Genomic DNA, 57,671 nt, shown 5'->3' with positions numbered 1-57,671 from the left:
CAGCTTTGTCTTGGTAAGAAATAATACCACTTTGTTCATTAGCTGTGTAAGTAATATCAACTGTGACATTCTTTTGACCGTCTTTAACTTCAATTGCAGGAACCACCGCTTCATTTGGAGTGTAGCCATTAATCTTCTTTGGAGTAAATTCACTCCACTTTGCAGTCGACCATTCTCCATAAGTTACTGCACCAGTCACATTATCGTAACTTGCATCACGGTAAAGCTTAGCGGTTTGGACTTCTGTATTCTTAGTTCCATTTGGAGTGGTTACATTGATTGTTCTAGTAATTGTTTGGTTCAAGTCACTTGCATGAGCACCATCAATTACTTCACCTGTTACAGTCTTCTCACCGTCAGGAACCGGATTATTATGATCAACATTGGTTACTCCATGCTTAATCTTAATTACAGTAGTTCCATTTTCAAGCGTAATTTCACTTGGCACACTGCTTGGATCACTTGCTACCCAACCTACTGGAATTTCAGGAGTAAATGAAATCTTAGTTCCTTTAAGCTGCCCCTTAATATCAGTTGAACTAATTACATTATTATCACCATCCACATAATTAATAGTTTGGCTACTATTTTCCAAAGTAAATGTGGCTGTTGAACTGAAGTCAATATTGTAATTTGGATTTTCTTGACGAATCTTATTGATTGCATCCCCACTAAGTTCAACGTCATATGTTCCTGCTTCAGTTAATTGAGCTGGATGACCATCTTTACTGAAGACAAAATCATTCGCTGTTAATCCAGTAATAGTTTGTTGTTGTTGCCCATTTAACGTTACAACAACTGAGTAATTATGAGGATCAAGTTCTAAGTCTTGCGTAGTTTGAGAACCACTTATTGTTGCACTAGCTTTGGCTGGAACAATTACTAGTAATCCCTGACTGCCATCATAACTGTAGTTGTAGTTACTATCAGCTGCTTTGATTGCATCAATTCCAGCTTGACTTAGCTCAACTTGATAAGTATCAACATTTATTGGACTACCAATAACTTGAATATCTTTGTCAGTTAATTGGTAAGTTTGACCATTAGAAAGCTTAACTTCATAGTCACCAGGATTTACGGCTACTATGCTTCCTGTATAAGTAGTTTCTTGACTACCACCAAAACTGATAGTTGCATTTGCCTTAGTAATTATTACGCTAGCTAAGCCCTTGAAATTCCAAGTGTAATTATTGTTAGTGGCAATCTTACTTTGACTAGAATCTTTAAGTTTCAAGTAGTAAGTACCAACATTTACTGGGTTAGCAATTGCTTTTCCATCTTTATCCACCCATTCATAGTCATCAGCAGATAAAGTTGGGGCGGTAAGATTTACACCATTGTTCGTAGAAATAGTGTTAGTAATCTTATCAACATTAATTTCTGGAGTTTGGCCGTTGTAAACCACATCGTAGGAGCCTGAAGTGGTTACATCAGCGTTAGCTTTTTCAATTGTAAAGTCTACCGCATCATTATTGTAAGTATAGTTATAGTGATTACTTTCAAGGTTTCGAATCTGACCTAAGGCTGCCTCGGTTAATCTTACCTTGTAACTACCTGCATCAGTTGGCGCAGGAATTTGATTGCCTTGATCATTCACAAATTCAAGATCTGCAGATTTTAAGACATAAGTTTGGCCATTTGATAACTTCACATTAATGCCGTTAACAACTCCATCAGTAGCTGGAATAACTACTGGATTTCCTGTGTAAATTGTTGAAGCTGAACCATCAAGAGTAATGCTTGCAGTTGCCTTTTCAATATGATAATTACCTTCCCCTTGGCAATTCCAAGTATAGTTGGCATTTCCAGCAATCGCATTTTGAACTTTTTGCCAGCCAGCTCGAGTCAAGCAAACCTGATAAGTGCCAATCTCACTTGGTGCGGAAATCACTCGCCCATTTTGTAAGAATTCATAATCACTGGCAGTTAATTGCAAAGTACTTGGCAAAGCAATGGTCTTTTCATTTAGATTATCAGTAGTGATTTCTGGAATAAAGTTAACTGGATTAATTGTTGCCGGATTACCAGTCCAAGTAACACTTTGATCACTAGTCTTTGGCAAAGTAATCTCAGCCTTAGCTTGACTGATGGCATAAGTATACGCACCGCTAATTGCACCAGTGGCAAAACTGTAGTTAGGGTTAGCAGCCTGAATCCTAGCAATTGAGCTATCCTTAAGCTTCAAGTAGTAAGTGCCAGCATTAGTTGGTAAGCCAGTCATTTCAGTGTAAGTACCGTCTGCATTCTTGGTATACCAAGAATAATCGGCGTCACTTAGCTTAGAAAGATCTAAGCTTTGGCTATCAACTAACCCACTTGGCGTCCAAGTAATTGAATTAAGAACATCACTAACCGTAGTTTCTTGACCATTGTAAACCTTATTGCCATTTCCACCTAAAGTATCAGTAGCTGCTTTTTGATTAATTGTGTACTTAATCGTGCCACTTGCGGTATTAAAGCTGTAGTTAGGATTATCCTTTTGCAATGCTTGCAGAGCAGAAGGTTTCAAACGTGCTTCATACGCGCCAGCATCAGTTGGAACTGCATCTAGCTTCTCACCTTGGGCATCATACCAATCAAAGTCGCTAGCATTAATGCCCTTCATTGATAATGGACTATCAGTAATAAGATCAGTAGCGCTAATCGTTAAGTCATTTACATCTAAACTAGCAGCCTGACCATCGTAAGTCTTTTCTTGATCATTACCAGAAATAGTTACATCAGTAATTGACTTAGGAACGATTTCAAAAGTAGCTGAACCAGTAATAGCGTTCTCAGCAAATGCTACATTTGATTTACCGTCTTGACCTGTACCAGCTAAAGCACGAATATAGTTTTCAATATTTGCAATACCATCCTTGGTTAACGTAATGGTGTACTTACCAGCATCAGTCGGAGCAGAACCATTTTCTGTACTCCAAGTATAGTCACCACCTTTAAGAGTATAAGTCTTATTACTAATAGTAACACCTGGATAGTCGACAGTTACCACAATTTGACCATTACTGTTGACTTGAGCAGTTGTTACTGGCTTCCCAGTGTAAGCTCCAGAGTTAGAACCAGCTAACTTTCCAATTGCATTGGCTTGATTGATTGTATAAGTATAACTGTAGCCATTAATTTCATTAGGAATTGCGAAGTCAGGATTAGCAGAAGCTAAAGCAGCGATTCCCTTTTCATTTATCTTAAATGTATACGTACCAACATTGACTGGGAAACCTGTAACTATCTTGCCATTTGAATCAGTAATAGTGTAATCATCCAAAGTCAAGGTGTCAGTATTAAGCTTCCAAACTTTACCATCACTGTCTGTTGCCTTAAGACTACCAACTATAGTAGACAAGTCAATTTGCACAGCCTGTCCAGTATAAGTTTGACTACCACTAGCAGGATCTGCTTCGAGCTTAGCAATATTGCGTGCCTTAATTTCAAATAAAGCACTACCCCCAATATTGTCAGCTAAAATCTTCATTGCACCCTGATAATCAGAGTTATTAGCCATCCAATTGTTTAAGTACGTTATTACTTTGTCTTTATTCAAAGTAATGGTGTAAGTACCCACTTGGCTTGGTGCCGTCTTCAATAATTGACCATTACTGTTCCAATTATAAGTGCCAGGATCCAAAGGTAAGTTAATAGTATGCCCATTAGCAGATACACCCACATAAATCAATGGTTGATTAGTAGTTGGATCTTTAGAAACTAGTTCATCAAAACTTACTGGTTGATCATCATAAATTTTCCAATTTGCACCATTAAGTTTAATTTCAGGTGTAATTTGGTTGATATTAAGCGTACCGGTACTATTGTCGTATTGATACTTCACGTTATCAGTTGATTGCGTTGCTAGCTTCTTCCAGCCATTTTCAGTTAAACGAACATGGTAAGTTCCAACCTTAAATGGATTAGTTGAAGTAGTGCCATCTTGACGCTTAAATGATGTAATGACATTACCATTATCATCAACAAATTCATAATCACTAGGAACTAACTGAACACCTGCTGGTAGAGTCAAAGGCTGACCATCATCACGAACAGGATTGGTAATTAATTGATCCCCATTTTTACCACCGTAAACCACAAACTTAGGTACAAATTTAGTTGGATCAATTGCTACGCCTTGGTTATCCCAATCAGCATTCTGAGTACCGTCGACTTCAATATGAACTACTTCTGGATAAATCGTGTACTGGAAGTCACCGACTTTAAGTTTGTAGTTAGGGTTGGCATTATCAAGTTCTTTTTGGCCCTTAGCATTTAATCTTAAGTTATAAGTACCGATATCTTTAATTGGGTTAGTTTGATTACCCTGTGTACCGTAATCTACAGTATCATCGAACCACCAGTCGATACCATCGATAGTCAAGCCATCTACACTATAACCAGCATCAGTAATTGCTTTCTTATATTGAGCAAACTGTTCTTCTGTCAAGGCAGCTGATTGTGCATCAAATGTTTTACCAGCTGAGCCTTCAGTAATATTGACATTTTGACGCGCAATAATTAAATCAGCTGATTGTTCCAAACTTTCTGGAACAGTAAAGTTTGTTGACAATTTACCAAGCTTTTCAAGACCCTTGCTATTTAAATAAATCTTGTAAGTTCCGGCATTAGTTGGATCAGTTACCACCTGGCCTTGAGCATTCTTAATAGTAAAGTCATTAGCTGTTAACGCATTGACACCTGTTGCTGGAATAGTTGGTACAGTCAAACCGTCTGCACTTATTGTTACGTTAACGCCGTTAGATCCACCAATGTTGATCTTCTTAGCCTTACCATTGTAATTTTCATTTTGAGTGCCGTTGACAGTAACTGTCATCCGGACTGCATTGATAGTATATGAACCTGCAAAGTTAACAGTCCAATTTATATTTTGCTTCGTGATGTTTCCTTGAGCGTCTATTACGTTACCAAGTTGCTTGATGTGATTTTCACCAACAGTTGTTAAACGAATAGTGTAAGTTCCTGCATCAGTAGGATCAACAACTACAGACCCTGCTTCATTTACATACTCATAGTCACCCTCTTGCAAAGAGTAAGTTTTGCTCTTTGCACCTGGATAATCGACATTAACTGTAATATCTTGTTTGCCAATTGGCTGTGCGTTGTATGTGCTACTGTTAGTAAACGAACCCGTAGCAGTACCCTTAGCAGCGGTAATTACATAAGTGGCATAATTTTGACTCCAATTGTAATTATCACCATTATTACCAGTTGCATCTTCAATCTGCTTAATCATGTATTCATTCAATCCAACATAGTAAGTACCGACATCAGTTGGCTTGTTTGCTAATTCAATGTAGCTTCCATCCACATTCTTAGTATAGAAGACTAGGAATTGCATATCCCCAGCATTCAAGTATGAACTATCACTATAAATATTTGTTGTTACTGTGACAAAGTACTTGTCATGTTTTAAGACTGCTGGTTGTCCAGTATAAGTCTCAGTTTGACCACCAGATAAGGTAATCGTACCAGTACCCTTAGTGATTTCATGTGTAGCACTTGGAGATAACTTATAAGTGTAGTTTTCTGTACCAAATTTTTGTTCCAAATCACTAATAGCTGCGGCAGTCAATTGAACATCATACGTACCAATATTAGATGGTGTACCATTCTTGTAAGCTAAATCAGTATTTTTCAAATTATAAGTTAAAGTTAACGGTTTACCATCTGTACCATAAATAGTTTCAGCAGGTGTGATTGTCAATGTATAACTGCCCGCACTTAAGTCATACTTACCAATAACAGAACTAGGAACCTTACCATCTTTATTAATCAAAGATACTGTCAACTCGTTCTTGTTTACAGTGTAGTTAGCGGTCACTGAACTGGCAGTAAATTGGCCATTATCAACTGTAATATCAGAGCTGAAATCATAGTTGCTACCTGTAGCTCCATTTGCAAACTCTTGAAGTTTCTTAAGTCCTGCAGAACTAAGCCGCACTTGATAAGTACCAGCAGTAGTTGGTGCGCCATTAACGAACTCAAAGTCACTTGCATCCCACTTAATACTATCAAATGCATTTTGATCGTCACTAAGAACACCACTATTTTGGTTACCAGAAACTGGTCCAAAGCTAATTGAATAATTTCCATCTTTGAGCGAAACTGCTTGACCATTGTAAGTAGAACTTGGTGTTCCATTGATAGTAAAGGAAACTTGACGGTGTTTTACAACATACCAAGCGTTAGTGTTTGGATCATTTGATAACTTGTAGTCAGGATGTTGAACATTAAAGTTATCAATTACACTTTGCTTTACCTTAACTACATATTGGCCAGCGTTTAATGGTAATCCGTTCTGATCAGTTGGAATACCATTGGGCACTTCAACAGTCAAATCATCCGCAGTTATCTCAATATTATGTTTATTACCAGCTATATCAGTCCAAGTTAAAGTGTAATTACTTGGATCAAGTGCTGGCATTGGATTTGAGCCATAGTTGGCAAACTGCTTACCAGTAAAGGTAACATTAGATTCCTCAGCATAGATCGTGTAACGAGCATAAGTGTCGCCAATTACAAACTTGTAATTCTTATTTTGATCATTCAATTGATTCAAAATTGAATTCTTTAGTTGAACATAATATGGATTATTTTCTTGATTGGTAGAATTAGCTGCTGTTGGTGTTTGACCATTCTTATCAACTACTTCTAAATCATCAGCTGATAAAGTGAACTTAACATCACCAGGAGCAGTAGTTGTAGTGTGATCACCCCAAGTTAAGGTTAAATTTGAAATATTAGATACTTTGGCTGGTTGACCATTATATATTTGAGATGAATAACCATTCAAAATTAAATTAATTGTCTTTGGAGTAACTATAAAGCTTCCATTAGTAAACGTTAAATTGTAGTTATTGCCATAAATGTCTTGTAATTGCTTCTTATAAGCATCACTTAACGCGATAGAATAAGTTCCCGCATCAGTTGGGGCCCCCGTAACAAAGGCTAAGTTAGCTGCAGTTACATTTGTTGAAGTAGTCTGACCTGGTAATTGAATAGTGTAACTACCTTCACCAGTTGAAGCGGCTTGACCGTCGTAAACATGCGTACCGGTACCATTAAGAACAATTGTTGCATCTGCTTTCTCAATGGTGAAGTTAGCCATATTAGCTGTCTTATCAAGAGTGTATTGGTAATTTTCGCCATCAATCTTATTTATATTACTTAAACCTACTTGTGACAAAGTTACCTTATAATCACCAGCATTTACTGGAGCATCAATGTATTCACCATTGCCATTAACAAAGGCTAAGTCACCTGGCTTAAGAGCGTAAGTTTTACCATTGCTTAATGTAACTGTAATGCCCTTTACTGATCCATCACTATTAACTGGGAAGCTAGCTGCTTGTCCATTGTAAGTCATTGAACTTTCTCCATTTAACTTGATGGAAACTTGAGCCTTAGTAATTTCATAACTACCATTTGCGTTATTGATCCAAGTATAGTTGGCCGTATCTTTTTCAATCTTATCCAAGCCACTTTGCTTTAACTTAATAATGTAATTGCCTACAGCAGTTGGGGTAGAAATTGCTTGACCGCTTTGGTCATAGAATTGGAAGTCACTAGCTTCTAATCCACTAGCAGTCAATGTTCGACCATTGTTAGTTGAAATTGTAACAGCAAAGTTATCTGGATTAAGAACAGTTGGCTGACCAGTCCATGGCGTATTTTGATTACCAGTAGTAAAGGTAATTGTTGCCGTCGCCTTATCAATAATCCATTGCCAACCGTTGATATCGTTACCAGCACTATCTTTAGCAAAGACAAAATTATAGTTTGAGTTAAGTTTATCCATGTCACTAGTGGTCTTAAGGCGCAATGTGTAAGTGCCCACATTAACTGGAACAGTAGTCATTACATTACCAGCTGAATCTACCCATTCAAATTGATCACTGGATAAAGATGGATATATAAGCTTATCGCCATTAACAAGACCAGTCATGTTAAAGTAGCCCTTCATAGCGTCACTACCATAATCAACCGAAACACCTTGTCCATTGTAAATAACATGCTTGGGCTCACCAGTAAACGATACCTGAACTTGAGTTGGATTAATAACATATTCCTGAGCGTTATTTGTTACATTATCACTTGTCCATGAGAAGTTAGTGTAAGAACGCTCCAATTCGGTGAGTGCACTATCACTTAAACGAACTTGGTAAGTGCCGGCATTCTTTGGAACACTAGTTGTCCATTGACCATCAACATAATATTCAAGATCACCGTCTTTAAGTGTTACGGTCTGACCACTAGGCAAACCAACACCACTGATTGTCAATGTGTAACCTGTAATGTTGTGAGCTTGACCATTATAAGTATCAGTTTGTCCACCGCCAAGAGTAATTGTTCCTTTAGCCGGCGTAATATCAAATTGATAGTACTTACTATAGTCAATAGTTACATCATAGTTGGTATTATCACGCTGCAAAGTATCAATACCACTATTGGTTGATGTTTCTGGCAAGATACCAATGTAGTAAGTACCAACATTGATTGGCGTTTGAACTGGATTGCCTTGTGCATCCTTACCAGTGAAGACAGAATAAGTTCCATCAGCATTCTTGACGTACCATTGGAAGTCAGCCTTATCAAAGGTATTAGTGTTTAAAGTTTCACCATTTACAAGGCCATTAGCTTCTAAATGTTTAATTAAGTCTTGCAAAGGCATTTCAGCACCGCCGCCTGTATAAACAGATGATGATTGACCGTCTAGATAAACAGTGAGTGGCTTTTTGTTAATCGTGTAGGATGCTTGTCCAGTAACTTGTGCATTATTAAAATCCAAGTTACCTTTCAAGTAGCTATAGGTAGGATCTTGGTTTACCAAGTCCTCAAGAATAGTCCTTACTTGATTAGCTTTAAGTTGGATAACATAAGTACCGGCATTCTTTGGCGCGTTAATTTTAATGCCATTGCTGTACCAGTCATAATCACCTGTGTAATCCATATTAGGATTGAAAGCATAGGTGACCTTAGTGATTCCACCACCTTGCTCTGGCACAGTTAATTTAATTGTAATTGTATTATCTCTATCTTGCTTAATTAATTCAGCCGAAGTTACTATCTGACCATCATATATATTAGAGCCATTTCCACTCAAATTAAGATTTGGAGCATATTGACTAATTGTCAAAGTACCACTGCCAGTATCAGCTAGCTTAACATTAGCAAAGTTAATATTAGGGTTAGCTTGTTCAATTCGATCAAGACCAGCTTGGGTTAATCGAATAGTATAAGTACCAGCATTAATTGGGCCAGAGATTTGACCATTATTATTGATTGTTGCCAAAACAGTTTTACCTGTTGAGTCGATAAATTCAAAGTCGCCAGATTGAAAAGTGTAATTGTTTAATCCTGCAAGCGGCTTGCCATCTGTACCTTTAATTACAATTGATGGTGCGTTATTAAAATTAGCGTCGTTTAAAACAGCTGAACCATTGTATGTTTTTTGAACACTAGCACTAAAGGAAACCGAACCTACTTGAGCTTGATTGATTGTGTAAACAAATGCTCCTTCAACTTTTGAAATATCATAGTTAGGATTTTCTTTATCAAGTGTTGTGATATAGTCATTGTTCAAGATCAAATAGTAAACCCCTGCATTCACTGGTTGACCTTGAAATTTGATGTATTGGTCGCCACTCTTGGTGTACCAAGCATAGTCATTGGCAGTAATACTATGATTTAAATTAAAGTCTTTGTTATTACTTGTATCTCTTCCTGCCCAAGTAATTTTGTTATAAATACTTGTACCATCAATTGGTTGACCATTGTAATCTCGTTCATAACTACCGCCAATAGTTGCAATAGCTTTTGCCTTATCGATAGTGTACTTGATCGTGCCACTTGCAGCATTAAAGCTGTAGTTAGGATTGTCTGCTTGTAATGTTTGCAAAGCAAAAGGTTTCAAACGTAGCCCATAAGTGCCAGCATTAATTGGAGCAGATTCAAGTTTAGTACCATTTGCATCATACCAGTCAAAATCACTAGCAGTAATGCCTGTCATGGATAACGGCGTATTTGCAATAGTCCCATCAGCACTAATTGTTAAACCAGCACCATCTACACTAGCTTGCTGACCGTCGTAAGTCTTGCTTTGATCTCCTGAAACAGTAACATTAGTAATTTGCTTAGGATTAATAATATAAGTGGCAGTACCAGTAATAGTTGACTGACCATCCTCTTCCCACTTAATACTGTTATTACCATATGCTTTTATAATATTTTGTTTACCTTGAGCTGTCCAACGTAACTCATAAGTACCAGCATTAGTTGGCAAAGCAATCGACCAAGTTTGACCATTATCAGATGAGAATTCAACATCTCCAGCTTGTAAGCTATAGAGATTAGCTGTAGGTCCTGTAACTGTAACATAGATTGGGTCATCACCAGGACCATTATTAAGGTCCTTAAGAGTAATTGGGCTGCCAGTATAGGTTGATTCAGTAGTGCCCGACAAAGTTGCTGTTGCAACTGCGGTATAAGTTATATTGATCACCGTATCAGGCGTATCACCATTAACAGTCTGAGCTGGAATAGGTCTAGGAAATGGAAGATTTAGCGTTGTTTCAGTAGTTGTCCCATCAGGATTAGTAACAATTTGTTTGATAACTCTCGTGTAATTGTTAGGAGATGTGATATTACCAAACCGTCCCCACTGACCTGTCGTCCAGCCACTTCCAGTAAAGCCATCAAATACTACACCACTATCATCAGCATTTACACGTACAGGTCTAGTAAGCGTAGCTGATTGTGTTGTGGTTTGGGTAACTGACGGTTGGCCCGGCTGATTTGGTGGTGTGACGTTAATTACGCGATTAACTGTTTTTTCGGTTAACGATTTAGGTACATAGTAAGTTGTTAATTTACTGCTGATATTAGCTGCCGTTCCAAAGTTAGTAGTTGATTGACCATTAACTTGAGAATCCACTTTCACATAGCCGTCAGGAGCTTCTGGTGCATTTACTGTAATATTGCTACTACTATTTGTTGGCAAATTCCAAGATCCACTAGCTACTTGGAGCCCATTGGTACCCTTACTGGTGTTTAATTGCCAATCGCCATAAGTAACTTTCCCAGTTACTAAATCTTTAGTAGCTTGACGAATATAGTAAACATCTAAAGTTGCTGAATCAAAAGGTGTCTCTTCAGATGTGCCGTTTTCATTAATCTTAACGAAATCAGCTGTCACCGTACGTGTTTCTTGTGCGCCTGGGTCCGTATTGGTTACGTCTTGTGTTTTATGAACTAAGTGAACTGTCATATTTGCGCCATATAAAGCTTCAGCAATCTCGTCAGCTTCTTCGCTTGTAACAGCAGCGTGTGCTGGTTGGTCTAAATCATTAAGATGCGCATTAAAAGAACTAAGATTGTCCGTAGTAAGCCAAATAGCATTAGGGATCGTCCAAGTACAGTTAGGATTAGAAAATGGTACCCAGCGATCACCAGCTAGAATTACACTGTTAGGAACGCCACTTACCCCGACAGATTGATAATTTCCAGTATTTATATCTGGAAATGCGATGCTATTCCAACCTCCATTAGGCACATTATTCCAAGTATAGGCAGCAAGTTCTTTATTTTCCGTATCATCCCAATAAGTAATTGTAAACTGCATTTGTTGAGTAACGGTAACCTTAGCAGTAGCTGGAGCAGTTACGGCAGTGTATTGCTGACCATTTACAGAAACTGGATAAGTTGCAATAACTTTAACATTATAGGTTCCTACTTGATTCCAGTTTGGTTCACTATTATCAGCAAATTCAAAAGTAGTACCTGCTGGGAAATCTGCACTATTAGCAACTAAATCTTTAGCAGTTAAGCTATTTCCTTTATAGACAGTCTTGTCTCGAATCTGAATTTCTTTCTTTTGATCTGCCGGAATAGTAACAACTTGATATGTAGCATCTGCATAGTTAACCAAATGATTATTGTGACCAGTTACATCATCAACAGGGGCAGTTGAAACTCTCTTTAATACATAGTTATGTTCAGTAACATAATCCTCAAGCTTTTGATCAACCATCTCTTTGTAACTATTAATGGCATCGGTCATGTTACTTGCACCAGCTGCATCATAAACAACAGGGAACGAAATAGTAGTAAGTTGGCTACCACTGGCATTATTAATTGTAATAGTGTGCGTATTACTATTCTTGCCAGATAAAAGGGTGTAAAGAGCCCCACTAGTCAAAATAATTGGTTGATTGAAAGTACCAAAGTTACCAAGACCCAAACTGTTTAACTTATCAGCAGTAAGTGTAGCGTTATCGCCAAGGTAAACCACAGACTTGTTATTATTAATGACACTTGAAGCACTAGTTACCTTGCTAAAGTCCCACTTAGAAAGGTCAAGGTACTCGGTTTTTGAGCCTTGAAATATAGCAGACATGTTCGTGACATTGCTCGTGTTCCAGTTAGCAATCGCACTTGCATCAACCAATGATCCTTCATTAGCAAAAGTTGCATTAAGATTAGTGACCTTGCTGGTATTCCAGTTTTCCAAACCATGCAGGCTAGTTAGAGCCTGGTTAACATTAAATGCCCGATTCAGATCAGTCACATTGCTAGTATCCCAATTAGCTAAGGCACTAATGTCAGTCAAATTAGCATCACTCATAAAAATGACACCCATGTCTGTTACATGACTTACATTCCAATTTTCTAGACCTTGTAAGTTCGTAAAACTATTATTAGCAAATGCAGTGTTGAGTTTTTGTAAACTGTCAGTCTTCCAATTGCTCAAAGGAGAAAGATCTGTAACTTTGTTAACATTGTTGAAAATCCGAGTCATATTCGTAACTTTTTGAACATCCCAGTTTTCCAAGCCAGTTAAGCTAGTCACGCCCGTCGCATTTTGGAATAAAAGGGACATATTAGTTACATTGGAAACATCCCAATCACTGATTCCAGTCAAAGCTGATAGGTTAGAAGCACCTTCAAAAGTACTTTGCATCGAAGTAACACTACTGGTATCTAAACTATTGGCATCTAAATTAGTCAAATTCGTGTCATTTTTGAATGTATTATCTAAATTAGTGCTTACAAGCTTAATCTTCTTATCATCAGTCTTACTAAAAGCAATAGTAGCAGCATTTTGCCAGCTTTTAATTAAATCATTCGAGATCGACACTTGAAGATTATTAGTTGATTTTCCTGCTTGCTCAAAGTCAGCCTCATTAGGCACAATAATGTGAGTTTGATCACCAGTATAGCCCGTTAATTGGTAATAATTGTTTCCATCAAAAGTGGCCGTCTGCCCTGTCCACTTAGAGGTATCTAATGTCCCCCAAGTAGCAGAATCATATCCGCCATTAGTAGTAGGTAACGTGGCTGTTGTTGCTTCTTGAAGTGCTTCATTAGCAGGGGTGTCAGCATTATTTACATTGAGAGCAAGAAAAGCATTTTTATTTTCTTCACTATTAATTTTGTTTGCAACAGAAGCGGCACTTAAAGTTTCAGTATCTTGAGCAGTTGTAGCTTTTTGTTCACTGGTTTTAGAAGTATCAGTAGTATCATCTACAACATTTTTCTTCGTTTCACCAGATTGCTGAGTACTCTCAGTCACTGAACTTTGCGGTTGCGTCGATTCAGCTGCAGTTACAGTGCTGCCACTTGCTTGCGTTGTTGCTGGGGTAGTCGTATTTGCTTGGACACTAGCATTTACTACCGCAGTTGCTCCAAAAGCCAGCATAAAAGTAGCACAGGCAGTAATCCACTGTTTTTTTGCTTTGTATAATTTATAATTCTTATTTTTGGGAGTCATGCTCCGTAAAGGATTATTTTTACTCATAAGATATCCCCCGTCTCTTAGTCATTTATCCGTCTATAATTATAATCCAATACAAATTCTTTTAAATTATTTTTTTATCATCCTACTAATTTAAAGGCCAACAGAATTTATACTTGGCATTGTTAAGAGCAAAATTAATAAAAAAACGAATGGTCGCTTTACGCTTAATCCCATCCGCTACCACAATACATCAGTCATTGCTTTTCGTTGTTTCTTTCGGTTGCTTCTTTGCAAATAAGTGATACACAAGCCGTGCAACCAGTGCTTGTAAAACAATCGTGACTATGCTTTGTGCAAGTTTTCTTTCCCATTTCATAATTTTAGCTCCCTTACTCAAACGATGCCTCGTGTTTAAATCTAAAACTTTTATTACTTTAATTATACGCGCTTCTTATTAATTTGTTTAATAGAACTATTTATTCAAATGTTGGATAAAATTATTAATTTTCATAATAATCTTTAATTCACCAATATAAGTGCACAATAAAGCCCCTTTCATTCGAGTGTTACGAATAAAAGGGGCTTAAAATTACCACAATATCATCTTTTAGCTAATTATAATTTTATTATTAATTTTCAAGATAATTTAAGGGCTTATCAACATTAACCTTTGTTCCTTGATATTTTTTAGCAATCCATTGTTGAATTTGCTTATTATGGTAAAGCTTAACTAACTTCTTATATTCCTTGTTATCACGATTTTTCTTAGCAGTTGCTAAAACATTAATGTTGTTCTTCGTGCTTTGATCAACTTGTTCATGATAAATAGAATCTTTCAACACATTTAAATGACCAGTTAACGCAATCGTATTACCGATTAATACTAAGTCAGTTGACTTTAATACTCGTGGTCCGGTGGTATCGTCAATTTCTTTAAATTGAAGGTTCTTTGGATTAGCCGCAATCTCATTGGTTCCACTGGTTGCCCCAAAGCCCGGCTTCAATTTTATCAAACCTGCACTTTGTAAGAGCAAGAGGCCACGCGCCGTGTTTGCTGGATTATTAGCGATTGCAACGGTGGCACCATCTGGAATGTCTTTAACACTCTTATACTTATCTGAATATAAGCCCATTGGTTCTAAGTAGGTAGTTCCAATCGCCGCTAACTGTTCCTTCTTATTTTCCTTATTATAAGCTTGCAGATATGACCATGACTGGAAAGCATTAACGTCAATTTCACCACTAGCAGTCGCCCGGTTTAAGGCTACGGGATCAGTAAAGCTCTTGACCTTAATCTTCAAACCTTCATCTTTAGCCTGCTTACTGTTTGCAATGTGTTGCCAAACTTGGACATCTGGGCCAATCGTTCCAACAGTAATCTCATCGTTGCGAGTAAAACCACCATTAGCGCCCACACTAAGTCCAGCCGCAACTAAAATCACTACTACAATACCAACAATCCACCAACCGGTATGCTTTTTCTTTCTCATCATAACTACCCCTTTACTTTTGTTTTCGCTATTCGTCATAACTAATCGCAATAGCCAACGGGATCCGACATGTCGTTATTCTCGAGAAATCCTTAGTCAGCGTTTACCAAAATTATTATTAGTCAACCACGTGGCGTTCAAATGGCTTATCTGAAATACCTTCATCAAGAATCTTCTTTGACCATTCCTTCGCAGAGAATAATGAATGATCACGGTAGTTACCGCAAGATTCAATAGTTGTTCCTTGAACATCTTCCCACTTAGTCTTGTAAGCAATTTCTTCAAGCGAGGACTTCAAAGCCTTGGCAACTTCAGTAGTTGAGTGTTCACCCCATGTAATTAAGTGGAAACCAGTCCGGCAACCAAATGGAGAGCAATCAATTACGCCATCTAAACGGTCACGAAGCAAGCCAGCAAGCAAGTGTTCAATCGTATGCAAACCAGCAGTTGGAATTGCATTTTCATTTGGTTGAACTAACCGTAAATCATAGTTACTAATCTTGTCTCCCTTTGCCCCTTCTTCAACGGTAATTAAACGAACGTAAGGTGCCTTAACCTTTGTGTGATCTAATGTAAAACTTTCAACTTTAGCCATAATAGAACTCTCCTTTTCTGCCTGATGAGGATGAATCTTGGAACTAAAAAATCCCTAGGAACGGCAATCTAACCAATTCCTAGGGACGTTTAATATTCATTAACGTGATACCACCCTAATTTAGCCTTATCTCACAATAAGACCCGCAAGAAGTACATAAAAATACTCCAGCACGGTAACGGGTGCTAATCGCTTACTGCTAACACGTATGCTCACAGCATCAGTCTGCTCCAAGACCATCTTCATTATTCGTCACCATACTAGTTCTCATCTTTCCTAGCTCTCTGTAATGGCATTAAATAATTACTCATCTTTTCTAAGCAATCTCTAATTTAATTGTAATTATAATATCCTTATCCTTACTAATTGTCAACACCTATTTCAAAATTATTCATGATATAACATTCTTAACGTTTTAGCATCATTTTTAGTTATTCCGTTTTTGATATTTCTTGGGATCATCACACTATGCTCATATTCTGGAGCGTGAGCCAATCCAAGTGCATGTCCCAGTTCATGTTGAGCAACCTCACTTCGAAATTCTTTATTAGTATAATCTAACTGATTAGGGTCCAAAGTTGAGGTTGCCTTATGCAAGGTATTCGTAGTCGGGTCATATTCAGTCCGAGTTGAGCCGAGTTCAGATGTTGTATAGCCAACACCAGTGTTTCCCGTATTATTTCGTGCTAGATCACCATCGGCCGCAATAATATTGGCCTTATCTTCGTTCTTAGTCCAGCGGATATGAACTGCTTTCGTCTTATTCCACTTTTTGACCGCATCACGAAAAGCCCATTTTAACTTTGGATCAGCAGTTTCCATATAAATAGTAATATTCTTTTTCTTCCACTTAAAACCTTCAAGCGGTGTCGGTGTGTTTTCCGGGATTCTTAGCCGGTCTGCATTTGGTCGTTGGCCGCCATTAGAAAACTGAAAATCATTACTATCAGAAGAATCCTGGCTAAAAAATGATGACTGGAAGGGTTGGGAAGGCGCATCTGCATCAGCTAGGACATGATAATCGCCAATTCCGATCATGCCAGCGACTAAGAGTGCTACTAAAAATCGGCGCATTTAATCATCCCCATTCCATAAAGTTAGAAATGACAACACGGTTCGAGGCGTTCCTGCCAGAAACTGACAATCCAGTTCTGAGAGAAAAAGCCGATCACCGTTCCAATATTAAAAGCAAAGATTGCATGATTTTTAAGAGAACATAACAAGATAATGATAACGGGCAAGACGATATTAAAGTATTTCGTAAATTTAAGACTGGCGCGGCGTTTTAGGTAGACCGTTAACTTATCGTGTGGATGAAAACAACAATCACACTGCTGGTAAAGGGCATACCCGGCAAAGGCAATCACTAAGCCGAGCAGGTCAAAACCGAAACGCAGGAAAATGTTCATTGTATCAATTCCCCAAAAACGCCATAAGTTCGCAAAGAGTTGCATTAAAATACTGTACGGAACTAAAAACGTTAATTCCCAGCCAAATTCTTTAGGAACAAATTCGCCAACTAAAAGAATATTCAGGCCAATGACAAATAGTCCTTCTGTAAAAATCGTCTCTGTCATGTTCCAGCCCATCATATGCATAATATTGACGATTGAGGCTGGCCAGGGCATACTCCCTAAATTTGTTACAATCGTCATTGAATGACCAATTGAGTTTAAGACAATCGCCAGTGCCAGAAATACATACCGACGCATTTTTATCATCCCGTTTACGCTTATTCTCTATCACAGTATTTTAGCACGCTTATTGATTTTATGCGTTTATCTTGCCCTGAATTTTTGTAAGTACGCAAAGAGGCTGAGAAAAAACTTTTGTTTTTTCAACAGCCTCGTTTTATAGGAATATTGTTACGATATCGTATTGTTTCAATCAGTTTTAAACATTAATCGCGTTCAAAGCCATCCATAATAATGTAAGACTTGATTGCTTCACGCTTATCCATTGCTTCATAAGCTTCTTGAATTTGGTCAAGGTCGAAACTCTTAGTAAAGACCTTACCAGGGTTAATGTCACCATCAAGAACAGCCTTCAACAATACGTCCTTGTCGTAAGTAGTTACTGATGCTGGACCACCGCCGACAATAGTGTTGTTGTAGAATGGCAACGTCATGTCCATCTTTGGCGTATGAGGTAATCCAACTCGACCAACAATGGCACCTGGACGGCCAACCTTCATGGCAGTATCAGTAGATTGTTCAGTACCTACACATTCAAGAACGGCATCAGCACCGGCACCGTTAGTGAGTTCCATGATCTTTTGAACCGCTTCGTCACCACGTTCAGCAACATTATCAGTAGCACCAAATTCCTTGGCAAGAGCTTGACGATCAGCATGACGACTAGTAGAAATGATCTTCTTAGCGCCCCGCATCTTAGCAGCAATGATCGCGCAAAGACCAACAGCACCATCCCCCATTACAACAACCGTATCGCCATCGCTAACATTGGCAACTCGTGCAGCGTGGTAACCAGTAGCCATAACGTCGGCAAGGGTTAAGAGAGACTTAAGCATTCCTTCGCTGTAGTCACTTGGCTTGCCTGGAACTTTAACAAGCGCCCATTGACCATGTTGGAACCGAACGTATTGAGCTTGAACACCAGAGCTAAAGTTATCACTGTGACTTTGGCAAGAGCCATCAAAGCCCGCACGACAAGCAGCACAGTGCCCACATCCATGAGTAAATGGAGCAATCACAAAGTCACCAGGTTTGACAGTAGTGATATCTTCACCAACTTCTTCAACAATTCCAATTGCTTCATGACCAGAGTTTTCAGAATCTTTTTCAACTGAATTAATTCCCCGGAAGTTCCATAAATCAGAACCACAAACACAGGTCCGCACTACCTTAATAATCACGTCATCAGGTTTTTCAATTGTTGGCCGATCGACATCAACAATCTTCATTTGACCTGCTTTTTCAAAAATTGCTTTTTTCATTGAAATTGCCTCCTTTATTCTAAAAATAGTTTAAAACTATCTAATTTCAAAATCCAATATTTAAATTTTATTCTTTTCCATTCATTTTTTGAATATCTATCTCTATCCAATTTTATCATTTTATACTATAAAAAATTTTATAACGTGTTAATATAGAAGTGATAAATAAAGTTATTAGTATGGTCTTAGCTTTACTTATCACTTTCTTTTTTTAGGGAGTGGGGTCACTAGCTGGCGATTTAGATGCATCGTTGAGCGCACAGTAATAATCTTTGCGTTGCTTGATGACGCCATTCTTTTCAAAAAGGATTCGTTGTTTTCTAGATAGAATATTCATTAATACACAGTTACAAAACAATCTCTATTTAGAGACAGCTTTTCCAATAACAATCCCACCATGACGTCAGATGGTGGGATTGTTTCTTTTATTATTATTGATTTGCAATTCGTTCAAAATTACTTTCTAGATCCGTATTAGTTGTTGGATGGCAATCTGGATCACCATTATTCGATTGGTCAACTAACACAACCGGCTTGCCATTATGGAAGGCAAAAAAGTACGTAATTCGGTTCGGTAGTGGCGGTTCCGTCCCATCATGATTATAAATAGCAACAACATTATATTCATAATCACCCTTGCCTGATGGTGCCCAGCCAATCAAACCAGACTGTCCTTCCACTAATTCTTTACTCAAGCCGTCTGGATAGGTTATTCCTGTTGAAACCTTCAATTCATTTTGACCATCATATTGTTCATAGGATTGATGCATTGTTGGGCCCCATTTTTGCATAAATGATGCCAACTGCTCATTCTTTTGATTATTCCATAATGAACTATCGTGATGCGACTCACTACTGCTTGTATTATTAGTAGTGGTAGTACTTTGATTGCTGCTAGCTTCTGAATTAGTCTTTGCGGTATTGCTACTGCTTTGCGTGTTTTGGTTGCCACAACCAGCCAAGGCAACGCTTAAGCCAGCGATCGCAAGAACTCCTATTAATTTTTTCAATTTTATCCTCCCGAAACGTAAATAAAGACCAGAAAGAATGCTTCCCTATCCTTTCCAGTCTAGCTATTAATCCTCAACTTTTTTAGCGTCGTTCATTGCCTTCATGATAGAAGGATTCTTTGAATGACAATCTTTGATCATTTGGATATCTTCTTCGCTTAATTCAACAGTGTATTTAGCCATGATCTTCCCTCGCTTTACTTAAAAAATTACACCCTTACTATATCACATCACAGGAGACGTGTCTGGCTTAATCAGTAAATTAAGATCATTAATTGACATTCAACGGAGATTTGCTAAGATTGAATTAAATTGCATAAACGGGGAGCTTGCAGACAGGCTGAGAGGGGACTATGCGTCTCGACCCAATGAACCTGATTTGGATAATGCCAACGTAGGAAGGATTAATAAAGAACGACCAGGATCAAAGTGATTACTGGTCGCTTTTTACTTTGCACTATCTTAATCAAATTAAATATAAGGATGGTGGAATTATGCAACGACAGACAACAATTACCGAAAACAGCATGATTTGGTGTGGCGCTGGAATTTCAATTGCTGAAATCCTAACCGGTACTTACTTGGCTCCTCTTGGTTTTACAAAAGGGATTGCCGTAATTATCATCGGTCACATTATCGGCTGTTTTTTGCTCTTTTTAGTTGGAATTATCGGCGGTCAGCAACGTCTTAGTTCAATGAATGCTGCGAAAATTAGCTTTGGACAAAATGGTAGTAAATTTTTTGCCTTATTGAACGTTCTCCAACTGATCGGCTGGACTGGAATCATGATTTATGACGGTGCATTAGCAGCCAATGGGGTCTGGCACCTTAATCAGGCATTATGGGTCATTTTAATCGGCGCCCTGATCATTTGCTGGCTGCTCGTTGGGGTTCGGCACCTTTATTATCTTAATCTTGTAACCATCTCGACGTTAGTAATTTTAAGCGGCCTCCTATGCGCAGCAATTTTTACCCACCATTCTGCTAGTTCGCCAACTGGTACATTGTCATGGGCTCAGGGGATGGAGTTAGTTATCGCCATGCCATTATCGTGGTTGCCACTTATTAGCGATTACACCAGCGTTGCTCAACGACCCGTGCCAACCAGCGGGGTTAGTGCAATTGTCTATGGCCTGACTAGTTGTTGGATGGCTTTCATCGGTTTAGGAGCCGCCCTCCTTACTCATGACATCAATATTGCCACTATTATTTTGCGGGCCGGATTGGGAATTGCCGGTTTATTTATCATTATTTTTTCCACAATCACAACAACATTCATGGACGCTTATTCTGCCGGTGTTTCTTCAAAAACGATTTTCAGTAAATGGTCAGGAACAATGGCCGCAATTGGTGCAACAATTCTAGGAACAATTAGTGCATTGATTTTCCCCATGGATAACTTCAGTAATTTTCTTTACCTTATTGGTTCTGTCTTTGCCCCAATGATTGCAATTCAAATTACAGATTACTTCATTTTGAAAGTAGATTATCGTAAACAAAATTGTCAATGGACTAACCTAATTCTCTGGTTGATTGGTTTTATCATCTATCGAATTCTGCTAAATTATTCATTTCCGCTCGGCAGTACCGTTACCACAATCATTATCATCATCGCAATGACCTGGGGCACACAGCAAGTTCGCAATTTGGTCAAAGTGAAATAATTATAGTTTTCCTGCTAAGTAATGGTATTATTAATGCAATTACAAGGAAGGAATTACTTTTATGAAAAAAATAGTTGCTAAACAAGTATCAATGCTTGAACTCTTCTATGATTTAATTTTTGTTTATGCGATCTCTCGAATAACAATGATGATTCATCATCCAATCGATGGTCGCTTGCCGCCAAGAATATATGTTGAATTTATCATTGTCGTTATCTTCGTTTTACAAATTTGGCTTTATCAGACAGTCTATATTAATCGCTTTGGAACAAGTCGGGCCGTCGATACGGTTGGCTTATTGATCAGTATGTTTGCCGCCATTTATTTAGCTAATAATATTAATACTGAATGGCGGTTAACATTTCATGCATTCAATCTTTCGGCAGCACTAACAACTATTAACTTAATCTTTCAATATTTATTTGGCTCTAGCACTCATTTTAAACGAGATCATGATCTCCAAGGATTTATTATTGCGCTTGGTTTGGAATTTATTCTTCTTGTAACCGGGCTGATTATTGGTTATCAGTATGGTATCTATCTCTGCGTTGCCGGTGGTTTAATCGGCTTTTTAATGCCCTTAGTGATGTACCGCATGTTTAGGCCGGAACAAGTCAACTTTCCCCACCTCGTAGAACGCCTAAGTTTAATAATTATCATTACGTTCGGAGAAACACTTGTTAACATTACCCATTACTTTAAGGGCGCTATCTATTCACCATTAGCAATCGCAATCTTTCTAGGAGTAGCTGCCCTATTTGGCGTCTATACATTGCTAGTAGAACGCTTCTTAAATCATCATCAGCATACACGAGGCTTTATTGCGATGTACACTCATGTAGTAATGATTATTAGCCTACTCTCGATTACGGCTGGAATTATCTATATGGCTGATGAAGAAGTATCACGTTTGTTTCTTAGTTGCTTCGTCGCATCTAACCTCATCGTCTTCTACCTTTGTCTCTGGCTTTATAGTTTTTATAATCGCCGCCATTTACGCTTTAATGGTCGAGATCTCACGGTAATGGCGCTTGTCCTTCTACTAGGATCGCTTGGCATTATTTTATGTTGCGAAAATAACTTAAGTTTGATGAGCGCATTTTCATTAACCAATGTGATCGAATTCGGCTTGCTGGAATGGAAGGTGCAAAGAAAAAAGCCCTCTAAGGAGCCTCACAACAACTATTCATCACATAATTAGTTTTCATCCATATTTATATTCCATTTATCCTAATAACCATTTAGGACAGATGGAATTTTTATTTTAAATTCAGTTCAAATCCCATATGTTTATTGTCAATTTTGTCATCAATATAAATCGTGCCGCGTTTTATAAAACCAATATCTTGACCTATTTTTTGAACAGGAATATTTTTGTAATGAGTATCATAACGGAAATTCCTTACTCCCTGCAAATACCCAACCGTAAGTAGATTGGAGAAGATATATTTCCCAAAACCTTGACCATTGTGGGAAGGAAGAACTGCTAATCGATGAATGATCGCATATGGCTCATTTGGTTTTAACCACGATCCATCTTTAATCTCTTCATACGTTTGTTCCGGGGTTAGTTGTAAGGTAGCCGTCCCAACAATTTTTTGATTATCAATTAACACCCAGTTATAGCCAGCTTTAATATCATTTTCCATCGTTTTCTGGAAAGGATGACCGTCTTGCCATTGTGGATTACCCTTTTCTTTTAATTGTGCTCGTGCCTGTTCAATAATTGTCATTACACTTTGAAGATCATCCAAAGTTGCTCGTCGTAAGTAAATTGCCATTATCTTTTCTCCTTAATCATCTCTCATTCCTAACAACAAAATTCTAATATATTAATGTATGGTCATTTTATCACGATTAATTATTAAACCGATGGGGCTTTAGATAAGTTTAAGTGTTTTGTCACAGCGCTTTCATTTCAAGGAGGGAATTTCATATTTATCCATAACAAAAAGGCCTCCCTTAGAATTGGGAGACCCTTTTATTTAACTTTATATCATCGAATTTGTTCAAACTTAGTCGCTTTATGATCAATTCCTTGACCGGCATTGGCAATCTGATAAGTAAAGTTACCAGACCGCATCTTTTTGCCTAATGCTAGCATATGATTATATTGCCACATTGAGACTTTCCCATCTTGCAGTTTTGAAAGTGTCAACCGATTTCCTTGCGCCTTATAATTCCACTTACCATCTTTGGCATTGTCTTGGTAGGCTTGTTGAAAATCACTAGCACTATTACTTGCTTTGATTGCTGTATCCTTGTCGGGAGTAACAACAACCTGATCCCCACTTGTGGCAAAGGTCATATAAGCATTTTGATTGCCTGACACTGATGTATATTCGTAAACGTGACCAGGAAGTCGTTTAGCCAATGTCCGACTAGCATAGAGATAAAAGCCGCCAATAACAACCATTACTGCTACTAAAACAGAAATAATAACTTTTGTCTTTTTTTGCATTTTTATCCCCTATTACTCATCGTCAGAAGTGTCGGTGTCGTGGTCACTTGTAGTAGCTTGACTGTTGCTATCTTCATCATCACTGCTGCTTTGACTGCTGTCATCGCTGCTTTCGCTTTCGCTACTACTGCTGCTATCGCTATCTTCATTATCCTTAGTGCTGCTACTATTGCTGCTATCAGCATCATCATTAACACTAGCATAGACATGGATCTCGTTGCCATCTTTTTCAATGTAAACTGTCGTATCCTTCTTGGCTTTTGAACCTAGGGCACTTTCGATTTCACTAAGGATCGAATCATAGTCATTCTTCTTAGCATCCTTTAAGATAGCTGCTGAATCAACATTAAGTTCATCAGCGTCACTACCACCATCCCCTTCGTCAAAGGACAGTTTGTCATTATTATTGGCATCATTCAAGCCACTCACAATGTCAGAAGCACTGATTGATGAAGTATGCTTCTGATGCTTAGCAGACTTAGTTGAGCTGGATTGACTAGCACTTTGTTCATTATCATTGTCGTTGTTGTTAAATGAATTTACCGCGCCTGCCTTGTAAATTGTTGTCGAATGATCAGAATTGTCGGAATTATCGTAGTTCTTAACAACTGATTGTGGTTGAACGGCAATATTCACTGTCGTCGGGCCATTATTGATTGTAATTTTTGTCTGGGCAACAACATTCGGATTTACGTTGGGATCATAACCAGCAGGAACGCTTCCTTCACGGTTTAAGATAAGAACATCCCCAGCGAAAATTAAATTAGCATTTTGAATATTGTTATCGTAGCAAAGTTTAGCCACAGAAATTCCAGTTGCGGCTGAGATCCCCGATAAAGTATCTCCCCACTGAATAATATAACGCGTGCCATTAAGGTTATTGGTATTAATGTGTTGCATCGCCATATTATTAGAAATTTGTTCGGGGGTATTGGCAATCCAATTAGTAATATCCGCTTGCTCTTCTGGTGATCCACTGGCATTATCAGCCTCAGCAATCGCCACAGAGCCAATCATTACTGACCCTGCTAAAATAGCAGTCATAAAAGTAGCTGCTAGTTGCTTCTTACTTAACTTCATAAAATTATCCTCCCTAATAGTATCAAACCTATTAATCCAAAAATAATTTTACTGCTATTGGAATAATTCTTCAAATGCATATAATCATTTCTAGTTGGCGCTTGTTTTAATCAGATAAAGCGAACCAAAAACTGCAATCAAGGCATAGATTGCCCCAACGTATCCAATCTGGTTAATTTGAACAAAATTGATACTGATCGATGCCGTCAAAGAACCAATCGATACCCCCACGTTAGTACAAATTGGGTTTAATGAAGAAGCCAAATTCATTGCTTCTGGATATTCCCGATCAGCAATATTCAGAAACATTACTTGTAGAATTGAACCGGGCATTCCTAGAACAAAGCAAATAACACACAATAACAGAATCCCTAACCATGCAACATGGAACATTGCATTCATCAACAATAAACAAATAAGGACAGTGCTACTAATAACAGTAAGTTTAGTGATTCCAAAACGATTTGCGATTACGCCGGCACATATATTACCAAGAATAAACGTGATCCCAATAAGTCCTAAAAGCCATGTTAAGTTAGTCGTACTAAAACCAAGAACAGTAGTAATAATTGGGCGAACATAAGTATAGAAGGTATATTCGGCGGACATTAAAGTTACCATTACGATAACCCCAAGAATTATTCGCCGATCCTTAAAAAGTTGAACTTGGTTACTTAACGAAGCATTTTCTTGACGACTGTCCCGTGGTACCAGCCAATATAAAAAGCCACAAATAATTACGGTTAAAACCGAAATTAGAGCAAAACTATCCCGCCAAGAAAAAGCATTACTAATTGCCGTTCCAACGGGGACCCCTACAATCGTAGCAATACTAAAACCAGCGAAAGTTGAAGCGACCAGCATTGCCCGTTTTTCAATTGGTGCAATCATACTTACAAATACAAGAATCAATGAAATAATTGTCCCCGCGACCGCAGCTGTTACAATCCGCGAAACAAATAGCCAAAATAGGTTAGGCGCAACTGCAGTTAAAGTGTTACCGATTAAAAAGATTAACATTAGCACCATCAAAACCTTAAAACGATCAAACTTACCTGTCAAAGTGGTAATTAAAGGCGTGCAGATAGCATAAATAATTGCAAAACTAGTAACTAAAAAGCCAACCGTTGATAATGAAGCATGGTAACTTTTGGCAATATCAGAAATAACCCCCACAACCATAAATTCATTACATCCTAATAAAAATGCGGTTAAGACAAAGACAACGGACTGCAAGCGAAATTTAGACATATCCTTAGCTCCTTTCGTATAAATAAAAAAATGCTGGAAAAATACCGATAAAATCAGTATTTTTCCAGCAACCTACCTTCGAACGTACCTTTTGAAATATAAAAGGCATATCTACAAATTGTAGTATAGCAAAGGATTATTTTAGTTTCAATTCTTCTTGAAAGATAGTATCTGTCAAATTTTCCTAAATCGCCTAAAATATACATCTTTCTAGGATAAAGATGTCAATAAAAATTGAACTAACTGGTAATAATCGTCAAGAGATTGGGCATTAATCTCTTTTAGGCGCATAAATAGAGCAGGCAACTATTAGCTACACAAAGGTTTTTCCTAGTATAATGTGGATAATTAGGTATATTATTCATAATAAAGGAATGATAATTAATGACAGTAGATGGAATTAATCTTGATAAAATTAAAGAACAAACAGCAACAGGTTTAACCGAATTATTGGATCAAGCTCAGTTAGAAAAAGATGACCTCGTAGTGTTAGGTCTTTCAACTAGTGAAGTCCATGGCGGAATAATCGGAAAGGACTCTAACATTGAGATTGCCCGGGCGATTGTTTCGACAGTTGTTAATATCTTACGAAAACACCAACTCCATTTAGCAGTCCAAGGTTGCGAACACCTTAACCGGGCACTTGTTGTCGAACGAAGTGTAGCTAAGGAGCGCGGCTTTGAACAAGTTACTGTCTTCCCTTCGCTCCATGCAGGTGGTGCAGGACAAATTGCTGCTTTTGAGAACTTTAATGATCCGGTTGAAGTTGAACACATTACTGCTGAAGCTGGCATGGACATCGGCGATACCTCGATTGGCATGCATGTTAAGTTTGTTCAAGTTCCAGTTCGTACTTCGATAAAACAAATTGGACTGGCTCATACGACTTATCTCCGCAATCGACCAAAATTGATTGGTGGTGCGCGCGCAAAATACGAATGGGATCCGTTTGACAATAAATAATTTTAATTATGAGGCTGCGAGAAAACGGCACTGTGTCCCGTCAAGTATACAGATCAAATAGATAAAATTTTTAGGCGGCTTGATTGCGGAATTGTTCCGCGGTCAAGCCGTTTCTGCTTGTGTAAGCGCGTTTGGTATTAAAGTATTCAATGGCCTCTTTGACGAGTTGTTCTAGCTCTGCTAATGTCTTAGGACGAGGGTGTTTGTTAATCCAGATTAACTTAAAGTCATTCCACCAACGCTCTATTGGTGAGTTTTCCCAAGGATGTCCGGGGTGTGACATGCTATGAATACAATTTTTAGAAGCTAAGTAGTCGTTAAACATACTTGAGCAGTAAGCTGCCCCACGGTCAGTATGGATCATTGGTTGCACATCAGGTTCAACCGCAAAGGCACGAGTAAAGGTTTCGATTACTGCTGATGAAGTTTCGGTGTCTGAAATATTGTAGCTTAAAGCGTAACGGCCATATAAATCTAAAATAACGTGTACTCGTGCTTTATGAAGGGTGTGTTCGCCGTAGGCAACTTCCGTTGTGTCAGTAACCCACACTTCATTTTTAGTTTCACGATCGAATTGTTCCTGCAATAAGTTATCATTGATGTATTCCTCATGGCGTTGAATTCGAGTATGCTTTTTCTTCCTAATATTTGCCCTAATTCCATGCTTGCGCATGCAGTTAGTTATTCGTTTTAATCCAGCGGTAAAGCCTAAACGGTTCTCAAAGTTTAACTGAGTAGCCATCGCTAAATATCCAAGCGTCCAATTATGCTCTTCTTCTAACTTTACGATTGCTTCAAGCAGTTCTGTCTGCTCATTCTGATAACGACTTGGTTTTCGATTACGCCATTTGTAATAGCCATCTCGCGAAGAATTAGCTATTCTACATAACTGGCTAATTGACCAACCATTTTCCTGATTTAGTTCTTTGATGGCTTGGTACCGAAACCCTTGTCCACCTCCCGATTGCGTATTTCTGTTAATTTTTTTGCGAAGGCAATCTCCATCTCTTGATTTTTTAGCTGAGCCCTTAATAAGCGATTCTCCGCTTTAAGTCGATCAACTTCTGTCCATTTCTCTTCTGGCTTAGCTTTACCCCGGCGATCACGAAGTGATTCTGGGTTATTACCACTTTTGCGATACTTCTGATACCAACCGTAAACTTGTTGATAACTAATATGATACTTTTCAACTGCCCAATTATAGTTCACATCATGTTTAATCAAGTCTTCAATAATAGTAAGTCGTTCTTCAAAGTCAGTCTTTCGTCCACTCATTTTTGAATCTCGCTTTCTTGGCGTATAAGCCTTTAAGTTAAATTCATTATACTGGATAATCCAATAATATAACTGTGATACTGAACGTAAACCGTGTTTGATAGCAAATATTTCCATTGATTCGTTAGATTGATGATACTGTTTAACTAACGAACGTTTAAATTCTTTAGAATAACTTTGATGACTATGAAGGGGCTTTAATCCCCATGGTCCCTGATATTTATAAAGATATCTCCATCGTCTTATAGCTTTTCTGTCAATGTTATACTTGGCCATCACTTTAGGTACTCCAAGCCGTGAAGCTTCCTTGAGGATGGAAAGTTTTTCCTCTGCTGAATATTTCGATTTTTTCCCCATAGAAAATGCCCTCCGAGTATTTGATGAATTTTCTATTTCATCTGTATACTCAGAGGGCATTATAGCCAACTTTTGTTCTCTCGCAGCCTCAACTACTTTTATGAACAATTTATTTATACCAACTGCTCCAAGAAACTAGTTCCATACTCACCGCGAGCCAAATTAAAATTATCCAGCACAGTTGCACCAAAGTCAGCAAATGTCGGACGAGTACCCAATGGCCCGCTTTTTTGCATTGATGGTGAATAAACCAGTAATGGAACGTTTTCACGAGTATGGTCTGTACCATGAAAACCAGGATCATTTCCATGGTCAGCAGTAACAATTAATAAATCATTATTTTTAAGGTTGTGCAAGACTTTGCCCAGCCGCCGATCAAAATCCATTAACGCCTGTCCAAAACCTTGCGGATCACGACGATGACCATACATCATATCAAAGTCAACTAGATTAGTAAAACAAAAACCGGTGAAATTTTGTTTCATCACCTCATCAACGTGATCCATTCCATCCATATTGCTTTCATTATGATAAGTTTGGATAAATCCATGTCCTGAAAAAATGTCATTAGTTTTACCAATCGCAATCGTCGTATAACCGGCTTGATGAAGCTGGTCGATGACTGTTGGGGATGGTGGTTCTAACGTGAAATCACGGCGGTTAGCAGTTCGAATAAAATGATCTTTATCTGGGCCAATATAAGGACGTGCAATCACCCGACCAACCTGATAATCCGGACCATTTAACAGTGTTCGAGCAAAGCGACAAATCTTATAAAGTTCTTCGACAGGAATTACATCTTCATGAGCCGCAATTTGCATTACTGAATCGCCAGAAGTATAGACAATCAGTTCCCCAGTGTCCATTTGTTGTTCACCATAGTCATGAATTACGTTGGTACCGGAATATGGTTGATTGACAATCACTTTCCGTCCAGAAAATTCTGCAATCTGATCGATAATTGCTTGAGGAAAGCCTTGCGGGAATGTCGACAACGGTTTAAAAACAGGCAATCCCATCATCTCCCAGTGACCATCCATACTATCTTTACCAGCTGAAATTTCGATCATTTTGCCATAATAAGCTAAAGGATGAGGAGCGTTAGGGATTCCAGGAATTGCTTTTTTACGTAAATTGCTAAGCCCGAGCCGCCCAAGATTAGGTAATGACAAAGTACCATTATAAGCCGCGCCAACGTGACCTAATGTATCTGCTCCCATGTCATTAAATTTATCCGCATCAATTGCTGCCCCAGTACCGACTGAATCTAAAACAATCCCAAAGATACGTTGATATTTTTTGTAATTCCGCATTAATCTGTTGTACCTCCTTCATTATCAGCTTCACCACTAGCCCATACTTTGGTTGCATAAATCGAATTAAATAATAAGGCCGCTTGCAAAGCAATTTGCGATAAGTCACCACCGAAAGTTCCAATGTGAACACCCATTTGGAAACGAATTGCCAAAATAATCCAATAAATAATGTTTGCTGTATTAACCCAAATCCATAGTGACCAGTTTTCTTGGTATTTAAGAATATAAAGCAATTGAGCAATAAAGCTAACCACTAAATTAAATGAGTCAAAATATGGAAGTTGCCCGTGGAAGAGGCCAATCACATACCAGCCGATGAAATAAGCAACTACTACCCCCGCAAAAACCCAACGCCGTGCTTGCGGGCTAAAACGTTTAGTTGCATCATCATGCCCCCACATAAACCAGCCAATTGGTTGAGAAATCACGTAGAAAATGTCCATGACAAAAGTTCCCCAAGTGTGACTTTGCCAAGCAATATAAGTCATCGCAACACACTGAATGAAACCAAAAATAAAAGTTACTTTCCGTCCCTTCATTCCATAAACAAGGGCAATTGTGCCAAAAACTCCAGAAAGCATGCCGATCCAACTATCCGGCGCAATTAAATAAACCCCTACTTGGAGCAAGAGCAAAATTGTCACGTAAATTATCTCAAACTTTTTCCAATTACTAAAAAGCTGCGTAAAAAGCCAGCTATGATCATTAGTTGTATTTGTCATATTAATTTTCCTCCAGACTTTGATCACTTAAGATATCGAATGCAAGTTTAAGCGAAGCCATTTCCCCCTCTGTCATGAGATCATCCCCATTAACCAGATCATTAACCCCCGTCGCAAGGTCTCCTTCGTATAGGACGACATTATTAAGGATCGATAAAGTTTCCATTCCGCGTTGACGACCAACAGTTAACAAGGTGCTTGATTCCATATCGGCGCCAACAATCCCCTTCTCAGACCAGAAAGCTTCTTGTTCTGCATTGTCATCCATGTAAAAGCCATCATGTGAACGAATGATCCCATAAACTGCTTTCGGAGCATATTTATGTGCTAAGGCCATTAATTTAAATGAAGGGACAGCAGGATAATTTCCCGGGACATACTTCTTAGTTAATCCATCATCGCGGACTGCTCCTTCGCCAATGATTAATTCACCTAAGCCAATTTCTTTTTGCATTGCACCAGCAGACCCCACACGGATCACGTTTTTAACATTAACGTTATGAAGTTCTTCAACCCCAATTCCCGCAGACGGGGCCCCAATTCCGGTTGACATTACTAAAATTCGTTTATTTTTATAAGTACCAATTATCGACTTATATTCTCGGTTAAATGCCCATCCTTGAACATTTTCCAAAAATTCAGTTGCTTTATCTACTCGTGCAGGGTCTCCAACAATTACTGCGCTATCGATATTAATTTCTGTTGTCAATTGTGTATGTGGTTGTTGTTCTTCCATCATAATTAATCCTCCGTTTCCACAATCTGTTGCAAGGTTTGAAAGTCGGTGATTTTAATAATTGAGCGATTGATTTGAATCACATTAATATCAGCTAACTTCTTCAGGACACGATTTATATTCCGATATGAGGTATCAACTTCATAAGTGATCCTTTCCCGGGTAATTGGAATATGTTCATGGGCACAATAAAGCAGAAATAATCCGATTTGCTGTAGTGCAGAGTGCATACTGTAACGCTCCATCCGTTTTGTGAGATGGTAAATCTGTTCGGAAAGATTATGAATCAACCTATCAGCAAAACGATGATCTCTGTGTGACCACTCAACGAAATCGCTATTCCGAATACTTAGAACCGTAATTGGTGAAATATTGATAATTGATGCACTGTAAGGACGATTGATAATTGCTTCTTGTTCGCCGAGAAACATCCCAGAATCATAAACGTCCAAAACTACCTGTTTCCCACTAGGCGAATTTAAAAAAACTTTCACCCGCCCATTAACAAGCAAATAGGTGTTTTGATAACTCTCTCCTTGATGCAGAACAAACTGTTTTGTATCAAATTTTTTCACTTCCATTTGTTCAATAATGTTTAGTGGTGCTGTTTTTACTAGCTGGCGAACCCGCTCGTTTGAATTAATTGCTTTGTATACTTCATTAATATTCAAGAGTATCACCCTCACTCTTTATCACTATTATATTGGTTAGCGCTTACAATTTTCTATGTCACTTGTCTCTTAATATACATGAAAATTGGGATTTTGCTATCTCAAAGTGAGATTTTGAGGACATTTGTCTTGGAAACAAAAAACAAACCATTCTTTAAAAGGGCACTATCTGTCCATTTAAAGAATGGTTTGTGAGTTAAGCGATTTTATTCAGTTAATGTTCTAATTACCTTGGCTGACACACCTGCAAGTAAGCTAATAAAACTAATTGCTCATTAAAGCAACTTCATTTTATATAACCTTTACTCAAGACCATAAAAGTAAATTGAGTCGGGATCTTGCGTTGCCCGAATAAATTCGTTAAAAAATGGCAAAATATACTGAACATGCCCATATGATCCTGGTCGTACAAGATGCCGTGCAATTGCTCTCCTACGATATTGGGATGCATATGAAGGAGTAACGTCCAGTTGTTGAGCCACTTCTTTTAATCTTTTATTCCCCAGAACTGCTATCAAATATTTTTGATCCATTTCAGATAAATCAGAAAAAATCTTATTATACGCATTATCGAACAATCGCATTTTGTATATATCCGTAACGCTTGATAGCTTTTCTAATGAAAATTGGCCATTTTCTTTTTCCATTTCTCCAAATGCTAAATATCCTAAAAGTTGAAAACCATATGAATATCCCTTTACCATTTGAGTCATTTTTTGTGCTAACGCCATATTACAATGGAATACTCTCTCATACGCTAAGGCCATATTACTATTTTGCAGAGGGGTCATAACCTCCTTTTCTGATCGAAGGAGAAAAGTAAGCTTATTTTCATTTTGAACATCCATAATTAGGTCCGGAAGTCCTGTCATAAGAACAAAAATAGGAAAACCATGCCGTTTTAATTCATTAAATATTTGCGCAAAACTACGAATAGGTTGACTATTATCTACTTCATCAATTACTACCAATACATAATGGTTATTTTTTTGAACATTCTCCATCATTTTTTTGGCGACTTCAGCGGTTTTATTCCCATCTTGCACTTTATTGAAATTAAAACTTAAATCTTTGAAATTAATAGATTTTAGTCCTAATTCCTCTACTAGCTGTTGTAATTTTGTTTTACTGATCTTTCCTAACTGATCAATAAAACTGTTTAATAAACTCTCATCATTAACTAAATCGATACAAAAGCAATTTTTGTCCTTATTTAATTCATGCTCTACTTGAGTCATAAATGATGTTTTTCCTGATCCACGAACGCCAGTTATGAAAAAAGATCGTGCAAAATCACTCTCCTTAATTGTGGTAACTAATTTAGCAGCACGTTCATCAGTGTCTAAATAAATCTTAGGAACATCTCCAAAGGTTGGATTAAACGGATTTTTGGCCATATTTAATCTCCTCCTTTTTATTTTAGAACTTTTTAGAACTTTATTTTTATTTTAGAACTTTTTAGAACTTTTTGCCAATGCTAGTGTCCAAAATAAAACGTCCCTCAATGATTAATCTCATTAAAGGACGAAATAATTTATTATTTTTGCAAGCAGAAATATCCTGAGGCTGGGAAAAAACTTCGTTTTTTCAACAGCCTCTTTATTTATACGAACATTGTTTAAGATATCGTGGAAATTAACCACAAGGCTCGAGGCTAAGTCCGAACGATAATCAGCCCGTGCCGTGCTAATCACCGTTCTATCCTTAGCCCACCGCCTTGTCGAGAAGGTTAATTCCCACTCACTTCAATCCGCAACAATTTTAGCAAATATTTCTGATAAAGGAGAAAAGATTGATGTTCGTAAAACATTATTAGTTAAAATTACAATTATAGTTATCTAGATTGGAGAATATTGATTAGTTGCGAACTCACTTGGCATTCTCTCCGTTAAATTACTCCATGCTCCAGAAGCTACTTTGTTCTTGTACTTTTCCCTTACCCTACACTTCACTTCGACACTAAATTGCTACTCAAGTTGGGGCAATTATTTAACTTTTCGATTACCCAATTCCCAAAAAGCGAGGGCCGAGGCAGCCGCCACATTTAAGGAATCAACACCCGTAGCCATCGGGATCTTAATTGTAAAATCACTCTGTGTAATTGTATTTTCTCTTAATCCCGGCCCCTCTGACCCAAGGATAATTGCTAGTCTATCTACCTCAGCTAATTGAGGATCATCAATATCAACCGTGTTATGACGGAGAGCCATCGCTGCTGTTTTGTAGCCAGCTCGATGAAGAAGATCAATTCCTTCCGACCGCCAAACTTTAGCATCAACATAGGTCCATGGTACTTGGAAAACGGTTCCCATAGCTACTCGTGATGCTCGGCGATAAAGGGGATCAGCTGAGTCACTCGTTACAATTACCCCATCAATTCCAAGAGCCGCGGCCGAGCGAAAAATAGCCCCAATGTTGGTGGGGTTAACAACGCTTTCCAGGATTGCGATACGCGGATGGTCACTGGGCATAGTAGCCAAAAAGTTATCTAAACTTGGCCGTTCGACTCGGTGCATAGCCGCTAATGCTCCGCGTAAAAGATTATAACCACCACCAGCCAACTGCCGAAGTAATTTACTATTAACTACATAAATTGGCGTTTGTTCTAATCCCCTAGTTTGGTTAATCGCCATCTCATGATCCAAATCAGCCAAATCGCGCTCTAGTTCCCTTTCTTCCATTAAAAGAGACGCTGGCCGATAACCTGCTCGTAAAGCTCGTTCAATTACTTTGGGACTTTCCGCAATAAATAAACCCGGATTAGGTTCGAGGGCATGAAAGAGTTGTGCTTCATTTAGTCGCATGTATGGATCTAAATCTGATCCTGCGAGGTCTGTAAGAAAAATTAAATTATGCATGTTGAATTTACCTTATCTTTAAAACTGAATTAGTTTAGTATACTCTTATTTTCGATCTTTTTTCATGCCAGCTATTTCTAATAAATCTAGCCAGCTCAATTTTATCTTTCGCTGTTAGTTTTCCTACATAATTTGTAGTTACAGCATCATTTAGTAAGTTAAGTAAGTTATCCGTATCAATATATGATTGCTTCTTTAATCCCTCTTCTTGCCAATCCTGTAAGGGATAGTACCGTTGCTTTATATGTTCAGGAGCTTATAAACTAAGCAAATTTAATTCGTTGACCCGAAACCAATAGCGACATTATTGATGGGAGGTAGAGACACCAAAAAGAGCAACGCAGAAATCACTCATGACTTCGTGTTTCGACGCGAAACTAGCCTCCGAGCCCCACACTAGACCGCCAACGGCCGATTTACTGAGCGTTAAAGGTCATTGTTGTACTGCGAATATTTGTCTTTTATGAAAGGAGTCTGGCTTATATGTCACAACCCCTTCCCTTAGCAATCATCGAGACAGGTGATAGATATATTTATATCTATGATAAGTACTCAAAATAAGTTTGATCCCTCTTTAATTAAACAAGCTTCGTTTACCGATGAGTAATGAAATCACGTTGAATCAAAAGAGAGACAATCATTGCTAAGGCACCAATAATAAAGATAAATGGTGCCTAAAACTGTTAAAGTACCGTCATACCATTACGTAACATTGTTATTTTACTCATATTCAAGTATTAAGGAGCTTGATACTCTAATCATACAGGAATATATTTAATTACGCCATGACATCTCATAAGCAAACCAGCGATTATTAACTAACTGTTTTTCTATTTTTAAGAGAATAAGTTAGTCCTTTTTGATTTTCTCTCGCTTTTTCCAGATGTATGTCATGTCTGTTCATTAGTAATTGGGCATAATCGCCATCCCAGTTCACACCTAGCGAATTTAAGCGTAGAGGCAACTAGCTTTACTTTTGCCTGGATTTATTTTGAATTTTAATTGTCTCAGAATATTTTAAATTACTCTTCCACTGTTCGTTTCTAACAAAAATTACACTCAATACAAAGAAGCGAAGAACAAGCGAAGGCCTCTACGACTGTTATTTTTTCTAACAGTCGTAGAGGCCTTCATTTTTATTTTATTGATAACCGCTTAATTAATTCTTTTTGTTTTGGAAAAAGCTTGGTTAATTGATCAATTCGTGGAACAAGTAATTCACCACTACCATTGGCAGAAATCCCTGCACTAATTTGTGAGAAGCCAGCACCACTATCATTGGCGTCTTCAATGGCAATAAATGTTCCTGCATTAACGTAGAAGCCATGGATTTCCTTCTTCGTTTTATCTAGCCCTAACCGGACTGAATAATATTGACCATCCTGGGTAAAGCAATGAACGATTGAAGCATCACCAATTACATACATTAGGGACTGCCCATCCTGGATCATGTGCAGGTGGGAAGGGTGATCCTTGTCAACTGTCATGTACATCATTAACTCTCCTGGGTGAATTCCCCGGTCAACCATGTAGGAAGGGTAGAACTGTTTTAACATTTTCTCCTGCTCTGCTTGTTGGGCTGGGGTCAACTTTGGGGCGGCCTTTGCTGGTCCTTGAGCTTCCAGTTCGCCCTTTCCGGTTAAAAGAGCCTCGAAAGCTTCAATAATCGTTGATGAGAAACCGATTGAGCGCTCACCGATAACGTCAGGAATTAATAATTCGCCCTTATTAATAGTAATATAGTGGGCGTGAGAATTACCAGCAACCAGTTGCATACTTGGTGCCTTAATTAGCTGGTTTCGTGGACCAATTCCTAATTCAAGGACCACAATATTCTTATCCTGGTATTGTTCAATAAACCGTTCAAAACCCTGAACTTGTTCCTGGTCCATTCGGAAAGTTGGTCCTGGAACATTCATCGCGATTGGGGCACCGCATTCTTCACAGGTTGGTAGGTCATCTTCAGTAAGGGTTCCCGCCTGATCCTTTTCGTAAATTTGATGGAGAGTTTCTGTTAATGACACAACAGGATGTTCTTGGGGATGAGCAGAGCAAACACCGCTTGTCCAACTTCCCTCGATTTCGAGTAAGTTATCAAATCCGGCAATTTTAAAGTGGTGATCAACGTTGGAAGTCCACACAAATGATGGCTTATTGCCGAGGATTTTCTTTAAATCGGCCATCAACTCACCAGGATGGTAATTATAAACGTAGTATTCGTTTACTCGCGCGTAAGCCCGCCACTGGTCTAATTTATCCGGATAGTGGTAACCCATTGCGCTCAAGAGGTTAGGAAAATGGTACTTATCAACCAGGTCTCCAAGAACCGTCTTGAGCTTTTCATTATTCTCAAATAAGTTTAACCCTTCCGAAATGGAAAAACCATTACTGGCAGTTACTAAAATTGCATCCGCATCTTTTAACCATTTTTGTGCGGTTTTAATTCCTGAATTAGTCATTTTGTCCTCCTTCAATCAATGCAGCAGCATCCTTTAAAACTTCATTAATGTCTTCATCAACCAGTAGTGAGCGGTCCTTAATTACTGGGCTGGTCAAAGCATCTTTAGGATTAATATTGATATAGAAAGACTTTGGCATGTAATTCGTCATTTCCCAGAACGGTTCCTGAATGAACATTGGCGTCATCCGACCAACCCCCATTTCAAGGAATAGGATCTTTTCTCCCCGATGTTGACCCAAGAAGTGGTTAAACTTTTGGTGTTCATCGTTATACCGTTTGTCTTCCAAGAATTTAGGTCCTCGTACCCAGAGCTCAAGCGGTGCACCATCGACCTTACTCTTCGGAATAAGATCGGCCGATAGCCGATGATCTTTAATCTTTGGCAATAATTCATCTACAATCTTCTTTGAATCATAAAGATGTTTATCAGTATCCGGATTACTGCTTTGAAAATACGCCATTGCTCCCTGAATTTCACTAACTTGCTCTGCCGAGAAAAACTTCTTGAATAACCCATCCTGATTAGTGGTAATAATGTGCATTGGTTTTTGGCCAAGAATCGTTTTTAAATATTCATAGGTTGGCTTTTGTGGCGGAATCGTATAAACCATTTTCAAATCCTTTAACAAAAATGCCCAGTGCTCTTCTTCAGAGTCAAAATGGTTATAAAAACCGTTAAATAGGCCTTGAAAGTGATACTTATCATAGAAGTATTTCATATGCTTCATAAAGAGCGGACTAGCCTCGTACCAAAAATCCATCCCGGCAGCATTGGACATCCCTGATCCAGCACCAACAACAATCGCATCCGTATCTTTAACGTGCTGAACTAATTCTTCAACTTTTGTCATCTTTTTTACCTCATTTCGTTCCAGTTTAGTTAATTCATTACACTGTGTAGTCAAATTATGGGAATAGCATAAATAAAAAGTATAAATTTGGAATACAACTTTGGAAATATGTCCATAATTAGCCAGAATTCATGATCTGTCATTTGAATTAACTACTAATTTTAGTTTTTGCTGTTATTTATATTTTAACAACCATTGAATTCATTATAGTTAGTTACTTTTTTGAAGTAAAACAATTTGCTTTGAAGTAAAATAATCTGCTGTTAAAGAAAAAAGGAGGACAGTGGGAAGCAAAATCGTAAATGACTCTACTTTTACACTCTTCTCCTAAAATGTAAATAATTTGAAAAGTTCGATCTCGTAACTTAAAATATAGCTGTTATTTTGTTTGATACAGCCATCCTAATCCTTTTGTGACCATTGGTTCAACCGTTGATGATAACGAGCTAAAATATCCGCTAACTTGATTATACGCATCTCTTGCTCAACATCTCTTTGAATTTGGTCATAGTAGTCCGCGATCGCTAACTGGATATTCTGTCCTAAGCCACACTCTGGATTAGTTTCAGTATCAACATTTAATAACTTTCGATTGTCAACAGCCTTGTAAATATCATAAAGGCTGATTTCTTCTGGTTTTCTTGTTAATCGCGGTTCCGCGTGTCCGGTAACACTACTTAATAACCCTGCTTTACGTAGCTGACTCATGATCTGGCGAATAAACGACGGGTTAGTATTGATACTCTCGGCTAGCCGCTTACTCGATAAATCAGCAGTGGGGTTAAGGGCAATTAGCACCATCATGTGGACCGCATTACTTAAACGAATTGATTTTCTCATGCTCTTCCTCCAACTTTCTTAATTATACCAAGAAACCTATTTACCGAAAGGACGTGGATCACAATGAAGTACAATTACCCCGATGATAACTTGGCCCTTCATACCGATGCGTATGAATTAAGCATGATGCAAACTTATTGGAAACAAGGGATTGGCAAGAAACGTGCAATCTTTGAGGCCTTTTTCCGGAAAATGCCCTTTAACAATGGGTATGCTATCTATGCTGGTCTCGATCACATTATTCATTACTTAAATAACTTACACTTTTCTACGAGTGATATTGATTACCTTAAAACTACTGGACAGTTCGCTGATGATTTTTTAGAATACCTGCGTAATTTCAAATTTACAGGAACGATGCGGAGCTTTGAAGAGGGAGAACTCGTCTTTAATAATGAACCCCTCCTCCAAATTGATGCCCCATTAATTGAGGGGCAATTAATCGAAACTGCTATCCTTAACATTCTGAACTACCAAATCACTGTTGCTACTAAAGCATCACGAATTAAAACCGTTGTTGGCAACCAACCTGTAATGGAATTTGGTTCTCGTCGTGCCCAAGAATTTGATGCCGCACTTTGGGGAACCCGAGCGGCTTATATTGGAGGTTTTGATTCAACCAGTAACGTCCGTGCCGGAAAGCTCTTTGGAATCCCAATTTCTGGTACCCACGCTCACGCTCTGGTACAAGCCTACCGGAGTGATTATAAAGCCTTCAAGGCCTATGCCCAAACCCATCGTGATTGCACCTTTCTCGTTGATACGTTTGATACTCTTAAAAGCGGAGTGCCGAATGCTATTAAGGTCGCCAAGGAAATGGGTGATCAGATTAACTTCCAAGCTGTCCGGATCGATAGTGGTGACATGGCCTACCTTTCTAAAAAGGTCCGGAAAATGTTGGATGATGCTGGCTTTACCAAAACGAAAATCATTGCATCTAACGGTCTTGATGAACAAACAATCCAGAACCTTAAGATGCAAGGTGCCCAGATTGATGTTTGGGGAGTTGGTACTAAGTTAATTACCGCCTACGACCAACCAACACTCGGGGCAGTCTACAAGTTAGTCGCCTTCGCGGATGAACAAGGAAAGCTCGTCAATACGATTAAGGTTTCTAACAATATCGGGAAAATTTCAACACCCGGCAAGAAGCAGGTCTGGCGGATCAATGACCGGATCGACTGCAAGAATGAGGGTGATTACGTTGCCCTTGATCACGAAGAACCACAAAAGGAACCGGTTCTGAAGATGTTTAATCCTAACTACCCGCTCCAACGGAAAAACGTCTGGGACTTTATTGCTCGCCCAATGCTTAAGACAATTTGGCAAGACGGAAAATTCGTATATGATGAACCTAGTCTGGAGGAAATTCGACAACGACGCCAAAAATCACTGGATGACTTCTGGAACGAATACACACGAAACCTCAATCCTGAAATCTACCCAGTTGATCTTTCGCCACAATGCTATGATAACAAGCAAAAGATTTTAACTGAAGTTCACCATTACGTGGACTCATTTAATAATAAAAATTTAACAAGAGATAATTAATTCAATCATTAGCTTTTCACACTACTGTACGTGTAGTTCCATATACGGTAACAATTTAATCACTTTTGAATTTACTGAAACATCTTCGATATATTCATAAGTTCAAGTTGTTTCAGTTTTCTGTTTTTAAGAAAAGCAGTTAGTCCTTTTTGACTTTCTTTCACTGTTTCCAGATATATTGTTGAGTGCGCCCACTAATAATTGGGCATAGAGATCTCGCCTGAACCCCGCTAGTCAACCATTCATTGCGAGTCTGAACAGTTCCGGTTATATGAACTAATTCTGCTTTGGGAAGAATAATTTGTCGTAATCCTTTAATATCACCATCGATCATCTCCGAAACTTGCTTTCTCACAACTTTTGCCACTGCTTGTTCATTACTTGTTTGTACCACGTTTCTTCCTCCTCAATTAAATTCATTAACCATATTATGGTAGCTCTGAAGAGATAAAAAATGGTCGCTTTTTTGCTAGTAGTGTTTTATGCCACAGTTTGTTGCAAAGTGTGGTTTAAAATTCAAAAGCAGCCCGAAGATGAAGTTTCCATTTCGAACTGCTTTTTTTCAAACTGCAGCAATAAGCTTATTTACTAAGGTATTTATCGACTCCACCACGCATTTAGGCTTGAGCTTCACTAATTAAATTATCTAAATTTAGATTTGGGGTATTATAAAAAATTCTACACTGCGGGTAATACGATAGACTGCCGATATAATTACTTATAGCATGGAAAAAGATTAAAAGAAAAAGGTACTACGTAAAATCAAAATACGTAGTACCTTTTCCATAACACTGAGACAATACCCTTAATAATTTTTGGTAGGGTTTTTGGTAGGGAACAACCCGATTTTTGCTTATTTTTGAATTAGCATAGTTCCGACAAATGCCGTTATATTGGGATTCCTTCTCCTAGCGCAATAGTCGAATTATTCGTATTCGATCGTCGAAGGTGGCTTACTTGTGACATCATAAAGAATGCGGTTAACGTGGTCGACTTCATTTACGATTCGTACTGAGATCTTTTGAAGGACGTCCCATGGAATCTTAGCGAAATCAGCTGTCATCCCATCAATTGAAGTAACGGCCCGGATAGCAACTGCATAGTCATATGTCCGGCCATCACCCATAACACCAACTGAACGAATACCTGGTAGGACAGTAAAGTATTGCCAAATTTCTTCATCAAGACCAGCTTTTTTGATTTCTTCACGAAGGATTGCATCACTTTCACGAACAATCTCAAGCTTTTCAGGAGTAATTTCGCCAATAACACGAATTCCAAGACCTGGACCTGGGAATGGTTGACGCCATACCAATTCATGTGGAATTCCAAGTTTTTCACCGAGTTCACGGGTTTCATCCTTAAAGAGCTTGCGTAATGGTTCAATTAACTTGAAACCGAGCTTCTTTGGCAAACCACCAACATTATGGTGAGACTTAATCGTCTGTGCGGTGTCTGTTCCAGATTCAATTACGTCAGTATAAAGCGTCCCTTGAGCTAAGTAATCAGCGTCTTTAATCTTCTTGGCCTCTTCGTTAAAGACTTCGATAAATTCCTTACCGATAATCTTCCGCTTTTGTTCGGGATCGGTAACACCTTCAAGCTTGCCTAAGAAGCGATCTGCTGCGTCAACTTTAATGATGTTAACACCAAGGTCGCGGCTCAATGCATCCATTACTTGGTCAGCTTCGTTCTTACGTAACAATCCGTGGTCAACAAAGATACAAGTAAGTTGATCACCGATTGCCTTGTGGATCAAAACGGCGGTAACACTGGAATCAACCCCACCAGAAAGACCTAAGATAACTTTCTTGTCACCGACTTCTTTGCGGATTTCATCAATCTGCATATCGATGAAGTCATCCATCGTCCAGTTTGCTTTAGCGCCACAAACATCAAAAGCAAAGCGGCGTAAAATGTCTAATCCATATTCGGAATTACGAACTTCAGGGTGGAATTGAACACCATAGAATTTACGGTCATTATCAGCAATCGATGCGATTGGACAGTTCTTACTAGTAGCAGTAACTTCAAAACCAGCTGGGGCTTGCGTTACTAAATCACCGTGGCTCATCCATACATATTGCTTCTTTGGCAAACCTTTGAATAATACAGCCTCGTCATCAAGTACTTCAATATCTGCTCGTCCATATTCGGAGTTATCAGCTTTTTCAACCTTTCCGCCAAGGTCGTATGACATTAATTGCATTCCATAACAAATACCTAAGATCGGGATCCCAAGCTTAAAGATTTCTGGATCGACCTTGAATGCGTTTGGATCATAAACACTGTTAGGGCCACCAGAGAAGATGATCCCCTTAGGATTAATCTCTTTGATCTCGTCTGCAGTCAACTTGTGAGAAAGCAATTCGGAATAAATACCGAAATCACGAAGCCGACGAGTAATCAATTGATTGTATTGGCTACCAAAATCCAAGACAATGATCTTATCAAACGCATCTAAATTGATGTTTGCCACAATGACACTTCCTTTGTTCAAATTTTTATTCTTAAAGGCTAGTTTACAGGCTGAACATGGCATGGTCAATAATTATTTAATATTCCATAACAAAAAAGACGGGAGCCAAATTTTCTCACGCCTTTTCGTTAGATGGAATTTTATTGAGGATATTTAATTAGTGTTCTAAATCAATATTTAATAGACGTAATTCTTCATCAACCGCTTGTGCCTCAAGTGTTGTAGTATCTTTATCAGTTTTTATCATTTCGACAGCCTCCTCATCTCATTTAATCTGTATCTTTCTTAAGTGGTCTAGCAGTAATTGTCAATAAAAATGAGCCATAAATATCACGTGCAACCGTTTCAAACATTGATACATTAGGATTAAAAAGATTTATTTTTTTACTTTTACTAAGAGATTTAACTAATTTTTCTAGTGCAGGATTTGTAATCCATTCCAAATTCGGTTGATTTGAATGCGCTTTCTGCATTTGATAAAATTTAGTTAGTTATTTTTTACTTGAGGTGTAATATGTTTATTCGGACAAAATATCTTAACCAACTAATAAACAACATGGACCAACCAACAATTAAGATTCTCGTTGGCGTTCGTCGGTGTGGTAAAACGACCATTCTTGATCAGTTCCGGGCAACTCTCCGGCGTCAAGAAATTTCCTCAAGTCAAATCCAAGTGATCAACTTTGAATATCTCCTAGAAAATGAATTATGCAATCCAGAATATCTCTTACAATTTATCCTTGATCGGCTTAGTAAACATCAGATGAATTATATCTTTCTTGATGAAGTCGAAGTGGTTCCCCAGTTTGCCCGCGTTGTCAATGCCCTAAATTCACTCTCCAATACTGATATCTATATTACAAGTTCCAACAAAACTATTCTGGAAAAAGAAAATCTTCAACAAATGGTTCCTTATACTATCATCCCCGTTTTTCCTTGCAGCTTCCGTGAATACATAAAAAGGAACCAACAAGAAGCTGATTCCCAAACGTTGTATCAATATTTAAACGAGGGCGGTTTTCCCTATACTCACGAAATTCACGGTCCGATTAACCTCCGCAATTATGTGAATGGGATCATCAATACGATTATCATTACCGATTTCGCCCAACAAGCGACCCTTTGTAACCCAGGCTTGACTAAGCAACTCGCCCATCACTTAGCTCATCATGCTGGAACCACGCAAAACATCTCTCAGATTGTTGATAGTCTTAAACGTCACCACATCACTACTTCTAATAAGACGGTCGATTTCTATTTACAGTTCTTACAGACGTCCTTTATTTTTTACCCGTGCAAAGAATATGATTTTTCTCGTCACCACGTTAAAAGTACCAACATTCGTTATTATCCAGTCGATCCCAGTATTCGTCAGGCGCTCACACTGAAAAAGAATGTTCTTTCTCAACGGATTCTTGAAAATATCGTCTTTATTGACTTATTGAGCCAAGGCTACCAAGTATATAGCGGCCGCATCAAAGATAATGAAATTACCTTTGTCGCAATTAAAAATAATATCTTTACCTGTATTCAAATTGCTTATTCGCTTGCTGATGATGGCGCCTATCGTCGGGCAATCAGCGGACTACGCCAACTTTCCGCAAAATATAAAAAACTCTTAATTACAGTAAAACCAGCGCTCAATTACGCTGGTTTAGATCCTGATATTGAAATTATTGACTTATATAGTTGGCTAACCGATTAACCGCGTCGCAAGTAAAGTTTATCCACAACATGCCCCGCAGTTTTATGTAAAATTACGTCAGCACGACTCTTAGTTGGCAGGATAAACTCCCGTAAATTAGGAAGGTCGACACGTTGCCAAACATCTTTTGCCATTTTAAATGCTTCTTGGCGGTCACCCTTTGAATAAGGATAGTAATAGTTTGACGGGTCAGTAAAGGCTGTATCCAACAACATCCCAAATCGTTGAAGATACCAATGCTCAATCAAGTCCGGATCTGCGTCAACGTACAATGACCAATCGAAGTAATCACTGACATAGAGCTGCTGGTTACTTGGCAATTGCAACGTGTTAATTCCTTCTACAATTAATATATCCGGACGATCAATTACCAAGGGTTTATCCAGCTGAACATCATAAACTTGATGCGAGTATGTAGGTGCTTTAACAACCGGTTCCCCTGCTTTGACATCATTGAGAAACTTTAGAAGTCTTTCCATATCATATGATTCGGGAAAACCTTTCCGATCCATGATCCCCCGCCGTTTTAATTCTGCATTAGGATATAAGAACCCATCCGTTGTCATTAGTTCTACCCGCTTATCCGGCAACATCTTATTTAGTAAAATACTAATCAACCGAGCAATGGTGCTCTTCCCAACTGCAACCGAACCCGCAATCCCAATAATATATGGAATGCGCATCGTGGAACGCTGTAAAAAGTTTGCCTTTTGCATCTGCCATTCCAAAAATTTCTGGTAGCGCAGTTGAATTAATTTTATTAGCGGCAAATATACATCCTGCACATCCTCAATTGAAATTCGGTCATTCAACGATTTAATTTCATCCAAGTTTCCTTGGGTTAACCGCACTGAATCAGTTGGGAAAAAGCCGTGCCATGTTTGCCGATCAAATTGTTCATAGTTCATCCATTCATCCATTATGCAAAATCCTTTATTTCACCCGTTAATGAAAACGGTTACTCACGTTTAATAGTAACATATTATAAACATAATTAAAGCTCAATCTAGCTTGTGAACACCTAAACATTTTACCAGATAATTAGCGCAACGCAACTATTTGAAATAAAAATGGAGACTAGTACTATTACTGGCCTCCATTTTTATTTTATTATGGTTTAGGGAAGTTTAATTTCGGATAATCCTTTAACTCAGGTGCATCGGTTGTGTAATCATCGAAAGTACTCTGGTTATTATTTTCCGACTTCAAACTTGTCTTCTGTTTCTTTTGCTGCTTCTGTAAATTCTTCAAACTCTTCTTAAGGTTATAAGTATATTGTTTTTTATCAACTTTCTTAAATCCTGGAAGTTTGTAGAACCGAAGCAAGTCACCATTCACGACTTTATCTGATAATCCAAGATCAGTTGTAACGTATTTTTGAATCTTGCCAATCTCTTTACGTTGTGCCGCGGTTTGGTGAGTAATTTGCTTACCATTCTTAGTGTAATAGTAGTCGCCATTATACTTAGTGTATTTTGGCGTTACCCAATCACCATTTCTAAACGGTACAATCTGCTTATTTTCTGGTGAAAGCAAGTCTTGACCGAATTGAATATAATTCTTAGAGCTAATTCCTAACAAATCCTCAAGAGTAGGTAAAACATCAATTTCACCACCATACGTATGGTTAATGCCACCTTTTAGGCCAGGCATATTAATCATAAATGGTACTTTTTGGAACATTGCTAGATCATAATTAGTTACTTTCTTCTTACCTAAGATTTGCGCAATGGCTGGTTGGTGGTTGTTAGAGATTCCATAGTGGTCACCATAAAGGACTAACACACTATTTTGCCGTAACCCGCTCTTATCAAGGTAATCAAGAAATTCGCCAAGTGATTCATCTAAGTATCGTGCAGTTTGAATATAAGGGTCGACCGTGTCATCACCAGTCTTCCACGCTTCGATATCCTTATTCTTCTTATCAAGAATATATGGATAGTGGTTAGTAACTGTGATGAGCTTTGCATAGAATGGTTGTGGAAGCTGCTCGATATAGTGGGCTGATTCTTTCATGAAGATCTTATCCTTCATCCCATATCCAGCATCATAATCCTTGGTCTTTGGGTAATACTCTTTACTAAAGAAGTATTGGTAACCAAAAGACTTATAAGCATTATCACGGTTCCAGAAACTAGGAACATCCCCGTGGAATGAGGCCGTCGTATAACCTAGCTTTTGATGAAGAAGCGCAGGTGCAGATTGGAAGGTGTTAGTCGTCCCATCAGTAACCATTGCTGATCCTTCTGGAAGACCAAATAGCGAGTTTTCGAGCATTGTTTCAGCATCCGCCGTCTTTCCTTGACCAACTTGGTGGAAGAAGTTATCAAATGCCAAAGTATCATTAGCATGGTACAACTTATTTAGGTTTGGCATAACTTCTTGACCATCTTGCTTATAGTCGATCATGAATTGCTGGAGACTTTCAAGGTGAATAATAAAAATATTCTTTCCTTTAGCCTTACCGTAATATTCAACGTTTGGCGCAGCATAATTACTATGAATGAAATGCAAAACTGGCTTTAATTCGTCGCGATTAGCACGCGCTTTTACTACACTGTTATTAGTTGTCTTAACCCCATCATAAACTGTATATGCTTCGAGCCCTAGATACTTAACAATATAGTTATTATCAAAAGTTCGCGTAAGTAATTGTGAACGATCACTTTCCGCCATTCCTAAGTTAACTCCAAATAGCACAAAGCCAAGGGCAGTAATCGTCATCGCATATCTAACCTTAAAGCGCCGCATATCAACACGGACAAAGTGGAAAAGTAAGATGAGTGCTAAAATTACAACATCCAGGTAAACCAAAAAGTCTTCGGGACGTAATATCCCCATTAAACTTTTACCAAGATTATTTGAAGCCGCTCCAGATCCCTTTATTACGTTAAAGGTAATGAAATCTGAAAATTCTCGATAGTACAAAATATTTGCAAAAAGCCATGTCGACAATGCCGCATTAATTATCAACATCATCCAATAGGACAAGCGTCCACGGAAATATAATGCAATTCCCAAAAATACAAGGGCACTTGGAATCGTATTAAATGCTAAAAGGAATTGTTGCATGCTTCCTTTTACACCTAAATTAAATTCATTTTGATAAGCCCAATAGCTCTTTAAACAAAATAAAAGTACAACAAGCAGAAAAAAACCGAGCTTGGTATTCAAGACACGGCGGAGCTTCTGCAACGCTGTTTTCATAGTCGTTCCTCCATAAAAAAATATCATTATTAACAATAATACACTAACTAGCTAACCGCAACCGTACAATTTTATTTTTCCAAAAAGTTAAAAATTCCGTCACTTTTCTGTCGTAGTTAACCTTTTGAAAATAGATCTTAAATGTTATGATTGAGTGTCGTTAATTAACAGAAGGGACTGAGCACCATTTCAAAGAAAAAAGCGAATTTAATGTTATTACTGGTTGCTATTCTATGGGGAAGCAGCTATGTATTTGCCAAACTAACGATTCAAGCAGGGATGCATTCTGGAGTTATCAATGCTTGCCGGGGAACAATGTGTGTAATTGCCGGTTATCTTATCTTCCATAAACAGATCAACCAAATGACTTGGCTGGATTTTAAGCTAGGACTCCTTATGGGAACAATTAATTTCCTAGGTTATTTTTTGCAGACTGATGCCCTCCGTTATACTACTCCGGCTAAAAATGCCTTCTTGACAACCTTATATGTTGCAATTGCTCCCTTGATCTTGTGGTTGTTTTGGCATGAGCGTCCACAACGGAAGACATATTTTGCGGTCGCTCTCGCTATTATCGGAATGGCTGTCATCACTAATGTTGCTAATACCGGTCTTCAATTAAATTTTGGTGACTTTCTAACTGTTGTTTCTGCTATTTTTTGGGCCTTACAATTAATCTTCTTTGGGAAATACGCGCCGAAAGTTTCCAGTCCCTGGGTGGTAATTTTCATGATCGGCCTATGTCAAGGCACGTTCGGCTGGATTACGACTGGATTATTTGAACGTACCAACCTTACACAAATTCATTGGGTTCAAGCCTTGATTCCCTTGGCTATTTTAGCGATCGTCGTAACCTTCTTAGCCCAAGGAATGCAAATTACAGCTCAACAATATACTGATGCTACATCTGCTGGATTATTATTGATGTTAGAATCATTTTTTGCCAGCACCATGTCAGTTATCATGGGCTATGATCCCCTTACACCACAACTTATTTGGGGTGGTTTGATCTTACTTTTAGCCAATGCAATTATGCAAGTTAATTTCCAAGATGTACCATTTTTAAGAAAACAGCATTAAAAATAACGAGGATGAAAAAGTTTTTTCATCCTCGTTATTTTTATTTACTTACTTTCTTATCTTCCTTGGCAACCGCTGCTTGAGCTAGCAAGTTGACATAGTTAAATGGTCGATCAAAGTTTGGCTGGAACAATGTATCAACATAAGCAAGAAAATCAATTGAATTACGATTTTGAATACATACAGATACAAGGTTCGCAGATTGAGAAACATCATGTTTACTCATAAATTGTGCTCCAAGAATCCGTCGCGTCCCTTTTTCCCATACCAATGTCATAAAGACTGGCGTAGTAGTTGGCATAAATTCTGGACGGTAATTATCCTCGATTGTAACTGAATCGGCATCAATTCCCATTTCTTTTGCTCGCCGTAATGTTAAACCAGTACATACCATTGTATTGCCAAACAAGTGGAGACCTGTTGTTGACTGTGTTCCCATATACTTCATGGTATTGCCAAAAACATTAACACCGGCAATCGTTCCTTGACGAACAGCATTGGTAGCTAATGGAACGTAACGGTCAGTATTGGTAGGGTTAAAGTGGACGGAAGTTACATCCCCACCGGCATAGATATCAGGGTTAGATGTTTGCATGTATTCATTGGTCTTAATTGTTCCATCAGGGTGAAGGTCAATTTTTCCACGAACCAAGTCACTGTTTGGTCGGAATCCAACACAAAGAACAGCCATGTCCGCATCGTAAACTTTCCCTTTATTGGTAAGAACTTTAACACCGCCATTACCATCATCTTCAAACCCAGTAACCCGTTGTTGCAATTCAAGATGCGCGTTGTGGTCTTTGAAAATACGGCCAATTCGGTCAGAGTACTGCTTATCAAAATACTTAAGCAACATTTGATCTGAGCTATCGATTAGTGTTACTTCGCGGCCCTGACGAAGGTATGCTTCTACTAGTTCAACACCGATATATCCCCCACCAACAACAACAATCTTTTTCGAGTCCTTGGCGACATTGAAAAGTTTCTTGGCATGGTAATAAGTTTTACACAAGTATAAATTCTTATTTTCCAGTCCAGAAACTGGTGGAATAACTGGCCATGATCCAGTAGTAACAATCAATTTGTCATAATAATCTGCAGTCAATTCACCGGTTTCCTGATTTTCGACTTCAAGTGTCTTTGTATCAGGATCAACGCTCAAGACATTATGTTTAACTTTAACAGTGGCACCCATTTCTTCTAGTTGCTTAGGACTAGAGTAGAACATCGCGTCTGGATCCCCAATTTCACCACTCAAATAAACGGCAATTCCACAAGAAAGGAAGGAAACACTATCATTCCGTTCATAAATTACTACCTCAGTGTCCGGATGTGCATTTAAAATCTGGGTTGCTGCTATCGTGCCCGCGTGCGTACAGCCAACAATAACTACTTTCATATCTACACCTCATTTTATTTGCTTACTATTTATAAGGGTAAGCTTTTTTACTCCCATAATCAATCGACTAATTGCCTACCTATTATTTTAACAGATTATTCAGTCCCTGCTTTAGCCATTGCTGCTTGTCCCAAAATATTAACGTAATTAAAGGGGCGATCAAAGTTTGGCTGGAACATCGTATCATACATTCCGAGAAACTCAATTGTATTTTGGTTCTGAATACATAACGAAATCAGACTTAAAGTTTCTGAAATATCGTGCTTACTCATCATCTGTGCTCCCAAGATCCGTTGGGTATCCTTATCCCAAACCAATGACATCAGAACTGGCGTGGTAGTTGGCATAAATTCCGGACGATAATTATCCTCAATTGTTACTACATCAGCATCAAAACCAGCTGCCTTAGCTCTTTCAAAGGTTAATCCTAAAGAAGCCATATATGTTCCATCAAGGTTTAGACTCATACTAAGTTGCGTTCCCGAATCTTTCATCTGCTCTCCATGGATATTATGGGCAACAATTGCTGCTTGACGAACGCCTTCAGTCGGCTGCGGTTTATAAATGTCCTTACCAGTTGGATTATAATGAATCGTCGTTGATCCCCCAATTGCATATATATCCGGATCAGATGTTTGGATAAATTCATTAACAGCAATTACTCCATTTTCATCCATCTCTACTACACCCTCAAAAATAGAGGTATCTGGCTTTTGACCCGCAGCAACAATTGCCCGACTAACACTGTACGAGCCCTTATCAGTAGCAACCGTGATGCCAATCCCATTATCATCTAATTCGGTAACATGTTCATCAGTAACAACTTTAATATTATCTGCCGTTAAAATATCAAGGGCTCGTCTAGAATACTCTTCTTCAAAATTGTGGTGCAAAATTGGCTCACCATTTGTAAAAAGAGTCACTTCTTTCCCTTTTTGCCGATATGCATCGACTAGTCCCAAGCTAAGAGGATCATTACCAATCACAGCAATTTGCTGGTCAATGGCAGATAATAAAAGAGCAGCTTTAGCATCTTGTTGGTCCTTGATTAAGGTTACATTGCTGCTGTCAATTCCCTTTAAAGCAGGTGCTTCACTTCTTGAGTCGGTAGCAATAATTAGCTTATCGTAATGCTCTTCTGAAGTAGCATCATCCAACATCCCCATAACTTTAATCGTTTTTTGTGCCGGATCGACCTTCATTACAAGGGAACCCATCTTTATATCCGCACCCTTAAGTGATAATTGATCCGGGCTTAATTCGGTTCGTAAACGAGGCTGTTCCGCATCTTGATCATCATAATCATTGATGTCATATACTATTGAGGGAACGACAGCATTGCGATCATAAATTGTAACCTCTGTCTCCGGATGACTTCTTAAAATTTGCGACGCGGCTGTCATCCCCGCAAAGGTACAACCGATAATAATAACCCTCATATGAACTACTCCTCATCGAACTTATTCTTCACTTTTTTATACACAATTAAATTATAAATCTAATATGATAAAGTGCAATATTACTCTTGCCATTTATTTGTCAACATTAACTTTTTCATATTCATCTGTCGGCACTTGGTCTAGCAAACTAGTTGTACTGCCAATTGATACTAAACTTAACTCATGCATTGCTCGGGAACAAATTGTATAGAGCAATTGTCGCTCATCGTTACCATGGTATTGCTGATCATTCGCATTCCAGACAATAACCGCATCAAATTCCAACCCTTTTGCTAGATATGACGGCACAACAATCGGGCCCTTTACTAACCGTTGATTTTCTGTCCGAATAAGGGTGGTTTTAATGTTGTTAGCATTTAACTTTTGATACAGCTCTTCACTATCTTTGAGATCTTTACCAATAATTGCGACGGCATCATGATCATTTTGATACTTATTAAGGATATCAATAACTGCTGCTACCCCTTCTTGCTCATCCTTAGCTTGAATAACTTGTGGCTTATTACCTTCACGTTCAAAGGCTTCAATCGCTTCACCATCAATTAAAATATGTTTAGTAAAGTCGGTAATTTGTTTCGTGGAACGGTAAGACTTTGTTAATTGGACAACCTTTGTCTTTTCTGGATCAAACATCGTTCCTAACTGTTTTAATAGTGACCGGCTATTCTCATGAGTGAAGATTGCCTGGTTAAGGTCTCCTAACAATGTGAATTTAGCACGGGGAAAACGATACTTAAGGTAAGCTAACTGATAAGCATCATAATCTTGGACTTCATCAACGAAAACGTAGCGGATATCACGTTGACCATGCTTTCCAGTAATTAAATCATACAGGTACAGGTAAATGGTAATTCCGTTTGCACTGATATTTCCCTTCTTTAGATCTTCTTTTACCCCATCAACGTAATCTTTCCATTGCTCTGCAGAAATACCGTATTCAGCAATATTAACAAGTTTTGGAGTTACCCGGAGAAGGTGTAAAAATTGTCCATTGATGTTAAGCCACTGATTATGATCGATGGCTTTTTTTATTGGCATAAACGCCCGCATAACGATTTGACGCGCAAGGAACTTGTATTCTTTATCTTCATCCTCAAATTCACGTGGCTGGTTATTAAATAGGTTGTCGATTTCTTCTTTACTCAAGCTTTGAATTTCATCCTCTACCCATTTGTTGCGCATTTCAGATCCAACACGGTGATTAAGGTATTTAATAAGAGCTTCTTTCGTTCCATCCAACCTATTTCCCAGGTTATAGTTATTGTTAAATGAGTAGTAAATCTCCTTAATCTTCTCTTTGCTCAAAAAGACTTTACCATTAAACATAAGGTTGCGGAATCGCATATTAGCATGACCAAGATGGTTAGCATAACGCTCTGTTGCTTTGAAATATTGTAAGCTAGTTAATAGTTGTTGTGCATTCTTAGCCGTTTCATCTTGGTGACTTTCAAACCGTTGTTCTAAGTTCTGAACATGAAGCTTTGGTACCCGACGATTAGCAAACTGGAAGTAAGTCATCTGGACCATATTATGCTCACCTAATTCTGGCAGGACTTGGTCAATGTAGTCATTAAATAGTTGGTTAGGTGAAAAAAGAACAACTTGTGAAGACGTCAAATTACCCCGGTAACGGTAAAGGAGCCAGGCAACCCGTTGGAGAACTGCCGCTGTCTTACCTGATCCAGCGGCCCCCTGAACAAACAACAATTCATTTTTCGTATCACGAATAATTTCATTTTGTTTCCGTTGGATCGTCGTTACAATGCTCTTCATCTTGGTACTTGAATGGTTACCAAGAGCATCAAGAAGCATCTGGTCGCCTACTTGTTCGTCGGTATCAAAGATGGTTACAATCACGCCATCTTTAATTTGGAATTGGCGCTTAAGAGTAAGATCAACCTCTTGTTCACCTACCGGAGTCTGGTACTTAACTTTCCCGAGCTTTCCTTCATAGTAAACAGACGAAATCGGTGCTCGCCAGTCATAAACAAGAAAGTGATCTGGCTTATCGGTAAAGGATGCAAGCCCGATATATACCTTTTCGGATTCATTGGCACCTTTTTCACGAAAATCAATGCGAGCAAAGTAAGGTTTCTTTTCAAGTCGTTGCAAAGTTGCTAGCCGATCTGCTGCATGTTGCCAACTATTTTGACGTTCATCTAACATCTGCTGTTGAGCACGAAAAGACATGGCCGTATCCATCATGCCTGAATAAGTAGTGGTATTTAAGTGGATATCATCAATTTGCTTATTGATGCCCTTAATATCATGTTGAGCCGTTTTAATCTTTTCTTCTGCTTTTTGTTCGGCCTGTTTTACTTTATCAATCACATTATCAAGGTACTTTTGTTCTAGTTCTTTTTCAGTTTTTGTAGACATTCCATACTCCCTACCTTTCATTTTCAGGTCGACTTACTTAATAATTTATCTTAAAATCATCCAATTATTATATCATTTTCGCTAATTAGTCTGTTAACTTTCCGCCTTCTATTTTTTCAATTATTAAATGTCGCTTAATTTTAATTCTAAGATCATCAAAATAACTAATAATAACGCTACAATATATTAAAACCATGGTACAAGAGGAGGAAAACAACAATGAGCCATATTTTTTATCTTCTAACTCATATTGCGGAAACAATTATTCCCATGTTTGAGTGGATGGGCGCTTGGAGCTATGTTCTCCTTTTTATCCTAATTTTTATGGAAACCGGATTAGTGATTTTTCCTTGGCTTCCTGGTGAGTCACTCGTCTTTTTAACTTGTTCTTTCATTGCTTTTAACCCAATCTTAAAAATGGAAATTGTCATCCCCGTCTTCTTTTTTGCGGCGCTAATTGGTGATACAGTTAATTATTATATTGGCCATTCCCTTTCTCATTGGCAATGGCTCAAAAAAAGAATGGCCGGTCCCCGTTTTGAGAAAGCACAAAAATTTTTAACGCAGCATGGGATCAAAGCTGTTGCATTAGGGCGATTTGTACCACTCATTCGTACCTTTGTCCCCTTAATCGCTGGAACAATGCAGTTTCCGTTCCATCGCTTCACAGTTGGTAATATTATCGGCGTTACTTTATGGGTAGCGATTGGTGCTGGATGTGGATATTACTTTGGAACAATTCCGTTTGTTCGTCAGCACTTCTCACTTATCATCTTAGCATTTGTTGTGTGTTCACTGTTAGGAGTTGGCCTGTTAGCACTTATCAAAGCGATTCGTCAACGAATTATTAAGCGAAACCGAATGCTATAATTGCTTTTTCTTCGGCAAAATCATGTTAAAATATAATAAGTATTTTATTTCGCTTAAAGGAGTGCTGTAACTATGGCAATCAACGTTTATTTTGTACGCCACGGACAAACCTATCTTAATCTCTACAATCGGATGCAAGGTTGGGCTGATGGTCCGCTAACGCCAAAGGGTGAAGAAGACGCCAAACGAGTAGGACGGGCGCTCGCTCCTATTCAATTTGATTATGTATTTTGCAGCGACCTCGCACGAACAGTTTCAACTACCCGTTTCTTACTTGCTGAACACCCTGGTAATAATCCAAAGCCAATTCCAGAGCCAGCATTTCGTGAAGAATTCTTTGGCTACTTTGAAGGAGAAGATGGTCAACATTTCGCTGACTTTCTTGGCGGCCCAGATGGTTATCACAGTTTTGCAGAAATGGTTGCCGGTTGGGGACCAGATAAATTAAAAGATAAAATTGCAGCAGCGGACAATTATGGTACTGCTGAAGACCATGTTGCTTTCTGGAAGCGAGTGGATAAAGGTTTTGATCGCTTACGAGCATTGCCAGACGGATCAGAAGTACTAGTAGTTTCACATGGAGCCACTATTCGCTCTATCGTCCAACGCTATTCTGACGCTTACGATCCAGGTGACTCACCACGTAACGGAAGCATTACTAAACTAACTTTAGACAAGAATAATACTAGTGTTGATTTTTACAACAAACTTGAATTACCAGAATAATATCCATAAAGGGGGAACACTATTCTTCAATGGAGACTAATATACAAACTGCAGAACCAGTAATTATTACTGGCTTAAATACCGGTCAAGAAGACTTTGACTACTCAATGGTCGAACTGGCTGAATTAGCACAAGCAAATCACATGGAAGTTATCGATCGGATTGATCAAGTCATCGATCGTCCTAATCCTGCTACCTACTTTGGAAAAGGCAAAGTCGAAGAAATTCGTGACGTGGCTGATGCTAATAACGTTCCTACTATTATTACTAATGATGAATTATCACCAAGCCAATTACGTAATCTTGAAGAAGGAACTGGATGTCGTATTCTAGATCGAACTGCTCTTATTTTAGAGATTTTTGCAACTCGTGCGCAATCTAAAGAAGCCAAACTCCAAGTACAGATCGCTGAACTGCAATATCGTTTACCACGATTGCAAACTAGTGCAAGTGAGCGGTTAGATCAGCAAACTGGTGGAGGAAGCGGCTTTACTAACCGGGGTGCCGGGGAAACCAAACTTGAAATGGATCGGCGAACTATCCAACATCAAATTTCCCACCTTCGTCAAGAATTGGCAGACATTGATAAATCCGAACAAACCAAGCGCAAGCAACGAGTAAAAAGTGCTATTCCAACAGCAGCACTCGTCGGCTATACCAATGCTGGTAAATCCACGATTATGAATGGCCTTGTAAGAAGATATGGAGCTGCTGAAGAAAAAACCGTTTTTGAAAAGAATATGTTGTTCGCTACTCTTGATACAAGTGTGCGGCAACTAACACTTCCAGATCAAAAACGGTTCCTACTAAGTGATACGGTTGGGTTCGTTAGTAAATTACCTACTCACCTTGTTGAATCATTTAAATCAACACTTGCAGAAGCCGCTAATGCTGACTTACTAATCCAAGTTATTGATTATTCTGATCCACATTACAAGGAAATGATGGAAACAACTAATGAAACCTTAAAACAAATTGGGATTACTGATATTCCAATGATCAACGTATTTAATAAAGCAGATAAAACTGAGATTGAATTCCCTATTCTTGAAGGTGACGATCAAGTTGTAATTTCAGCTAAACAAGATGCTTCATTAGATCTTCTTGTTGATGTTATTAAGAAACACCTATTTAAGGACTATGTCACCACTACTCTTCTAATTCCATTTACTGATGGTCACGTTGTTTCTTACCTTAATGAACACACTAATATTTTAGATACTACTTATGAAAGTGATGGGACATTATTAACGGTAGAAATGTCAGTTCAAGATTATCAACGGTTTGGAAAATATGAGAAAAACTAATAAAGGGAGCGAGACAGAAGTCACTTGTGACTTCGTTTTCGGGATATCTGTCAACTGGTATGGTTGACTAAAAATACTTCCTACGAAAATGTGGATATCTGTCAACTGGTATGGTTGACTAAAAATACTTCCTACGAAAATGTAGGGGGTATTTTTTTACGAAAAAATACAATCGATTCTTAAAAAGAAAAATTTTTGATTGGCAAAACC

The 57,671-nt window shown here is 38.4% G+C and carries 39 protein-coding genes, 1 riboswitch and 1 other annotated feature (1 of these 41 running past the window's edge); of the genes, 9 read left to right on the top strand and 30 right to left on the bottom strand.

Features of this window, described 5'->3' with window-relative positions; genetic code table 11:
* The 8 genes from LMC10_RS07330 to LMC10_RS07300 all read right to left on the bottom strand — a co-directional run.
* Positions 1-13,801, bottom strand: the 5' portion of a protein-coding gene (locus LMC10_RS07330; RefSeq protein WP_229269351.1) for an MBG domain-containing protein. Its footprint begins 3,671 nt before the window's first position; the window shows 13,801 of its 17,472 coding nt (coding positions 1-13,801); it begins with the start codon at positions 13,799-13,801; its stop codon lies off the left edge, out of view.
* 190 nt (positions 13,802-13,991) lie between these two features.
* On the bottom strand, positions 13,992-14,117 hold the full coding sequence (locus tag LMC10_RS10500) for a hypothetical protein (protein WP_255316920.1): 126 nt from the start codon (positions 14,115-14,117) through the stop codon (positions 13,992-13,994).
* Positions 14,118-14,370: 253 nt separating this feature from the next.
* A complete protein-coding gene (locus LMC10_RS07325) occupies positions 14,371-15,234 on the bottom strand; it encodes a MetQ/NlpA family ABC transporter substrate-binding protein (RefSeq protein WP_229269350.1) in 864 nt (287 codons plus the stop codon).
* A gap of 115 nt (positions 15,235-15,349) precedes the next feature.
* The gene (locus tag LMC10_RS07320; protein WP_003664767.1) at positions 15,350-15,826 is read right to left on the bottom strand and encodes an S-ribosylhomocysteine lyase; all 477 of its coding nucleotides are present in this window, start codon (positions 15,824-15,826) and stop codon (positions 15,350-15,352) included.
* A gap of 78 nt (positions 15,827-15,904) precedes the next feature.
* Positions 15,905-16,154, bottom strand: a binding site (T-box leader).
* A 59-nt stretch (positions 16,155-16,213) separates the two neighbouring features.
* Positions 16,214-16,900 carry a matrixin family metalloprotease gene (locus tag LMC10_RS07315; protein WP_229269349.1) on the bottom strand — a complete coding sequence of 229 codons (687 nt, stop codon included), beginning with the start codon at positions 16,898-16,900 and terminating at the stop codon, positions 16,214-16,216.
* A gap of 23 nt (positions 16,901-16,923) precedes the next feature.
* A complete protein-coding gene (locus LMC10_RS07310; RefSeq protein WP_011953550.1) occupies positions 16,924-17,538 on the bottom strand; it encodes a DUF6198 family protein in 615 nt (204 codons plus the stop codon).
* Between the two features lie 188 nt (positions 17,539-17,726).
* Positions 17,727-18,782, bottom strand: a complete 1,056-nt coding sequence (locus tag LMC10_RS07305) for a zinc-dependent alcohol dehydrogenase family protein (protein WP_229269348.1) — start codon at positions 18,780-18,782, stop codon at positions 17,727-17,729.
* Between the two features lie 431 nt (positions 18,783-19,213).
* Entirely contained in the window at positions 19,214-19,792 is a 579-nt protein-coding gene (locus LMC10_RS07300) for a DUF4767 domain-containing protein (protein ID WP_229269347.1), read from the bottom strand.
* Positions 19,793-20,104: 312 nt separating this feature from the next.
* A riboswitch (TPP riboswitch) is annotated at positions 20,105-20,211 on the top strand.
* Between the two features lie 75 nt (positions 20,212-20,286).
* On the opposite strand from LMC10_RS07300, the gene cytX reads away from it, so the two are divergent.
* Positions 20,287-21,456, top strand: coding sequence for a putative hydroxymethylpyrimidine transporter CytX (gene cytX, locus LMC10_RS07295; RefSeq protein ID WP_229269346.1), 1,170 nt, complete (start codon positions 20,287-20,289; stop codon positions 21,454-21,456).
* Positions 21,457-21,517: 61 nt separating this feature from the next.
* Positions 21,518-22,657, top strand: coding sequence for a low temperature requirement protein A (locus LMC10_RS07290; RefSeq protein WP_229269345.1), 1,140 nt, complete (start codon positions 21,518-21,520; stop codon positions 22,655-22,657).
* A gap of 58 nt (positions 22,658-22,715) precedes the next feature.
* On the opposite strand, the gene LMC10_RS07285 is transcribed toward LMC10_RS07290, so the two are convergent.
* The 4 genes from LMC10_RS07285 to LMC10_RS07270 form a co-directional block, all read right to left on the bottom strand.
* On the bottom strand, positions 22,716-23,237 hold the full coding sequence (locus LMC10_RS07285; protein ID WP_229269344.1) for a GNAT family N-acetyltransferase: 522 nt from the start codon (positions 23,235-23,237) through the stop codon (positions 22,716-22,718).
* Between the two features lie 215 nt (positions 23,238-23,452).
* The gene (locus tag LMC10_RS07280; RefSeq protein WP_229269343.1) at positions 23,453-23,917 is read right to left on the bottom strand and encodes a hypothetical protein; all 465 of its coding nucleotides are present in this window, start codon (positions 23,915-23,917) and stop codon (positions 23,453-23,455) included.
* A gap of 12 nt (positions 23,918-23,929) precedes the next feature.
* Positions 23,930-24,997: a LysM peptidoglycan-binding domain-containing protein gene (locus tag LMC10_RS07275; protein ID WP_229269342.1), complete on the bottom strand. Its 1,068-nt coding sequence runs from the start codon at positions 24,995-24,997 to the stop codon at positions 23,930-23,932.
* Positions 24,998-25,087: 90 nt separating this feature from the next.
* The gene (locus LMC10_RS07270) at positions 25,088-26,302 is read right to left on the bottom strand and encodes an MFS transporter (RefSeq protein WP_324294047.1); all 1,215 of its coding nucleotides are present in this window, start codon (positions 26,300-26,302) and stop codon (positions 25,088-25,090) included.
* Between the two features lie 330 nt (positions 26,303-26,632).
* Here LMC10_RS07270 and LMC10_RS07265 point away from each other — a divergent pair, with 330 nt between their 5' ends.
* The gene (locus LMC10_RS07265) at positions 26,633-27,211 is read left to right on the top strand and encodes a TIGR01440 family protein (RefSeq protein ID WP_229269340.1); all 579 of its coding nucleotides are present in this window, start codon (positions 26,633-26,635) and stop codon (positions 27,209-27,211) included.
* 70 nt (positions 27,212-27,281) lie between these two features.
* Here the strand turns inward: LMC10_RS07265 and LMC10_RS07260 are convergent, their stop codons facing one another.
* The 11 genes from LMC10_RS07260 to LMC10_RS07210 form a co-directional block, all read right to left on the bottom strand.
* A complete protein-coding gene (locus LMC10_RS07260; protein WP_229269388.1) occupies positions 27,282-28,193 on the bottom strand; it encodes an IS3 family transposase in 912 nt (303 codons plus the stop codon).
* Positions 28,130-28,843, bottom strand: a complete 714-nt coding sequence (locus LMC10_RS07255) for a helix-turn-helix domain-containing protein (protein ID WP_229269339.1) — start codon at positions 28,841-28,843, stop codon at positions 28,130-28,132. The genes LMC10_RS07260 and LMC10_RS07255 overlap by 64 nt, the downstream gene beginning before the upstream one ends.
* A 113-nt stretch (positions 28,844-28,956) precedes the next feature.
* On the bottom strand, positions 28,957-30,156 hold the full coding sequence (locus LMC10_RS07250) for a phosphopentomutase (protein WP_229269338.1): 1,200 nt from the start codon (positions 30,154-30,156) through the stop codon (positions 28,957-28,959).
* Positions 30,156-30,881, bottom strand: coding sequence for a nicotinamide riboside transporter PnuC (gene pnuC, locus LMC10_RS07245; RefSeq protein ID WP_035150926.1), 726 nt, complete (start codon positions 30,879-30,881; stop codon positions 30,156-30,158). Before pnuC ends, LMC10_RS07250 begins: the two co-directional genes overlap by 1 nt.
* 1 nt (position 30,882) lies before the next feature.
* Positions 30,883-31,617, bottom strand: a complete 735-nt coding sequence (locus tag LMC10_RS07240) for a nucleoside phosphorylase (RefSeq protein ID WP_229269387.1) — start codon at positions 31,615-31,617, stop codon at positions 30,883-30,885.
* Between the two features lie 5 nt (positions 31,618-31,622).
* Entirely contained in the window at positions 31,623-32,297 is a 675-nt protein-coding gene (locus LMC10_RS07235) for a Crp/Fnr family transcriptional regulator (RefSeq protein ID WP_228342029.1), read from the bottom strand.
* Positions 32,298-32,590: 293 nt separating this feature from the next.
* Positions 32,591-33,685, bottom strand: coding sequence for a DUF8462 domain-containing protein (locus LMC10_RS07230; RefSeq protein ID WP_228342030.1), 1,095 nt, complete (start codon positions 33,683-33,685; stop codon positions 32,591-32,593).
* A 588-nt stretch (positions 33,686-34,273) separates the two neighbouring features.
* Positions 34,274-35,146, bottom strand: a complete 873-nt coding sequence (locus LMC10_RS07225) for a TrmH family RNA methyltransferase (protein WP_229269337.1) — start codon at positions 35,144-35,146, stop codon at positions 34,274-34,276.
* A gap of 1,136 nt (positions 35,147-36,282) precedes the next feature.
* On the bottom strand, positions 36,283-37,605 hold the full coding sequence (locus LMC10_RS07220) for an SIR2 family NAD-dependent protein deacylase (RefSeq protein WP_229269336.1): 1,323 nt from the start codon (positions 37,603-37,605) through the stop codon (positions 36,283-36,285).
* On the bottom strand, positions 37,598-38,458 hold the full coding sequence (locus LMC10_RS07215) for an SIR2 family NAD-dependent protein deacylase (protein ID WP_229269335.1): 861 nt from the start codon (positions 38,456-38,458) through the stop codon (positions 37,598-37,600). The genes LMC10_RS07220 and LMC10_RS07215 overlap by 8 nt, the downstream gene beginning before the upstream one ends.
* 402 nt (positions 38,459-38,860) lie before the next feature.
* A complete protein-coding gene (locus LMC10_RS07210; RefSeq protein ID WP_229269334.1) occupies positions 38,861-39,298 on the bottom strand; it encodes an Rrf2 family transcriptional regulator in 438 nt (145 codons plus the stop codon).
* A gap of 63 nt (positions 39,299-39,361) precedes the next feature.
* Here LMC10_RS07210 and LMC10_RS07205 point away from each other — a divergent pair, with 63 nt between their 5' ends.
* Positions 39,362-40,849, top strand: coding sequence for a nicotinate phosphoribosyltransferase (locus tag LMC10_RS07205; protein ID WP_229269333.1), 1,488 nt, complete (start codon positions 39,362-39,364; stop codon positions 40,847-40,849).
* A gap of 160 nt (positions 40,850-41,009) precedes the next feature.
* On the opposite strand, the gene LMC10_RS07200 is transcribed toward LMC10_RS07205, so the two are convergent.
* Positions 41,010-41,243, bottom strand: a complete 234-nt coding sequence (locus LMC10_RS07200) for a nuclear transport factor 2 family protein (protein WP_229269332.1) — start codon at positions 41,241-41,243, stop codon at positions 41,010-41,012.
* Positions 41,244-41,774: 531 nt separating this feature from the next.
* Positions 41,775-43,328 carry a glutamine-hydrolyzing GMP synthase gene (guaA, locus tag LMC10_RS07195; protein ID WP_229269331.1) on the bottom strand — a complete coding sequence of 518 codons (1,554 nt, stop codon included), beginning with the start codon at positions 43,326-43,328 and terminating at the stop codon, positions 41,775-41,777.
* A 514-nt stretch (positions 43,329-43,842) separates the two neighbouring features.
* Here guaA and LMC10_RS07190 point away from each other — a divergent pair.
* Positions 43,843-45,033, top strand: coding sequence for an ATP-binding protein (locus LMC10_RS07190; protein WP_229269330.1), 1,191 nt, complete (start codon positions 43,843-43,845; stop codon positions 45,031-45,033).
* Here the strand turns inward: LMC10_RS07190 and coaA are convergent.
* Together coaA and LMC10_RS07180 are read right to left on the bottom strand one after the other, a co-directional pair.
* Complete coding sequence (gene coaA, locus LMC10_RS07185; RefSeq protein ID WP_229269329.1) at positions 45,030-45,953, bottom strand: type I pantothenate kinase; 924 nt, start codon at positions 45,951-45,953, stop codon at positions 45,030-45,032. The genes LMC10_RS07190 and coaA overlap by 4 nt on opposite strands.
* Positions 45,954-46,143: 190 nt before the next feature.
* The gene (locus tag LMC10_RS07180) at positions 46,144-48,240 is read right to left on the bottom strand and encodes an LTA synthase family protein (RefSeq protein ID WP_229269328.1); all 2,097 of its coding nucleotides are present in this window, start codon (positions 48,238-48,240) and stop codon (positions 46,144-46,146) included.
* Positions 48,241-48,450: 210 nt separating this feature from the next.
* Here LMC10_RS07180 and LMC10_RS07175 point away from each other — a divergent pair, with 210 nt between their 5' ends.
* Positions 48,451-49,320: a DMT family transporter gene (locus LMC10_RS07175; RefSeq protein ID WP_229269327.1), complete on the top strand. Its 870-nt coding sequence runs from the start codon at positions 48,451-48,453 to the stop codon at positions 49,318-49,320.
* A gap of 40 nt (positions 49,321-49,360) precedes the next feature.
* Here the strand turns inward: LMC10_RS07175 and LMC10_RS07170 are convergent, their stop codons facing one another.
* From LMC10_RS07170 to helD, 3 genes are all read right to left on the bottom strand, one after another.
* Entirely contained in the window at positions 49,361-50,719 is a 1,359-nt protein-coding gene (locus tag LMC10_RS07170; RefSeq protein ID WP_229269326.1) for an FAD-dependent oxidoreductase, read from the bottom strand.
* 95 nt (positions 50,720-50,814) lie between these two features.
* Complete coding sequence (locus tag LMC10_RS07165; RefSeq protein WP_229269325.1) at positions 50,815-52,158, bottom strand: FAD-dependent oxidoreductase; 1,344 nt, start codon at positions 52,156-52,158, stop codon at positions 50,815-50,817.
* A gap of 93 nt (positions 52,159-52,251) precedes the next feature.
* Positions 52,252-54,558 carry an RNA polymerase recycling motor HelD gene (gene helD / locus LMC10_RS07160; RefSeq protein WP_267866684.1) on the bottom strand — a complete coding sequence of 769 codons (2,307 nt, stop codon included), beginning with the start codon at positions 54,556-54,558 and terminating at the stop codon, positions 52,252-52,254.
* A gap of 219 nt (positions 54,559-54,777) precedes the next feature.
* Here helD and LMC10_RS07155 point away from each other — a divergent pair, with 219 nt between their 5' ends.
* The 3 genes from LMC10_RS07155 to hflX all read left to right on the top strand — a co-directional run bounded on the left by LMC10_RS07155 (position 54,778) and on the right by hflX (position 57,461).
* Positions 54,778-55,428 carry a DedA family protein gene (locus tag LMC10_RS07155; protein ID WP_229269323.1) on the top strand — a complete coding sequence of 217 codons (651 nt, stop codon included), beginning with the start codon at positions 54,778-54,780 and terminating at the stop codon, positions 55,426-55,428.
* A 72-nt stretch (positions 55,429-55,500) separates the two neighbouring features.
* Positions 55,501-56,154 (top strand): histidine phosphatase family protein, encoded by a 654-nt coding sequence (locus tag LMC10_RS07150; RefSeq protein WP_229269322.1) that lies wholly within the window; start codon positions 55,501-55,503, stop codon positions 56,152-56,154.
* 29 nt (positions 56,155-56,183) lie between these two features.
* Complete coding sequence (hflX, locus tag LMC10_RS07145) at positions 56,184-57,461, top strand: GTPase HflX (RefSeq protein ID WP_229269321.1); 1,278 nt, start codon at positions 56,184-56,186, stop codon at positions 57,459-57,461.
* Positions 57,462-57,671 lie beyond the last annotated feature (210 nt).

It is taken from the genome of Limosilactobacillus reuteri subsp. simiae, assembly GCF_020784875.1.
Lineage (GTDB): Bacteria > Bacillota > Bacilli > Lactobacillales > Lactobacillaceae > Limosilactobacillus > Limosilactobacillus reuteri_H.
Note: the sequence above shows the minus strand (reverse complement) of the source record. Positions and strands in the feature narration are given on the sequence as shown.

What these genes read in the sequence shown, in the direction of transcription:
- LMC10_RS10500 (WP_255316920.1), bottom strand. Translation starts at nt 14,117, where the DNA reads ATGAAATGGGAAAGAAAACTTGCACAAAGCATAGTCACGATTGTTTTA.
- LMC10_RS07325 (WP_229269350.1), bottom strand. Translation starts at nt 15,234, where the DNA reads ATGATGAGAAAGAAAAAGCATACCGGTTGGTGGATTGTTGGTATTGTA.
- LMC10_RS07320 (WP_003664767.1), bottom strand. Translation starts at nt 15,826, where the DNA reads ATGGCTAAAGTTGAAAGTTTTACATTAGATCACACAAAGGTTAAGGCA.
- LMC10_RS07315 (WP_229269349.1), bottom strand. Translation starts at nt 16,900, where the DNA reads ATGCGCCGATTTTTAGTAGCACTCTTAGTCGCTGGCATGATCGGAATT.
- LMC10_RS07310 (WP_011953550.1), bottom strand. Translation starts at nt 17,538, where the DNA reads ATGCGTCGGTATGTATTTCTGGCACTGGCGATTGTCTTAAACTCAATT.
- LMC10_RS07305 (WP_229269348.1), bottom strand. Translation starts at nt 18,782, where the DNA reads ATGAAAAAAGCAATTTTTGAAAAAGCAGGTCAAATGAAGATTGTTGAT.
- cytX (WP_229269346.1), top strand. Translation starts at nt 20,287, where the DNA reads ATGCAACGACAGACAACAATTACCGAAAACAGCATGATTTGGTGTGGC.
- LMC10_RS07290 (WP_229269345.1), top strand. Translation starts at nt 21,518, where the DNA reads ATGAAAAAAATAGTTGCTAAACAAGTATCAATGCTTGAACTCTTCTAT.
- LMC10_RS07285 (WP_229269344.1), bottom strand. Translation starts at nt 23,237, where the DNA reads ATGGCAATTTACTTACGACGAGCAACTTTGGATGATCTTCAAAGTGTA.
- LMC10_RS07280 (WP_229269343.1), bottom strand. Translation starts at nt 23,917, where the DNA reads ATGCAAAAAAAGACAAAAGTTATTATTTCTGTTTTAGTAGCAGTAATG.
- LMC10_RS07275 (WP_229269342.1), bottom strand. Translation starts at nt 24,997, where the DNA reads ATGAAGTTAAGTAAGAAGCAACTAGCAGCTACTTTTATGACTGCTATT.
- LMC10_RS07265 (WP_229269340.1), top strand. Translation starts at nt 26,633, where the DNA reads ATGACAGTAGATGGAATTAATCTTGATAAAATTAAAGAACAAACAGCA.
- LMC10_RS07255 (WP_229269339.1), bottom strand. Translation starts at nt 28,843, where the DNA reads ATGGGGAAAAAATCGAAATATTCAGCAGAGGAAAAACTTTCCATCCTC.
- LMC10_RS07250 (WP_229269338.1), bottom strand. Translation starts at nt 30,156, where the DNA reads ATGCGGAATTACAAAAAATATCAACGTATCTTTGGGATTGTTTTAGAT.
- pnuC (WP_035150926.1), bottom strand. Translation starts at nt 30,881, where the DNA reads ATGACAAATACAACTAATGATCATAGCTGGCTTTTTACGCAGCTTTTT.
- LMC10_RS07240 (WP_229269387.1), bottom strand. Translation starts at nt 31,617, where the DNA reads ATGGAAGAACAACAACCACATACACAATTGACAACAGAAATTAATATC.
- LMC10_RS07230 (WP_228342030.1), bottom strand. Translation starts at nt 33,685, where the DNA reads ATGGCCAAAAATCCGTTTAATCCAACCTTTGGAGATGTTCCTAAGATT.
- LMC10_RS07225 (WP_229269337.1), bottom strand. Translation starts at nt 35,146, where the DNA reads ATGCATAATTTAATTTTTCTTACAGACCTCGCAGGATCAGATTTAGAT.
- LMC10_RS07220 (WP_229269336.1), bottom strand. Translation starts at nt 37,605, where the DNA reads ATGACTAATTCAGGAATTAAAACCGCACAAAAATGGTTAAAAGATGCG.
- LMC10_RS07215 (WP_229269335.1), bottom strand. Translation starts at nt 38,458, where the DNA reads ATGACAAAAGTTGAAGAATTAGTTCAGCACGTTAAAGATACGGATGCG.
- LMC10_RS07210 (WP_229269334.1), bottom strand. Translation starts at nt 39,298, where the DNA reads ATGAGAAAATCAATTCGTTTAAGTAATGCGGTCCACATGATGGTGCTA.
- LMC10_RS07205 (WP_229269333.1), top strand. Translation starts at nt 39,362, where the DNA reads ATGAAGTACAATTACCCCGATGATAACTTGGCCCTTCATACCGATGCG.
- LMC10_RS07190 (WP_229269330.1), top strand. Translation starts at nt 43,843, where the DNA reads ATGTTTATTCGGACAAAATATCTTAACCAACTAATAAACAACATGGAC.
- coaA (WP_229269329.1), bottom strand. Translation starts at nt 45,953, where the DNA reads ATGGATGAATGGATGAACTATGAACAATTTGATCGGCAAACATGGCAC.
- LMC10_RS07180 (WP_229269328.1), bottom strand. Translation starts at nt 48,240, where the DNA reads ATGAAAACAGCGTTGCAGAAGCTCCGCCGTGTCTTGAATACCAAGCTC.
- LMC10_RS07175 (WP_229269327.1), top strand. Translation starts at nt 48,451, where the DNA reads ATGTTATTACTGGTTGCTATTCTATGGGGAAGCAGCTATGTATTTGCC.
- LMC10_RS07170 (WP_229269326.1), bottom strand. Translation starts at nt 50,719, where the DNA reads ATGAAAGTAGTTATTGTTGGCTGTACGCACGCGGGCACGATAGCAGCA.
- LMC10_RS07165 (WP_229269325.1), bottom strand. Translation starts at nt 52,158, where the DNA reads ATGAGGGTTATTATTATCGGTTGTACCTTTGCGGGGATGACAGCCGCG.
- helD (WP_267866684.1), bottom strand. Translation starts at nt 54,558, where the DNA reads ATGTCTACAAAAACTGAAAAAGAACTAGAACAAAAGTACCTTGATAAT.
- LMC10_RS07155 (WP_229269323.1), top strand. Translation starts at nt 54,778, where the DNA reads ATGAGCCATATTTTTTATCTTCTAACTCATATTGCGGAAACAATTATT.
- LMC10_RS07150 (WP_229269322.1), top strand. Translation starts at nt 55,501, where the DNA reads ATGGCAATCAACGTTTATTTTGTACGCCACGGACAAACCTATCTTAAT.
- hflX (WP_229269321.1), top strand. Translation starts at nt 56,184, where the DNA reads ATGGAGACTAATATACAAACTGCAGAACCAGTAATTATTACTGGCTTA.